We start from the raw sequence: 57671 nt of genomic DNA on the forward strand, positions 1-57671 counted from the left end.
GAGCCACCTCGGCGAGTGAACCGGCGCGCCGTCAGCGGCGTTCCACCAGGTTCCCGAGCGCGAGGTTGAGCCGGAGGACGTTGACGCGGGGTTCGCCGATGAAGCCCAGTGTGCGGCCCTCGGTGTGGTCGCGAACCAGCCGCTGGACGCGGGCGACGGGCAGGTCGTGGTGGGCGGCGACGCGGCGGGCCTGGAGCATGGCGTAGGCCGGGGAGATGTGCGGGTCGAGGCCGGAGCCGGAGGAGGTGACGGCGTCGGCGGGGACCTGGGCGGCGCTCACCGGGTGGCCGGGCACGGAGTTCTCCTCGGCGACCCGTGCCCTGGCCCGCCCCACCCATTCGGTCAGTTCCGGGTTGTCGGCGGCGAGGTGGGTGGCGCCGGACAGGATCAGGTCGTACTGGGTGTTCACGGTGTTCCTCCCCAGACCGCGGGCCGGACGCGGCTGGAAGTAGCCGGGCCCGTAGTCCTGCTGGCCGATGAGCGAGGAGCCGACGGTCCGGCCGTCCGCCTCGACGCGTGAGCCGTTGGCCTCGTCCTCGAAGAGGGCCTGCGCCGCGCCGGTGACGGCGAGGGGGTAGAGGACGCCGGTGAGCAGGGTGAGGGCGAGCAGGGCCCGCAGTCCGGCGGCCAGCAGCCGGGCGCTGCCGGCGAGAGAGGTGTGCATGGTCCTTGGTTCCCTTCGGTCCGTCACCCGATGCCGGGCAGCGCGGAGACGACCAGGTCGATGATCTTGATGCCGGCGAAGGGCGCGACCAGGCCGCCGAGGCCGTAGACGGTGAGGTTGCGCCGCAGCAGCCGGTCGGCGCTGACCGGCCGGTACGTCACGCCCTTCAGGGACAGCGGGACGAGGGCGACGATGACCAGCGCGTTGAAGACGACCGCCGACAGGATCGCGGAGTCCGGTGAGGACAACCGCATGATGTTCAGCTTGTCCAGGCCCGGATACACGGCGGCGAACAGCGCGGGGATGATCGCGAAGTACTTGGCGACGTCGTTGGCCAGGGAGAACGTCGTCAACGCGCCCCGGGTGATGAGGAGTTGCTTGCCGATCTCGATGATCTCGATCAGTTTCGTCGGGTCGGAGTCGAGGTCGACCATGGTGCCGGCCTCCTTGGCGGCCGACGTGCCGGTGTTCATGGCGACGCCGACGTCCGCCTGGGCGAGCGCGGGCGCGTCGTTGGTGCCGTCGCCGGTCATCGCGACCAGCCTGCCGCCGGCCTGTTCGCGTTTGATCAGCGCCAACTTGTCCTCCGGCGTCGCCTCCGCGAGGACGTCGTCGACGCCTGCCTCCTCGGCGATCGCCCGGGCCGTCAGCGGATTGTCACCGGTGACCATGACGGTTCTGATGCCCATGCGGCGCAGTTCGGCGAACCGTTCCGGCATGCCGTCCTTGACGACGTCCTTGAGGTGGACGACGCCGAGGACGCGCGGCCCGTCGGCGTCCTCGACGGCGACCAGCAGCGGCGTGCCGCCCGCCGCGGAGACACCTTCGGTGATGCGGTCCGCGTCCGCCGGGACCGTACCGCCGCGCTCCCGCACCCAGGCGACGACCGACCCGGCCGCGCCCTTGCGGATCCGCCGTCCGCCGACGTCCACCCCGGACATCCGGGTCTGCGCGGTGAAGGCGACCCACTCGGCGCCGGCCGGTTCACCACCGGGCCTCTCCCGCAGCCCGTACCGCTCCTCGGCGAGGACGACGACGGAACGGCCCTCCGGTGTCCCGTCGGCCAGTGACGACAACTGCGCGGCGTCCGCCAGTTCGGCCTCCGTGACGCCGGGCACCGGCACGAACTCCGCGGCCTGCCGGTTGCCGAGGGTAATCGTGCCGGTCTTGTCCAGCAGCAGCGTGGAGACGTCACCGGCGGCCTCGACCGCGCGCCCCGACACGGCGAGCACGTTGCGCTGCACCAGCCGGTCCATGCCCGCGATGCCGATCGCGGGGAGCAGCGCGCCGATCGTCGTCGGGATCAGGCACACCAGCAGGGCGACCAGCACCACCATGTCCAGTCGGGCGCCGGCGTGGTCGGCGAAGACCGGGAGCGTGGCGCACGCCAGCAGGAAGACGATCGTGAGCGACGCCAGCAGGATGTTCAACGCGATCTCGTTGGGCGTCTTCTGCCGGTCCGCGCCCTCCACCAGGCCGATCATCCGGTCGATGAAGGTCTCGCCGGGCTTCGTGGTGATCCGGACGACGATGCGGTCGGTGAGGACCCTGGTGCCGCCGGTGACCGCGGAGCGGTCGCCGCCGGACTCGCGGATCACCGGTGCCGACTCGCCGGTGATCGCCGACTCGTCGACGGAGGCGACGCCCTCCACGACGTCGCCGTCACCGGGGACGACGTCCCCGGCCTCGCAGACCACGAGGTCGCCGAGGCGCAGCCCGGTGCCGGGGACGTGTTCCTCCCGGCCGTCGTCGAGGAGGCGGCGGGCGACCGTGTCGGTCCTGGCCCGGCGCAGGGTGTCGGCCTGTGCCTTGCCGCGGCCCTCGGCGACCGCCTCGGCGAGGTTCGCGAAGAGCACGGTCAGCCAGAGCCAGGCGCTGATCGTCCACCCGAACCGGTCCCCGGGGTCGCCGAGGGTGAGGACGGTGCTCAGTACGGCCCCGGCCCACACCACGAACATCACGGGCGACCTGGCCATCGACCTCGGGTCGAGTTTGCGGAACGCCTCCGGCAGTGCCGCGGCCAGGTGCCGGGGCGTGAAGAGACCGGTGGCGGCGCGGCGCCGGGACGGTCCGCGTCCGGTGCGGGCGCCGCCGTGCGGCGCGCGGGCGGGAGTGGTGGTGGACATGGAGTCCTTCGACGTGTGGGTGCGGACGGTCGTCACGCCAGTCCTTCGGCGAGCGGCCCGAGTGCGAGAGCGGGGAAGTAGGTGAGGCCGGTGAGGATCAGGACGGCTCCCACCAGCAGCCCGGAGAACAAGGGCTTGCCGGTGTGCAGGGTGCCCGCGGTGACGGGGACCGACTGCCGGCGGGCGAGGGATCCGGCCAGCGCGAGGACGAAGACCATGGGCAGGAAGCGTCCGAGCAGCATCGCCAGTGCGGTGGTGGTGTTGTACCAGTCGGTGTCGGCGTTCAGGCCGGCGAAGGCCGAGCCGTTGTTGTTCGCCGCCGACGTGAACGCGTAGAGCACTTCGGAGAAGCCGTGCGGCCCCGGGTTCAGGGTCGAGTCCGGCGGGGTCGGCAGCGCCAGCGACAGGGCGGTGAGCACCAGCACCAGCGCCGGGGTGACCAGGAGGTGGCAGGCGGCCAGCTTCATCTCCCGGGGACCGATCTTCTTGCCCAGGTACTCGGGGGTGCGGCCGACCATCAGGCCGGCGACGAACACCGCGACGACCGCCATGACCAGCATGCCGTACAGGCCGGAGCCGACGCCGCCGGGCGCGATCTCGCCCAGCATCATGCCGAGCATCGCGATCCCGCCGCCCGGACCGGTGAGGGAGGAGTGGGCGGAGTCCACGGCGCCGGTCGAGGTGAGGGTGGTCGACACCGCGAACAGCGAGGAGCCGGCGATCCCGAAGCGGATCTCCTTGCCCTCCAGGGCCGCCCCCGCGGCCTGCGGGGCCGGTCCGTGGTGGGCGAACTCGGTCCACATCATCAGGGACACGAAGCCCAGCCAGATGGTGAACATCGCGGCGAGGACGGCGTGGCCCTGCCGGACCGAGCCGACCATCAGACCGAAGGTGCGGGTCAGGGAGAAGGGGATGACGAGGATCAGGAAGATCTCGAAGAGGTTCGTGAAGGGCGTCGGATTCTCGTACGGGTGGGCGCTGTTGGCGTTGAAGTAGCCACCGCCGTTGGTGCCCAGTTCCTTGATGGCCTCCTGGGAGGCGACCGCGCCGCCGGTCCACTGCCGGGCGCCGCCCGTGAACTGGCCCACCTCGTGGATGCCGGAGAAGTTCTGCACGACGCCGCGGGCGACGAGCACCAGGGCGGCGACCGTGGCGGCCGGCAGCAGGATGCGCACGGTGCCGCGCACCAGGTCGCACCAGAAGTTGCCGAGTTCACCGGTGCGGGAGCGGGCGAAGCCGCGCACCAGCGCGACGGCGACGGCCATGCCGACGGCGGCGGAGACGAAGTTCTGCACGGCGAGCCCGGCGGTCTGGACGACGTGGCCCATGGTCTGCTCGCCGTAGTACGACTGCCAGTTGGTGTTGGTCACGAAGGACACGGCCGTGTTGAACGCCTGCGCCGGGCCGACCGGGCCGAAGCCGTACGAGCCGGGCAGGACGCCCTGGAGGCGTTGCAGCAGGTACAGCAGGAGGACGCCGACGGCCGAGAAGGCGAGGACGCCGCGCAGGTAGGCGGACCAGGTCTGCCCGCTGTCCGGGTCGGCGCCGATGCCCCGGTGGATCCACCGCTCCACCCGCAGGTGTTTGGTGGAGGAGTAGACGCGGGCCATGTAGGTGCCGGCGGGACGGTGCACGAGTGCCAGCGCGCCGACGAGGGCGAGCAGTTGGAGTACACCGGCGAGTTCGGGTGTCATCTCGGGGCCTCAGAACCTCTCCGGGAAGAGCAGGGCGAGGACGAGACGGCCCAGCAGGGCGACGGCCACGACCAGGCCGACGACGTACTCGGCGGTCACAGCTTCGTCACCCCCCGGGCGACGAGGGCCACCAGCGCGAAGACCGCGATCGTGACGACGACGAAGGCCGAGTCGGCCATCGTGGGCTCCTGGAATCAGGTCGACGGAAACGGACCGTCCAAGAGAAACGCCTGCGTGTCCGGAATTGAGCGCCGTTGACGGGTCCCTTACGGCGATACTTCCGCCTTTGACGGGTCCCTTACGGCCACGCCCTCCGTCGTTGACGGGTCCCTTACGACGGCCTCGCGTCCTTGACGGCTCTCTTACGCCGTCGTCAGCGGCCCGGAGCTGTCCTGCCGTGCCCGGCCGCGGGTGCGGCAGCCCGTCCGGCCGGGCGCACGGAACAGGTCACGCCGAGGGCGGCGCGGGGTACGGCGGGGCGGCGCGGGGCGCGGCGATGCGGCGCGGCGGACGGGGCGATGCGACGCGGCGCGGCGACGTGGCGGGGCGGGGCGGGGCGGCGGGCGCCGCCCCGCGCCGGTCAGCGTCCGATGACGGCCGGCGTGCCGCCCTCCTCGGTGCCCCACACGTCGGCGTCCTCCTCCAGGTAGTCGGCGGAGGTGGTGGTGTTGCGGCGCGGCTCCGCCTCCTCCTCCTGCGCGTCGCCGCCGGTGGTGGACACGCGGGAGGCCGGCGACAGGAAGGTGTCGCTGTCCTCCTGCCGGTGCCAGGGGTTGCGCCGCCTGCGGTTGCGGCGCTCGCTCTCCTCGGCCGCGTCGACCAGGACGGCGCGCACCCGTTCCCCGTTGCCGCGCTCGTTGCCGCCCGCGCCCATGCCGCCCATGCCGCCCATCGGCATGCCGGGGGTGCCGGGCATGCCGGGTGCGCCGGGGGCACCGGCCGCGGGGGCGAGCGGGCTGCCCGTGCCGGTGCCGGTGGTGGCGCTGTCGGAGAGCGGGGCGACGCCGCCGACGCCCAGGCCGTCCGGGGAGTAGCCGGCGCCGGTGAGTCCGCCGCCGATGCCCGAGCCGCCCGCGCCGCTTCCGGCGCCGGAGCCGAGGCCCAGCTCGGACGCCGACACCTGCTGGGAGGTGATGCCGTCGCCACCTCCGCCGCCGCCCGGGCCGAGGCCGTCGAGCAGGCCGGAACTGTCGAGGTTGCCGAGCGAGCCGAGGTCGGAGGTGTCGAGGTCGGAGGTGTTGAGGTCGTTCAGGTCCACCCGTTCGGTGTTGCCCTGCGGGTCGGTGACGGTGGCGATGCCGGTGTCCGGGTCGATGACCTGGGTGCTGCCGTCCGGGAAGGTGGTGGTCAGCATGCCGTTGTCCAGGACGGTGGTGGAGCCGTCCGGGTTGGTGACCTTCGCTCCGTGGGTGAGGTCGGTGGTCGTGGTGTCGCCGTTGGCGTCGGTGGTGGTCAGCGTTCCGTTGTTCGGGTCGAACGTGGCCTTGCTGCCGTCGTCGAACAGCGTGGTGAAGTCGCCGTCGTCGAGCAGGGTGCGGGCGCCGGTCGGTGTCTCCAGGCCCGACTGGCCGGCGTCGAAACCGCCGAGGTCGCCCAGGTCGCCGAGGTCACCGAGGTCGCCGATGGTCTCGGTGGACAGGTCGGAGTTGATGCCGCCGAGCTCGCCCAGGTTCCCGAGGCCTCCGGAATTGCCGTTTAGGTTGCCCAGGTTGCCGAGGTTCTCGGTGGTGACCTTGCCGTCCGGGTCGGTGGTGGTGGCCTGGCCGGTCGCAGGGTCGACCGTCTGCGAGCTGCCGTCCGGGAACGTCGTCGTCAGCTTCCCGTCGTCACCCAGGGACGTCACCGAACCGTCCGGGTTGGTCACCTTCGCCCCGTCGCCCAGGTCGGCGGTGGTGACCGAACCGTCCGGGTGCGTCGTCGTCATCACTCCGCTGTCCGGGTCGAACGTCGTGCTGCCGCCGTCGGGGAAGTCCGTCGTCAGACCGCCGCCGCTGGTCAGCTCCGTGCTGCCGCCCGTCGGCGTGTCCAGCACCCCGTCCCCGCCGTTGAGGCCGCCCAGGTTGCCGAGACTCTCGGTGGTGACCTTGCCGTCCGGGTCGGTGGTGGTGGCCTGGCCGGTCGCAGGGTCGACCGTCTGCGAGCTGCCGTCCGGGAACGTCGTCGTCAGCTTCCCGTCGTCACCCAGGGACGTCACCGAACCGTCCGGGTTCGTCACCTCCGCGCCCGTGCCCAGGTCGGCAGTGGTGACCGAACCGTCCGGATGCGTCGTCGTCATCAGCCCGCTGTCCGGGTCGAACGTCGTGCTGCTGCCGTCCGGGAAGTCCGTCGTCAGACCGCCGCCGCTGGTCAGCTCCGTACTGCCGCCCGTCGGCGTGTCCAGCACACCGTCCCCGCCGAGGCTGCCGTTGAGGTTGCCCAGGTTGCCGAGGTCGGTCGTGGTGGTGGCGCCGTCGGGACCGGTGGTCGTGGCCTGGCCGGTCGTGGGGTCGACGGTCTGCGTGGTGCCGTCCGGGAAGGTGGTGGTCAGCTTGCCGTCGTCGCCGAGGGACGTCACCGAACCGTCCGGATTGGTCACCTTCAGGCCGTCGCCCAGGTTCTGCGTGGTGACGGAGCCGTCCGGGTGGGTGGTGGTGAGGACGCCGCTGTCCGGGTCGAAGGCGGTGCTGCTGCCGTCCGGGAAGTCGGTGGTGAGCTTGCCGCCGTCGAGCTGGGTGCTTCCGCCGGTCGGGGTCTTCAGGCCGCTGCCGCCGGTGCCGTTGTTGAGGCCGCCGAGGTTGCCGAGGCTCTGCGTGACCGCGTCGTTCGCGGAGTTGTTCGTGCCGCCCGGGCCGCCGTTGAGGCCGCCGAGTCCGCCGAGGGTCGGGGGCACCGGGGCGCCGTTGCCGGTGAACGCCTGCTGCTCGTCGCCGTTCTGGCCGTTGACGTCACCGAGGTCGCCGAGGCTCTCGGTGGTGACGGCGTTGTTCTGGTTCAGCAGGTCGTCGAGGTTGCCGAGCGTCTGCTCACTGACGGAGTTCGGGTCGTTGATGCCGCCGAGGCTCTCCTCCATGGCCCTGGTCTGCTCCTCGGCCTCCCGCTTGGCCTCCTCCTGCTCGCGGCGCTGCTCCTCGCGCAGTTCCTCCTGGTACTTCTTGTCCTCCTCGCGCTGCTGGTTCTGCTCCTCGCGCAGCTCGTCCTGGTACTTCTTGTCCTCCTCCCTCTGCTGGTTCGCCTCGTTGCGCAGCTCGTCCTGGAGCTTCTGGTCCTCCTCCCGCTGCCGCTCCTGCTCCTCGCGCAGCTCGTCCTGGTACTTCTTGTCCTCCTCCCGCTGCTGCCGCTGCTCCTCGCGGAGTTCGTCCTGGTACTTCTTGTCCTCCTCCCGCTGCCGCTCCTGCTCCTCGCGCAGCTCGTCCTGGTACTTGCGGTTCTCCTCGTTCTGCCGGGTGATCTCCTCCTTCTCCTCCTCCAGCTTCTTCTCCTCGTACTCCTGCGAGGCCGTGCCGGTGGACTTCGGCTTCGGCACGTTCTCGGAGAAGTCCTTGCTGAGGTCCAGGAAGTGGTTGTTCAGGTCGGACTGCACCTGCGCGGCCGGCTTGCCCAGGTACTCGTCGACGCCCTGGCTCCAGATCTTGACGGCCTTGTCGCCGACCTTCGCCCAGTTGGCGATGTCGGTGAGGTCGCCGTACTCCGGGTGCGTCTGCGAGAAATCCGCCTGCGGGCTGTGGCGGACGGTGGTGCCGTAGCGGGTGGTGGTCGAGGTGATCTCCGTCTTGGCGACGTTGTTCGCGTCCACCCACTGGGCGAGGTCGTCCAGGACGTAGCGCAGCACCCGGTGCGGGTCGTAGTACGGGGACTTGGCCCAGGTCATCCAGGCCTCCAGCAGCTTCCTGGCGGAGTCCTCCAGGTACTTGCGGCCCATCGACAGGGCGCGCGAGTACACCGTCTGGCCGGTGCCGCCGCCGGTGACCTCGGAGTTGAAGGTCTCCACATAGGCGTCGTAGTTCTCGCGGACCTTCTTCAGCAGGCTGCGGAAGACCTCCGCCGCCTCGCCCTTCCAGCTCGCGTCGTCCCGGCCGAAGCGGTCCTCCCAGTCCTTGAGCACCGTCGCGTGGTCCTTGAAGAACTTCGCCGCGAAGTCGAAGGACTCGCCGGTGGTGTTGAAGGAGTTCAGGTCCACCACGTCGGCGCCGCCCACGCCCAGGTTGCTGAACCGGGCGTTCTGCGTGCCGCCGCCCAGCAGTTCGAGGAGCGCCGTCCGCGGCCCGTTCATGTACCGGGCGAGCGGAATGGTGCTCATCTTGTCCTTGTTGTAGTCCGTGAACTCGTTGCCCTCACGGACCTGGGCGTCCTCGACGCGGTCGGCGTTGACGTCGGCGAAGAGGACCTCGTCGCCGGCCTTCACACGGCCCTCGAAGACGATCCGGGCCTGCATGATGGAGCGCTTCTTGCCGCTGTCGAAGAACCAGATGTCGTAGTCCTCGCCCTTGTTCGTCAGGAAGCCGGAGTCCTTGACGAGCAGGCCGAGGCTGCGCTCCTTGATGTCCATCCGGAAGAGCTTGCCGCCGTGGTCGGAGCGGAGCGTGTCGAAGATGGTGGCGCGGTCCGGCACCGGGTAGCCGGTGATGTGGGTGACCAGGGTGGCCCAGGTGTCGCTCGACGGGTCGCCGGCGTTGTCGAACTTGTCGAGGTTCGTGCCGGAGTTGGGATCGTACCGATCGGCCACCGGGCGCCCTTTCTGGTCGGTTGTCGTCCGTTCCGGCGCACCGCGCCCTCATGCGGGGTGCGGCCGGGTGTCTGCTGCGCGGGTGCGCCGGGCGGGCGTGTCCTCCGCCGGCGCCTGCGGCGTCGGGTCAGGAGCCTTCGCCCGGGTCGCCGGTGGTGCCGGAGGTGAGGGTGTCGACCTCGTCGAACGTCTGGAGCAGCGTCTGCGCGTCGATCGCGCTGAGGTTCTTGTCCTTGGTCTTGTTGGCCTCTTCGATGGTCTCGGTGAGCGCCTCCTGCAGCTCCTTGAAGAGCTCCATCTGGTCACCGAGCAGCTTGTCGACGGCCTCGGCCGCGGTGCGGATGCCCTCGATCAGCTTCGGTCCCGAGACCAGGGGCTCGGTGACCATCTTGCCGATGCGCAACAGCTGCTTGTCCTGGGCGAGGTTGTCCGGGGTGGTGTGCCCGTCGATGAGGTGGCCGAGCGGGCGGATGTGCGCGCCGTCGCCGTCCTCGCGGTGCTTCTTCGCCGCGGTGTACACCGGCTGCACCTCGTGGTCCCGGAAGTTCTCCATCTGCTTGAGGTCGAAGTGCTTGACGTCGGCCTTTTCCCCGGCCATGGGACGTTCTCCTGCCACTTGGTGCCGGACGGGGTGGGGGGGGCGGCCCGGAAGGGCGCCCCCCGGGGAGTTGCGGGGAGCGGGGGCGCCCTGGACCGGAGGGCCGGGCCGCACGCACGGGGCCGTCGTGCGTGCGGCCCTGCCCTTTCCGCTCGCCGCGCCGGACGTCAGGGCCGGCGTCCGGTGCGGCGACGGGGTGAGGCGGGCCCGGAGGCCCGCCGTGGCGATCATCCCGGGGCCACGGGACCACGGGGTCCGGCACGGGTCGGTCGTAAGGCACCGCACCCCACGGCCGGGCTGATCCGAACGGCAGACCCTAGCGGGCCCGCACGTTGCCCCAGTTGTCGGCGCTCCTGCGCTCGTCGCGGGAGTGGTTGTCGTGGATGGTGCTGATCAGCTCGCCGTTGTCACCGAGGAGCAGGGCCATGTTCTTGGTGGCCTGGTCCCACTCCGCCTGGACCTCGCGGTACGTCTGCTGGTCCGCACCCTCCCAGGACATGACGAGCGGCTTCAGCTCGTCCTCCAGGTTGTTGAGGGTCTTGATGATCTGCTGCGTCTGGTCCATCAGCTCTTCGACCGCCTGCCGGACCTTGGGGTACTGCACGTCGATGATGCCGTCGGCCATGACGTCTCCTCTCGGGGGGCCGGGCGCCGTGGCAGCCCGGGAAGCTCACGGATACGGCCTCACCGCAGGGGGGCCGGCGCCGCGTGGGGGTGGGTCAGCGCAGCGCTTCGAAGACGCCCTGGCTGGTCTTGCTGTTGAGGACCTCGGTCAGGTCCTGGTTCTCCTGCGCCAGACGGTTGGCGGAGGTCACGTTCTCCTGGAGAGCGTCGACCATCTTGCTGATCTGCACGACGACCTTCTGCGCCTCGGCGTTCCAGCTGCGGAACAGCTTCAGCAGGGCCTGGCCCTCGTCGCCGCCGACGCCCGAACGCGCGGCGATCTCGGCGACGTTGTTCTGGATTTTCTCGACCTGGTCCCGGGCCGACTCCAGGGAGGAGACGCCTCCCAAGCCCTTGGCATAGTCCGCTTTCCTCGCGGCACTGTCAGCCATGTCGTGTTCCCTTCGTTCAGGCGAGTCTCGTCGCACCGTTGCCCGCTGAGGCTAAAGAGAACCTGGTGTTCCGCGCAACGCGTGCAGGGAAGATTTGAGGTTCGGTCAGCCCGGCGGAATTGTCGTGTGTGGCAATGGAGTTGTGCGCAGGTTGCGGCCGGATGAACGCGCACGCCGGGCATGGGGAAGCGTGACGTGCGCTGTTGCGTGTCGGTGCGCGATGCGGGCAGAAAGCGGGCACGGAAGGGCGGCGAAACGGGCATCACCCGAGTCCGTTTCGGGTCTGCGCCCGTCCACGGCATTCCGCGGAGGTGGTCGGCACGAGATATTTGAGCTGTATTTGAGACTTCTTCTTCCTGTCCGCACCCATGACGACTCCACCGATCTCGCCGTGTGGTCGCCGAGTTCGGTCCGTGGTGAATTTCTCGCACCGGTTGTGTTTCTCTTTTTCTCCGGCCGTACGTGTTCCCTGCCCGAACCGGTGTGCGCCGGACCGGTGTGTGACAGATCGGTGTGTGACAGATCGGTGTGTGACAGATCGGTGTGCGCCGGGTCGGTCGCGGGCGGCGGTGCCCGCCGCTCCCGCGCCGCGCACCGTCTCCGCCCCCGGCAGTCCCGTCAGCCCTGTCGGCCCTGTCCACCCTGCCCTGTCGGCCCTGTCCACCCTGCCCTGTCGGCCCTGTCGGTCCCGTTCAGCCTTCTTCCTTCTTCGCGGCTTCGGCTTCGCGCCGCTCCGTCGCGGTGGCACCGGCGCACTCCGGTGCGGTGACGGCGGGTTCGGCGGCGCCCGATGCGGCGGCCTCGTCGAGGTCGGCGCCGGTGGGGAGGGACGCGAGCAGCGGCGCCGGGACGGAGCCGATGTCCGAGGCCTGGTAACCGAGCGCGTCCAGCGACTTCTCCGAGGAGACGCGGTACTTCACTCCGTTCTCGGCGACCAGGTACGTGGTGCCGGCGTGTGCGGCTCCGCTCGCGTGCAGGGCCCGCACCAGGGCGCCGTGGCCCGGCCGCACCACCGTGGCGTCGGTGGGGACGCAGGCCTTCTCCAGCGGCCCGGCGGTGCCCTCCGACACCGCGACCGGCGCGAGCGCGGTCAGCGGGACCAGTACCGACCTGATGCGGGCGCCGCCGTCGCCGCCGTCCACCTGGGCGCAGAGCGCGGAGCCGCGCGGCACGGACTGCGGGACCGGCGGGGCGTCCGGCAGTTCGGCGGAGCCCGCGCTGCCCGCGTCCTCGGCCCCGTGCTCGCGCAGCGCGTCCGCGCCGACCGTGCGCACCTCGGGCGACTGCCCCTGGTAGGCGTCCCGCTGGGTGGCCGGGTCGCCCAGCACCAGGGCGGCGCCGAGCCGGGTCAGCGGCACCAGGCCGTCCTCGCGCAGCAGGTGGTAGGTGCTGCCGCCGCCGGGCACGCTGACCTTGAACAGCTGCCCGATCCGGCTGGCCTCGCCGCCGAGTTCGGGGCCGTCCTGGCCGCGTCCGGGCACCTCCGGCGGCTTGAGCGCGGGTCCGGGCGCGAGCGCGTCGAGGAAGGCCGCCGAGACGGGGACCGCCTGCTCGGAGCCGTAGCCGAGGGCGTTGCGGGCGTCGGAGTCGCGGTCCAGGGGCAGCCTGCTGCCCCGCCACACCAGGTACTCGGTGTCGTCCGGGCCGCGCACCAGGACGCCGCGGTCACCGCCGATGCCGCGGGAGTCCACGGGCGCGCCGGCCACCACGGTGGTCGCGCCCGGCTTGTTGACCCCGGTGTTGCGCACGGCACCGGAGGTGTCGGCCAGTGCCCCCTCCGGCCCGCTGACGCACATGTGCCAGGCCCCGCCGTCGAGCCGGTCGGCGGCGGGTACGGACTCGGGTGCGCCGGGGATGCCGACCGGGGCGCCCACGGGCACGTCCCGCAGCGAGGCGGTGCGCACGTCCGCGGTCGGCAGGGCGGAGCCGCCGATCAGCCGGGCGGAGGCGTAGTTGCGCACCGGGTGCAGTACGCCGTCGGTGCCGGTCCACAGGTAGCGGGCGCCGGTGTCGCGGTTGACCACCAGGTGCTCGCCGTCGCGCCAGCCGTCGTTGCCGCCGGGCCGCAGCAGGCCGTAGACGGTGGCCCCGGCGCCGATCAGCACGGTGACCAGGACGCCGAAGACCACACCGCGGGTGGTGCGCCCGAGCGGGCTCTCCGGGGCGTCCGGGTCGGCCATCAGCAGGCCCGAGCTGAGCCTGCCCATCATGAAACTGTGGGCGTGTACCTGGTCGCGTTTGGACTGCACGGCCTCTCCTCAACTCCAACTCGTGTCTCGCGGCGTCCGGGGGCGGTCAGCCGAACAGGCCGCGCAGCCAGCCGAAGAGGCCCGCCACCCAGAGGCTGAGCGGCAGCAGCGCCACCGCGAGGCCGGTGTGCGCGAGTTCCGCGGCGCGGCCCCAGTACGGCAGCATCCGGCGGCCCGGCACCGTCCAGGCGGCGACCACCAGCGCGGCCGCGGCGGCGAGCAGCACCACGAACACCACCACGCGGCCGTCGCCGTCGCTGTCCACCGCCCAGGCGCGGGCGAGCAGCAGCAGCCCGAGGACACCGGCCGCGGTCAGGGTCAGCCGCTGCCCGATGTGCACCAGGCCGCGGGCGTGCAGGAGCAGCAGCAGGCTCAGCGCGAGGGCGGTGAGCACCTCGGGCAGGTCGGCGTGCTCGGCGAGGACGACCAGGGCGGCCGCGGCGATGACGCTCGTGGCGGCGAACAGCGCGGTCACCCAGCGGCCGGCCAGCTCGGTGCGTTCGGCGACCTCGTCGCCCGCGTAGGGCTCGATGCCCTCCTGGAGCTGGGCGGCGGACGACGGCAGCGCCGGCATCCGCATCCCGGCCAGCTTGAACGCGAACGGCGCGACCGCTCCGGCGGCGAGCGCGACCACCGTCGCCACCAGTGCCGCCGCGGCGGGCACGTCGAGGCCGGTGTAGCCGATCAGGGCGCCGGCGATCGCGGTGGCCACCGACACCACCGCGGTGGCCAGCAGCGCGGGGGCGCCGACGGCGGTGGCGGCGAGGGCGAGGATCGCGCCGCCGGCGCCCGCCGCGCCCGCCGCGAGCAGCCGCGCGCCCGCGACCCGGACGGCGTCCGGGCCGCTCAGGTCGCCGCCGGGCAGCAGCCAGCCGGCCAGCGCCAGGCAGGGCGCGACCAGCAGGCCGAGGGTGGTGGCGGAGAGGCGGTCGCCGACCGCGCGGCTGGCCGAGCCGGCCCCGGCGAGCAGCAGCAGCCCGGTCAGGGCCGCGCAGGCGGAGCGGGAGCCGCCGGAGGCGCTGGTCACGCCGGGCCACAGCACGAGGACGAGGGCGGCCGCGACGGTGGCCACCACGGTGCCCACCAGGAACCCGCGGGCCGCACCGGCGTGCCAGGTGTGCAGCCGCCGGCCCGCGGTGTCGGCTATGCCGTCCACCAGGTCGTCGAGCCGGGCCTCCGGCAGCGCCTCGGTGTGCGGGCGCAGATGAAGCACGGCGCCGTCGGCGAGCCCGGCACGGGCGAGGGTGGTCTCCTCGTCGAGGGGGGCGTCACCGAGCCGCTGCAGGACCCAGCCCGCGTGGTCGAGACCGGCCTCCTCGGCCTCCTCGCCGACGTATCGCAGCAGCGTGGGCAGGAGGTCGGCGACCGGCACGTCGGCCGGGACGGCCAGATCGACGGAGACACTCGGCGCACGTACGGTCAGGCGGCACAGTTCGGCCACCGCGCTGTCGGTCATCAGCAGAACTCTCGGCTTCCGTGGGAACTTTGACCGGAGGACTTCCACCGGCGAAGGGGATGTGCGAAGAGTACGGAAAGCCCGCGCGGCCGGGAACCGGGGGCCCGCGACGACGAATTGTGTCCGCGCGCCCGGCCGACGCCTCTCCCACGTGGACAGGTCGCGTTCCGTGAATGCAGACTACTGCCTACGCCCGCCGGATCGCGCTACGGATCGGACTCGATGTCCGGTATGGAGTTGGCTGTCACGGGAGTTACCCATCCCCTGCTGTCGGCCCGGAACATTCACCCGGTGTTCACCGCCTCACGAGGAAGCCGGAGAATCAGCGCGGTTCGGTGTTTCCGCTCCCGTGTGCGCCGCTATTCGGTGCGGGCCGGAAAGCCACTGAAACCGGAGGTTTTGTTCCTTGAGTGTGGTGTTGTTTCGCCGGCCGGCCCGCAGGCGCGGACCGGAGATGCCCGAGGGGCAATTGACCCTCCAGGAGCCGCCGGTCCTCGCGGAGACGGTGCCCGACACCTCGGCGATATGGACATATCTGCCGATGGCGCTGATGTCGGTGTCGATGATGCTGATGTTCCTGCGCCCCGGCGGCGGGAACGGCGTCTTCATGTATCTGGCGATGGGCGTCATGGCGCTCTCCGCCGGTGCCATGCTGCTGGGGCAGCTGATGCGCCGCTCCAGCGAGCGCAAGCAGCGGCTGAAGGGCGAACGCCGCGACTACCTCCGCTATCTGGCCCAGACCCGCAAGCGGGTCCGCGCCACCATCACGGAGCAGCAGCGCGCACTGGCCTGGCGCCACCCCGAGCCCGCCTCGCTGCGCTCGCTGGCCCGCACCTCGCGGCTGTGGGAACGGCGGCCCGCCGACGAGGACTTCGGCGAGGTCCGGCTCGCCGTCGGCGAGCAGCAGCTGGCGCTGACCCTGACCCCGGTCTCCACCCGGCCGGTGGAGGACCTCGAACCGCTCTGCGCGCACGCCCTGCGCCGCTTCGTCCGCGCCTACTCCACCATTCCCGAGCAGCCGCTCGGCCTGTACCTGCGGTCCTCGGCCCGGGTCATGCTGCGCCCGGAGGAGGCCGACGAGGAGCACACCGGGCCCGGCGCCCGGCCGGCCGGGGACGACGGCACGGCCGCGGGCGAGGACGCCACCGAGCCCGTACGCGCCCTGGTGCGTGCCGTGCTCGCCCAGCTCGCGGTGTTCCACGCCCCGGAGGAGCTGTGGATCGCCCTGTGCGTCAGCGACGAGCGGCGGCCCGACTGGGAGTGGGTCAAGTGGCTGCCGCACGCGCTGCACCCGCACGAGGAGGACGGCGCCGGCCAGGTCCGCCGGATCACCGCCGACCTCACCGAGCTGGACGACCTGCTCGGCGCCGAGTTCGCCGAGCGTCCCGGCTTCGACCCGGACGCCCGGCCCGGCCGTGACGAGCCGTACACGGTGGTCGTCCTGGACGGCGTCACCGTCCCCGAGGGGCACCGCTGGGAGGGGCACGGCTACCGCAACGCGCTGGCCCTGGACGTGTCCGGGGCGCTGCGCTGGCGGCCCGGCCGCAACACGCTGCGGCTGACCGTCGGCCCGGACCGGGTGAACCTGGTGCGCACCGACCGCAGCCGCAAGGAGCGCACCGTGCCGCTCGGCCGGCCGGACCGGCTCGGCCCGCTCGGCGCGGAGTCGCTGGCCCGGCTGCTCAGCCCGCGCCGGATCAGCCTGGGCACCGACATCTCGCAGCCGCTGGACACCGACGTCGAGCTGACCACCCTGCTCGGCATTCCCGACCTGCACCGGCACGACCCGCGCGCCCTGTTCGCGCGGAACACCGGCTCCGCCCGGCTGCGGGTGCCGATCGCGGTCGGTGTGGACGGCCGGCCGGTCGAGCTCGACATCAAGGAGTCCGCGCAGGGCGGCATGGGCCCGCACGGCATGCTGATCGGCGCCACCGGCTCCGGCAAGAGCGAGCTGCTGCGCACCCTGGTCCTCGGCCTGGCCCTGACCAACTCCTCGGAGACCCTCAACTTCGTCCTCGTCGACTTCAAGGGCGGCGCCACCTTCCTCGGCCTGGAGGAGCTTCCGCACACCTCCGCCGTCATCACCAACCTCGCCGACGAGGTCGCCCTGGTGGAGCGCATGCAGGACGCCCTGCACGGTGAGCTGATCCGCCGGCAGGAGCTGCTGCGGGCGGCCGGCAACTACACCTCCGCGCTGGAGTACGAGCGGGCCCGCGCCGCCGGGGCCGACCTGGCGCCGCTGCCGAGCCTGTTCGTGGTGGTCGACGAGTTCAGCGAACTGCTGTCCGCGCACCGCGAGTTCATGGACCTGTTCGTGATGATCGGCCGCCTCGGCCGGTCGCTCGGTGTGCATCTGCTGCTCGCCTCGCAGCGCCTGGACGAGGGGCGCATGCACCAGCTGGAGAGCCACCTGTCGTACCGCATCGGCCTGCGGACCTTCTCCGCGATGGAGAGCCGCGGTGTGCTGGGCGTGCCGGACGCCTACGAGCTGCCGGCGCAGCCGGGCAGCGGCTATCTGAAGTCCGGTGTGGAGTCGCTGACCCGGTTCCGCGCCGCCTACTCGTCCGGCACCTACCGGCGCCGCACCGGCGCGGTGGTGCAGGCGCGGGTGGCCAGCCAGGTGGTGCCGTGGACGAGCGGCTGGGTGGTGCCGCGCACGCTGGACGCCGCCCCGGAGCCGGAGCCGGAGACCGAGGAGAGCGGCGACGAGGAGACGCTGCTCGACGTGGCCCTGGAGCGGCTGCGGGACTCCGGTCCCGACGCCCACCAGGTGTGGCTGCCGCCGCTGGACGAGCCTTCGCCGCTGGACGCCCTGCTGCCCGGTATCGCGCCCGACCCGGAGCGCGGGCTGACCGCCGCCGGCTGGCCGGGCACGGGCCGGCTGCGGGTGCCGGTCGGTCTGGTGGACAAGCCGTTCGAGCAGCGCCGTGACCCGCTGGTCGTGGACCTCTCCGGCGCGGGCGGGCACGTCGCCATCGCGGGCGGTTCGCAGAGCGGCAAGTCCACGCTGGCCCGCACCCTGATCGCCGCGCTGGCGCTGACCCACACCCCCGCCGAGATCCAGTTCTACTGCCTGGACTTCGGCGGCGGCGGTCTGTCCCAGCTGGCCGCGCTGCCGCACGTCGGCGGGGTCGCGGCGCGGCTCAACCCGGAGCGGGTGCACCGGGCCGTCGCCGAGGTGATGACGCTGCTCGCCCGCCGTGAGCAGTTCTTCGTGGACCACACCATCGACTCCATGCAGTCCTACCGCCGCCGGCGGGCCGCCGGGGAGTTCCCCGACGAGCCGTTCGGCGACGTGTTCATGGTGGTCGACGGCTGGTCCACGGTCCGCCAGGACTACGACGACCTGATCACCAAGTTCAACGAGATCGCCGTGCGGGGCCTCAACTACGGCATCCACCTGCTCGTCACCACCACCCGCTGGGTGGAGTTGTCCGCGCAGGTCCGTGACCAGGCCGCCACCCGCCTGGAGTTGCGGATGGGTGACCCGATGGACTCCGAGATCGACACCCGCAAGGCCCGTTCGGTGCCGCGCAGCGGCGGCCGGGGCATCACCGCGGACAGCAAGATGCACTTCCTCGCGGGCCTGCCCCGCCTGGACGGCAGCGGTTCCCTCGACGACCTCGGCGACGGCGTCGCCCACCTGGTCTCCGAGGTCGCCCAGCACTGGTCGGGCCCGTCCGCGCCGCAGGTGCGGATGCTGCCGCACCGGCTTCCGCTGGCCGAACTGCCCGCGCCGGAGCCCACCGAGGGCGGCGGCATGCGTCTCGCGCTCGGCATCGACCAGGACGCGCTGGAACCGGTCTGGCACGACTTCAGCCGCACCCCGCACCTGATCGTGGTCGGTGACACCGAGAGCGGCAAGACCAACCTGCTGCGCCGCATCACCCGGGGCATCACCGACCGCTACGCACCGAACGAGGCGAAGATCATCGCGGTGGACTACCGCCGTACGCTGGTGGAGGCCATCCCGGAGGAGTACCGGATCGGGCACGTGATCTCCCTGGACAACCTCCAGGAGACCATCGACGGCGCGGCGCGCGCGCTGAAGACGCGGGTGCCCGGCGCGGACATCGCCCCGGCGCGGATGCGCCAGTGCGACTGGTGGACCGGTCCGCGCCTGTTCATCCTCGTCGACGACTACGACATGGTCTCCGGCAGCAACTTCCAGAGCCCCTTCGAGCCGCTCTTCGAGCACCTGACGCTCGGCTTCGAGACGGGCCTGCACCTGATCGTCGCCCGCAGCGCCATGGGTGCGGGGCGCGGCCTCGGCGACGCGCTGATCCGCCGCCTCGACGAGGCCAACAACCCGGCGGTCCTGCTGTCCTGCCCGCCCACCGAGGGCCGCCTGTTCGGCAACGCCAAGCCGCTCAACCTGCCTCCGGGCCGTGCCCTGCACATCGCCCGCCGCAAGTCCCGTCTGATGCAGACGGCCCTGGTCGAGGACGCCTGACCGGCACGCCGGGAACAGGTCGGTCACGACGCCGACGGGGGTCACCCGATACGGGTGGCCCCCGTCGGCGTCACCGGCACAAGCACCGGCACAGGCACAGGCGCAGGCACTGGCACTGGCACTGGCACTGGCACTGGCACTGGCACCGTGAACGCGGTGCGGTACGTGCCCGGTTCGGCGGCGGAACGGCCGGGGGCCGGCAGGGGCGGGGCGGTACGCCGTCCCTGCCGGGGTCAGTCCCGGCCCGTACCGTCCGCCGCCGCTGCCGGGCGCCAGCCGCGGGCGCGGGCGCGCGGGATGACGAACGCGGCCCACAGGACCGCGAGGACGGCGGCGGTGCCGAGGGCGACGAAGAGGCCGGCGCGGTCGGCGGCGCGGTCGGCGGCGGAGGTGTCGCGGACGGTCACCGGTTCCGCGGCGCGGTCGGCACCGCCGGACGCGCCCGGTTCGCCGAGCACCGTGGTGACGGCGGCGTACGGGTCGAGCTGGGGGATGTCGGCGGGGTAGGCGGTGGCGGTGAGCCGGTGGGCGACGGCGTCGGCGGAGTCGTCGGGCCGGGCCGCGCGGACCACGGCGGCGGCACCGGCGGCGTAGGCGGCGGCGACCGAGGCGCCGGCGCCGAGGTAGTGGCCGTCGCCGCGCGGGCCGCCGGAGACCACGCCGGCGCCGGGCGCGGCCAGGTCGATGCCGGTGGTGGGCAGGGCGCTGTCCGGGCGGGCGCCGTTGGGCAGCATGTCGGCGACGGAGAGGACGCCGGGTTCGCCGGCCGGCCAGTAGGTGCGGGAGGGGATCTCGTCGCTGCCGGTGCGGGGCGGGTCCGGGGTGGCCGCGGCGATCACGACGGCGCCCTCGCGGCGGGCGTCGGCGACCGCGTCGGTCAGCTCCTCGTCGCGGTCGGGCAGGGCCACCGCGACGGCGATCACCGAGGCGCCGGCGTCGGTGGCGGCGCGCAGTGCCGTCGTGACCCGGTCCGCGTCGGCCCGGCCGCGTTCGTCGGTGCCGCGCAGGGCGAGGATCTTCGCGCCCGGGGCGACTCCGGCGAGGCGCGGGCTGTCCCCGCCGGTCCCGGCGATCAGCCCGGCCAGGAACGTGCCCTGTCCGACGCAGTCGTCGGCGGCGGCGCCCTGCGCGGTGACCCGGCCGTCGAGCCCGGCGGCGCCGGGGGCGACGCCGGTGCCGACGAGGGCGACGGTCACGCCGGCGCCGCTGCCGTGCCCGTGCAGCCGGTCCAGGTCGAGGCGCTGACGCGACCAGTCCTGCTTCTTCGCCGTCTCCTTGGAGGCCGGGGTGCAGGCCACCTGGTCGGCCTCCGGGTCGAGCGCGGAGGGCATGCCGGGCAGTTCCTGGCCCTTCTTGCCGTCGGCCGCCGGGAGCCGGTCGGCGGGTGCCGCGTGGGCGGTGACCGCCGGCGGGAGCAGCAGGGCGGCGGCGAGAGAGGCGCCGGACAGCAGGCGGGCGGTCCCGCGGGCGGGCGCCCTCACCGGCCGGCCGCCTTCGGCGCCGCCGCGGCCGCCACGTCCTCCGGGGTGAGGATGCGCAGGTCGTCCAGGGTGGGCGCGGCGAGCGAACTGAGCCGTCCCGCCTGCCGGGTGACCATCGACTCGACGACCTGGCGGGCCAGGCGGGCGTTGCCGAAGGAGCGGTCCCTGGGCAGCGCGTCGAAGTACTCCTTGAGCAGCGGGCCGGTGCCGGGGCCGCACTCGTAGCCCATGCTCGCGGCCTGGGAGCGCACGATGGTGACCAGTTCCTCGGAGGAGTAGTCGGCGAAGGAGATCCGGCGCGGGAAGCGGGAGGACAGGCCCGGGTTGGAGGCGAGGAAGCGCTCCATCTCGTCGGTGTAGCCGGCGACGATGACGACGACCTCGTCGCGGTGGTCCTCCATCAGCTTCAGCAGCGTGTCGACCGCCTCCTGGCCGAAGTCGGCGCCGCTGCCGCGCGGGGTGAGGGTGTACGCCTCGTCGATGAACAGCACGCCGCCGCGGGCCCGTTCGAAGACCTCGCGGGTGAGCTGGGCGGTGTGGCCGATGTAGCGGCCGACGAGGTCGGCGCGGGCCGCCTCGATCAGCTGGCCCCGCTGGAGGATGCCGAGCTGGGTGAGGATCTCGCCGTACAGGCGGGCGACGGTGGTCTTGCCGGTGCCGGGCGGTCCGGTGAAGACCAGGTGGTGGCTGAGCGAGGGCACCGGCAGTCCGGCGGCGGCGCGGTGGCGGGCGGTGGTGATGAGGTTGACCAGGTCGGCGACGTCGCGCTTGACCTCGGCCAGGCCGATCATGTCGCCGAGGCGGGTCAGCGGGTCGTCGCCCGGGGCGGCGGCCTCGGCGGCCTTCGCGGCGGCGGTGGCGGAGACGTCCTCCGGCAGCAGCAGCCGCAGGTCCCGCTCGCCGACCTGGGCCTGTCCGGCGAGCCGTACCGCCTGCCGGTCCACCATCTCCTCGAACACGCCGCGCGCGGCACGGCCGTTGCCGAACCCGGCGTCGCGCGGCATCGCCTCGAAGTGCGCGGCGAGCGCCGCCGCGGTGCCCTCACCCAGTTCGTACTGGTGCTGGGCGCACATGTTCTCCATGATCGCGACGAGTTCGGGCACGGAGTAGTTCTCGAACTCGACGGTGCGGGAGAAGCGGGACGCCAGGCCGGGGTTGGAGCCGAGGAAGGACTCCATCTCGCGGGAGTAGCCGGCCGCGACGACCACCACGTCGTCGCGGTGGTCCTCCATCAGCTTCAGCAGGGTGTCCACGGCCTCGCGGCCGAAGTCGGCGCCGCCGTTGCCGCTGTCCGCGGTGAGCGTGTACGCCTCGTCGATGAACAGCACGCCGCCGAGGGCGCGTTGGAAGGTCTCGGTGGTCTTGATGGCGGTGCCGCCGACGACCTGTGCGACCAGGTCGGCGCGGGACACCTCGACCAGGTGTCCGCTGCGCAGCGAGCCGAGTTCGGCGAGGATCGCGCCGTAGAGGCGGGCGACGGTGGTCTTGCCGGTGCCGGGCGGCCCGGCGAAGATCAGGTGGCGGCTCATCGGCGGGGCGGGCATGCCGAGTTTCTCGCGGCGCTGGGCCAGCTGGGTCAGGTTGACGAGGGTGCCCACCTGCTGTTTGACGTTCTCCAGGCCGATCAGCGCGTTGAGTGCGCCGAGCGGGCCGTCCGCGCGGTCCGGCGGGGGCGCGTCGGCGGCGCCGGAGCCGGCCGGGTCGGTGTTCTCGGCGGTGCCGCTGCCCCAGGCGTCCCGTTTGCCGTTGCCGGTGCTGTTCAGGCCCTCCACGGCGAGCCGTTCGCCGGGCGCGGTCTGCACCAGGCCGCCGCCGGTGTTCTCCCGGGCGAGGCAGTTCACCAGGGAGACGGGCGCGGTGGACTCCACGCGGAAGCCGTCCTGGGCGCCGCCGGTGGCCTCGCAGCCGCTGAGCGAGGCGAGGGCGCCGTCGCGGAGCAGGAAGCCGTGGCCCTGCGGGGCGTGCACGGCGGTGCGGTTGGCGGTGAGTTCGCCGCCGGAGGCGACGACGACGCCGTCCTCGCCGGACACTTCGATGCGGAAGTCGCGCACGGTGACGTTGCCGCCGTCCTCCACGACGAGGCCGTGGGTGGCGGTGTCGGAGACGCCGCCGCCGGCCAGGTAGAGGGTGCTGCCGGCGCCCACGCGCACGCCGGCGCCGTTCGGCCGGACGATCTCGCAGTCCTCGGCCCGGCCACGGGCGTCCTTGGTGGCCGCGATGCCGTCGCCGGAGGGCTCCACCAGCCGGGCCCTGCGCAGCAGCGGGTTGGCGCCGCCGCGTACCAGGACCGCGGGAGAACCGCCGATCACCTCCAGGCGGTCCAGTTCCGGCGCCGAGTCCTCTTCGAGGAGCAGCCCGGTGTCGTCGCAGTCGCGGACGGTGAGGCCGGTGAGGGCCGGGGAGGCGGCGCCGGCGACGCGCAGCGCGGCGCCCTGCGCGCCGTCCACCCAGCAGTCCTCGAAGGTGCCGCGCGCCCGGTCGGTGACCAGCACGCCGTGGCCGCGGGTACGCGAGACGCGGCAGCGCCGCAGCACCGGGTCGGTGCCCTGCGCCAGCGTGATGCCGTTGCCGGAGGCGCCGGTGACGCGGACGTCCTCCAGGGTCGTACGGCCCGAACTGCTCAGGTGGACGCCGGTGCTGGTGTCGTGGACGACGGTGCGCACCACCGACAGCGTGCAGTTCTGCTCCAGGGCGATGGACGGCTTGTCGGTGGAGGAGACGTCGCAGTCCTCGATGGTGCCGCGGGACTCGCCGTTGGCGAGGAGCCCGTTGCCGCGGGCGTCGCGCACGGTGCAGCCGCGCATGCGGGCCTCGCCCTGTTCGGCGAGGACCAGGCCGCTGGTGCCCAGGTGTTCGAGGGTGCAGGACTCCACGGTGGTGGGCGTGGTCGAGGTGACGACGATGCCCGCGCCCTGCGGGTTGCTGACCCGGCAGTCCCGCAGCGCGAGGGAGCCGGTGCCGCCGGCCAGCATCGCGGTCCAGGCGGCGCCGACGACCTCGCAGCCGTCGAACGCGGCCTGTCCGCGCCGCACGTCCACGGCGGGCAGCTCGGCGTCGCCGCCGCGCAGGGTGAGTTCGGACAGCATCACGGCGTCGGCGCGCAGGGCGAGCACGCTGCCCGTGCGCGGCCGGATCTCCACGGTGCCCCGCCCTTCGGCGGCGGTGAGGGTCACCCTGGTGTTGATCACCAGGTTCTCGGCGTACGTCCCGGGCCGGACGCTGATGAGCGCGCCGGTACGGGCAGCCGCGAGTGCCTCACCGATCGTCCGGTAGCGGTCCCGGTCCCCGGGACCTACCGTCAGTACCTGGCGCGACACGCACCAACCTCCTTGCCACGGCGGCGTCTACAGCGGCCGCCCCCTGGGCCGGGGGCGGGTGTCGGCGAGCCGACGGTGTCATCATGCCTCGCCGACGGGGGCGGGCCGGTGCCGGGAGGGTGCTCCCGGCCGGGGGCGTCCGGTCAGACGCTCCACTTCTGGGCGTCGGTGCCGTTGCACGTCCACAGTTGCAGCCGTACTCCGTTGCCCGTGTTGCCGTCCGCGACGTCGACGCACTTGCCGACGACGGTGTTGACCAGGTCGTGGCGTTCGTTGAGGACGAACTGCTGGGCGATGTTGCCGTTGCACCAGGTGATCTGGATGGGGGTGCCGTCGTTGAAGTTCGCGTTGGCCACGTCCAGGCACATGTTCTTGATGCGGATGGTGCCGTCGGAGGCGAACCGCCACTGCTGCGCCTCACTGTTGTTGCAGTCCCACACCCACAGTGCCTGGCCGTCACCGAAGTTCGCGTCGGGGACGTCGATGCAGCGGCCGGACAGGTGGCTGCGCAGGGCGACGGGGCCGCTGAACGTCACTCCCGACGGTGCCTGTGCGGGCCGGTCGTTGCTGTCGCCGCTCCTGGACCCGCCGCTGTCCTTCTTCTTCGGCCGGTCCTGCTGGTCGGCGTCCTTCTTCGGCTCGCTCGGCGCCTTGTCCTCGGCCGGTGCGGAGGAGGGGGCCTTCCGTGCCGGCTTCTCGGGCTCCGCGGACTTCTGCTTCTTCTCCGCGTCGGGGGAGGCGGTGTCGGGCGCGGTCACGGCGAACTCGCCGGGCGTCTCCTGTCCGTCGCCGCCGAGCACGGTTCCCGCGGCCGCCGACGAGGTACGGGGGCCGTTGTCGTCGTTGTTGCCGCCGAGCACCAGGAAGGGCACGGAGACGAGCAGTGCGCCCGCGACCGCGGCGCCGGACAGCACCGCCTTGCCCGGGCGGCCGACGGGTGCGGTGCGCTGCTCGGGCCGGTCGATGGCGGTGGCGGTCATGGTCCGTACGAGCGCGGGCAGCCGGCTCTTGGCGGCCGCGGCGGCACCGGGGTCGGTCTCGGCCTCCGCGTCGGACCGCGTACCGCCGGCCGTGCCGTTGCCGGAGCCGGCGTCGGTGTCCGTGCCGGGCGCGGCGGCGGTTCCGGTCGCGGTGTTCGCCTGCGCCGGGCCGGTGTTCGTCTCCTCGGCGGCGGTGTCCGCCTGCGCGGGGCGGGGGTTCGCCTGCGCGGGGTCGGTCTTGGCCTCGGCGGCGTCGGTGTTCGCCTGCGCGGCGTCGGTATCGGGTCCGGGCCGGGTGCCGCCGGGCTCGGGCGTGCCGGCGGCCGCGGCGGTGGCGGTCGCGGCCGCCTCCGCGCCGTCGGAAGCGGACTCCGCCCCCGGGGAGGTGGGGGGTTGCTGGGCCGAACGCGTCACGGGGTCCTCCCTGCGATGTGGGGCCGGGGTTCGGGAGAGCTGTCGGTCCGGCCGACGGTGGCGACCGCGGCCGGGGCGCCGGCACGGTCCGCCGTGCCGGCCGGGGCGCCGGGGCCGGTGTCCGCCGCCGCGTCCGCCGTGGGTGTCTCCTCGGCGTCCGGCCCGTCCGCGGCGTCGAGAACGCTGTCCGCCGGGACCAGCAAGGGGGCCGCGGCCGCGGCGTTGACCATCAGCAGGGTGCCCGATCCGCTCAGGGAACGGGCCAGTTCCCGCGTCGGCAGTGTGTCATGCCGAAGTGCCGCGGACATGAACGCGTGTGCCGGTGAGGTGAACAACAGCACCACGGGCGCCCCGTCCCGTCCGGCGGCCGTGAGCGGCGCTCCGTCCGGCCCGCTCGGCACCGTGACGTCCGCCCGGGCGAGTGCGGTGAGCGCCTCGTCGACCGTGCCGTAGCCGGTGGCGGCGCGCTGGGCTGCCGCGTCGACCGGGTCGGTGGGCTCCGGCCAGCCGAGCATCCGGGCGGAGGGCCGGTAGGCCGGGTTGGCGCGGTACTCGCCCACGCCTCCGCTCTCGTCCGACTGCCACTCCCCCACGACCGCCCACTCCGGCGGCGTGCGCTCCTCGGTCCACTCCGGGTCCACCACACCGATCCAGTGCCCGGGCGCCCTGCGGGCGGCGTCGCGCACGGCGGCGGGAACGTCGGGGGTGTCCGCGGCGTCGGGCACGGGCTGCGCGGGGGCGGGGCTTCGGAGGACGGCGGCCGTGCCCGGGCCGTCGGGCATCACGGACAGGTCGTCATGCCTGCCCTCCTGCCGTTCTGCGGGCCGCATCTCCACCTGAACTCTTGGGTCCGTACGAGGTTGTGGGTGCCGAGCGACCATGCGCGCGCACGCCGACAGTGATCGGATCGGGGAGGCTTCAGGATGCCACACCGGCCCCGCCCGTTGGGGATGGCGGCGGGTCCGTATCGGGGCGCCGACGTGCCCGTTTGCTGCCCGGGTGGGGAACGTTACGGGAGCAGTGAGGCGTCGGCGGACAAAGCGACGGAAGGACCGGGACGGCCCGGGCGGCCACCGTGGTCGCGAAGGGCTAAGTTGGGTACGCCATCGGACCGTCGGCGTACGGTGCCTTCCGGCCGGCTGTCCGGGCCGGGGCCGGCCGTACGGGAAGACCTCGCAGCCCGGAAAGGCGTCGGACCGGGCCTGCGGTCGGCATCGCGGGGGTCGCGCGGAACGCGGGCCTCGGACCAACACCCGCCGGGCCTCCCGGCTTTCGTCCGGCGCGTCCGGTGCCGGGCCCCGCCCACCACCGACAGCTCCGCCACCGAGGAGGAGTACCGCATGTCCCCCCAGCAGCAGACCCCCGGCGCGAACGCGGAGACGGCAGCCGCCCGTGAAGGGGAGGCCGGCTCCCCGCCCGCGTCCCCCGCGCCCGACGCGAACGCCCCGGCGCCGGCCGGCGCCCCCGCCGCGCGGTCCGGCACGGCTTCGACGACGCAGCCGGCGGCCGGAGCGGAGACGGCTCCCGGGGCGGAGTCCGGTTCGGCCCCCGAGAAGGAGACCGGGGGCGAGTCCGGCGCCGCTCCCGCCGCCGGGTCGAGCACCGCCCCGGCCGGAGAGGCCACCGCCGCGCCCTCCCCCGCCCGGGAGGGCCTCGCCGTCGCGGCGGCGGTCGGCACGACGCCGCCGGGCACCCGGACCGGCACCGGTGTCGACCGGGGGCGTCCCCGCAAGCCCGTCCTGGCGGGCGCGGCGATCGCCGGTGCCGCGCTGATCGCGATACCGCTGATGCTGGCCGGAGCCGGCCGGGACGACAGCCCGCCGGACACCGCGAAGGGGCTGGCGGCGGAGGGCTCCGACACCGTTCTGGACCAGAACTCGGCGCCCGCCGCCCTGGACGACTACGTGGCGGAGAAGCCCAGTTCGTCCCCGAGCAGGGAGAAGCCGAAGAAGGCCGAGCCGCCGAAGCCGGTCGCCGCCGCGCCGGCTCCGCCCGCGCCCGCGCCGCAGCCGAGCAAAACGGCCGAGAAGCCGAAGCCGAAGCCCAAGCCGAAGCCGTCGCCGAAGCCGAACTGGAGCACCGAGACCGTCTTCGCGACCAGCGTCCTGGAGGTCAACCAGGCCTGGACCACCAACCGCATCCGCATGGTGATGCAGACGGACGGCAATCTGGTCGTCTACAACGAGCACGGCAAGGCGATCTGGGCGTCCATGACCTTCGGCCGGAACCACCGGGCGATCTTCCAGCACGACGGCAACCTCGTCATCCACAACGGCGAGGACCGCCCCATCTGGGGCGCGGGCAGCTACGGCCACGAAGGCGCCCGACTCGTCCTGCGGGCCGACGCGAAGGTCGTCGTCGTGCACAACGGCAACGTCGTCTGGTCGACCTGACGGACCGCGGCGGGCGGTGCCCCCACCTGCCGCCGTGTCACGGCCCCACGGGGGTGCGCGACGGGTTCCACAGCCCGTCGCGCACCCCCGTCGGCCGTTGTGTGCTCCGCCACCGGCCGCGGACAAGGACTTCGAGGCGCCGTGAACGTCGGACGGTCCGGACGGGCGGCCGAGGGTCAGGTCCGGCGCGGCTGCAGCACGCCGGCCAGCAGCAGGACGAGCAGCCCGGCGAGCGGCACCACGAGCAGGCCCGCGCGCAGGCCGGCCTCGTCGGCGACGAGGCCGACGACGGGCGGGGAGAGGAGGAAGCCGAGGCGCATCAGCCAGGAGACGATCGTCAGACCGGATCCGGGTTCGAGGCCGGGCAGTTCGTCGGCCTCGTGCATCGCCGCGGGTACGAGGGTCGCCACGCCGAAGCCCGCCGCGGCGAAGCCGAGGACGGTGCCCGGCACGGTCGGCACGGCCAGTGCCAGACCCATGCCGAACGCGGCGATCAGCCCGCCGGCGCGGGCCACCTGCCGCTGCCCGAAGCGGTCCACGAGCCGGTCGCCGATCAGCCGGCCGACGAACTGCGCTCCGACCAGCGCGATGAAGCCGGACGCCGCCAGGGTCGCCGAGGCGCGCAGGGAGTCGGAGAGGTACAGCGCGGCCCAGGAGTTGCCGGCGTCCTCGACGAGGGTGCCGGCAGTGGCGATGAGGACGAGCGCGGCCAGCACGTACGCGGTGCGGCGCGGCGCGGTCCCGTTGCGGTCGTGCGGCGCGTCGCGGCCCGGGGTGCCGTCCTCCTGCGCAGCCGGTTCGGTGTCGGGTCCGGGCAGGCAGTAGCGCAGGGCGACGCAGGCGGCGATCCCGAAGAGGACGCCGGAGACGAGCAGGTGCTGCCCTCGGGACAGGTCGAGTGCGATGGCGCCGGCGGCCATGGCTCCGCCGGTGACGGCGCCGACGGACCAGATGGCGTGCAGGGAGTTGATGATGCTGCGTCCGTAGCGGCGCTGCACCCGCAGGCCGTGGGCGTTCTGGGCGACATCGGTGATCGCGTCCATCGCTCCGGCCAGGAACAGCGCGGCCGCGAACGCGGCGACCAAGTCGGCCAGGCCCGCGGCGAGGGCTCCGGCGCCCGTCAGCAGGGTGCCGGCGACCGCGACGCGTGCCGATCCGAGCCGGCGGACGAGCACGCCCGCGGCCAGTCCGGCCGCGATGGCGCCCGTCGGGAACGCCGCGACGGCCAGGCCGTAGGCGGCGTTGCCGATGCCGAGGTCCGCCTTGATCTGCGGATACCGGGGCAGCAGGTTCGCGAACAGCGCGCCGTTGGTGAGGAACAGCACGGCGACGGCGGCCCGGGCCTGCCGGTCGGCCCGGGTGGGCCGCGCCAGTACGTCAACAGTCATGCGGCAGAGCCTACCGGTGGAGCGTACGGTCGTACACTCCCTTCTTTCCTGCATGCTTCCCCAAGGGAAGTAATTCCCCTTGCGGGTTACCACCCTCCTGGTCCTACGGTGCGATCAGCACGTCACGACCACCAGATGCGGAGTCCTTCCCGATGAGCGGAACGCAGAACCCGACGATGCCCGCGGTCGCCTACCGCAAGAGCCTGCCCGTCGAGGACGCCGAGAGCCTCCTCGACGTCGAACTGCCCGTGCCCACCCCGGGCCCCCGTGACCTGCTGGTCCGGGTCGAGGCCGTCGCCGTCAACCCGGTCGACTACAAGGTCCGGCGGAACAACGACCCCGGCGGCGAACCGCGCGTGCTGGGCTGGGACGCGGCCGGCACCGTCGTCGCCGTCGGCGACGAGGTCGAGCTGTTCCGGGTCGGCGACGAGGTCTACTACGCCGGCGCGCTCGACCGCCCCGGCAGCAACTCCCGCTTCCACGCGGTCGACGAGCGCATCGCCGCCCGCAAGCCCGCGTCGCTCTCCTTCACGCAGGCGGCGGCGCTGCCGCTGACCTCGCTGACCGCATGGGAGGGCCTCTTCGAGCGCCTGGGCCTGCACGAGGGAGCCATGGACCGGACCGGCACCCTCCTGGTCACCGCGGCGGCCGGCGGCGTCGGCGCCATGGTCGCGCAGCTCGCCCGCGCCCTGACCAGCCTCACGGTCGTCGGCACCGCCTCACGGCCGGAGACCGTCGAGTTCGCCCGCCGGATGGGCGTCGCCCACACCGTCGACCACCACCAGCCGCTCGCCGAGCAGGTGGCGCGCATCGCCCCGGACGGCGTCGACCACGTCTTCAGCACCATCGGCACCGACCGGAACCTGGCCGCCTACGCCGACATCCTCAAGCCCTTCGGCGGCGTCGTCGCCATCGACGACTTCGGGCCCGTCGAGATCGGGCTGCTCAAGGGCAAGAGCATCTCCTTCCACTGGGAGCTGATGTTCACCCGCTCCCTGCACGGCACGCCCGACCTGGCCAAGCAGCACCACATCCTCACCCAGGTCGCGCGCCTCGTCGACGCCGGGATCCTCACCAGCACGGCCACCACCGACCTCGGCACCGTCAACGCGGCCAACCTGCGCGAGGCCCACCGCATCCTCGAGTCCGGCACCGCCATCGGCAAGATCACCCTCACCGGCTTCGCGGACTGACCGGGCCGGCGCCGGGCGTCACACCGGGATCTCGTCCAGGTGGTCCTCGACCCAGGTGCGCAGCTGCGCCAGCGGCTGCGCGACGCCGCGGCCGAGCGGGGTGAGCTCGTACTCCACGTGGAGGGGGACGGCGGGATAGACCGTCCGGTTCACGAACCCCTTCTCCTCCAGCCGGCGCAGGGTGTTGGTCAGCACCTTCGGACTGACGCCCTCCAGGCGGCGCTGCAGCGCGCCGAACCGCCGCGGGCCCTCCTCCAGCGCGCCGATCGCCAGCGCCGACCACTTGTTGGCCAGCAGGTCCAGCACGTCCCGGCACGGGCACTGCGCCGCGTACACGTCGTGGTGGTCGTGCCGGTCCGTCGTACAGCTCATGACCATCGGTCGCCCGTCCCGCCTTCCGGCTCGCTCAGCCGGCGCTTCTCCATCAGTGCTTCTCTTCGTTGCTTCCCTCTGGGAAGCAACTTCCTTGAAGGCTACTACTACCCGGACGCAAGCAGCGGACCCGGGCGGGCTGTCGGCAGCCGGCCCGGGTCCGCGGCGGAAACGGTCGGTCAGGTGCCGGCTAGCACTCGAGGCAGGGGTTCGTCCCCCAGCCCAGGCCGCCGATCCTGCTGTCCTTCAGCGCGCCGGCGTACGCCTGCACCTCGTCGACGTCGCCGTGCAGGTACTCGCCCCAGCCGTCGCCGACCTGTCCCCGGCCGATCTGGAGGGCTCCTGAGCTGCGCCAGCCGTTCGGGACGGTCCCGGTGGCCCGGTCGTTGGTGTAGCCGTCCAAGAACAGTTTGACCGTGTCGGTGGCGTCGTCGTAGACCACGGCGAGGCGGTGGCCCGAGCCCTCGCCGCCGTCGGCCGGTTCGATGTGGGAGACGACGGTCTCGGGGGCGCCGGGCTCGTCCCGCTCCGGCATGACCAGCTGCCACTGGTGCTGCGACGGTTCGTAGCGCACCTTGAAGGCGTCGGTGTGCTCACCGGCCTGGGACAGCACGGTCATGGGGTGCGCCGGTTCGGCGTCCGCCAGCCGCACGACCACACCGAGGGTGAAGCTGTCACCGGTGTCCACCACCGGGCCCTCGGCGACCGCGTGCCCGCTCCCGCCGTCCAGCGTCAGGTGCCCGTCGCCGACCAGGGCGGGCGGCACGTAGGCGCAGTCGGGGTCCAGGTCCGGGATGCAGGTGCTGCTGGGACTGCGGTGGATGGCCGCACCGTCGCCGAGGCGAAGCGGCGCCCCGTCCGTCTGCTCCGGGCTGGCGCCGTCCGTCGCGGTCTCCAGCGACCAGTGCCCCAGCAACTCCGGTGTGCGGTACGCCATGTCGGCCACCTCCGCCGGCACCACGACCCGGTCGTGGACCCGTACGTCGCCGAGGTCGCCGTGCCAGCGCGCGTGGTACTGGTCGCCGCTGCGGGCGCGGCCGATCTGGAACGCGCCGCTCGTCCCGGTGGGCGTCGCCTCGGCGCCGGTGCCGACGGCGTGACCGTTGACGTACAGGCGGGCCGTGCCGGTCTCCGCGTCGTAGAGGCCGAGCAGGTGGGCCCACTCGCCGGTCTCCGGTGCGCCGCCCGACACGTGTGCGTCACCGAGGGCGAACGACCAGGCGGGGCCGGAGTCCCGGCTGGTCAGGCCGAGGCGGAAGGCCGCCGTCCCTCCTGCGTCCTGGCTGGCGACCGTCATGGTCCGGTCGGTCTGCGCGGGGCGCACCCAGGCGCTGACGGCGAAGGTGCCGGCGGTGTCGACGGCCGGGACGCCGGGTGTGAGGTAGGCGTGGCTGCTGCCGTTGAGCGCGGCGGTCGCGCCGGTGTCGGCGCCGCGGGGCGCCGGGCCGCCGAAGGTCACGCCGGAGCCGGCGCGCGCGGCGGTGCCCGCCTCGGCGGCGGCACCGGTGGAACCGGCGGGGTCGTCGAGCTTCCAGTGGGCGACGGGCGCGCGCCCGTCCTTCACACGGAACCAGTACGTGGTGGTCGGGCTGCTGCGGCCGGAGCGGTCGACGGCACGGACGCTCAGGTAGTCCGGGCGGCCCTCCAGCGGCAGGAACCGGATGGTGGCCGGTCCGCCGGGCTCGTCGGGCCGGGCGGTTCCGTAGGGGCCGCCGATGAAGTTGTAGCGGTACTCGACGACGTCCGGTGACGGCGAGTCCATGGTGAAGCTGCCGTACACGCCGACGCCGTCGGAGATCTCGTCCTCCGGGTAGTCGGGCGAGGTGACGACGGGCCGGTCCGGGCTGACGTCGTCGACCACGAACTCGCAGACGTGTCCGTCGCCTTCGGAGCTCCAGGCGGAGGTCGTCGTGCCGTCGTTCGCGCGGACGTGCCACGACACCACGGTGTTCGCCGGGACGTCCTCCGGCATCCGCCACTGCTGCGGCGAGCCCGACAGCGTCTCGTACGACGTGTACGTGCGGCGCTGCTCGCTGCCCGCCGCGTCGGTCCACCACGCCTCGAACTCGCCCTTGACCAGGTTGGCCTCGGCGGGCTGGTTGTCCTCCTCCGGGTCGTTGAGGACGGCGCGCAGGGTCGGCGGCGTCGACACGTACGGCCGGTCCTCACCCGAGGCGCAGGCCTTGGAGCCCGTCGTGAGGTCCTGCACCAGCGGCTGCACGGGCGGCAGGTTCTCCGCCGCGTACGCGGTTCCGGACAGTCCCGCGCCCGCCGCCGCGATCACCGCGGCGCAGCACACGGCCGTCACGCGTACCGCACCGGTTCTTCGTCTTCGTCTCAACTGGCCCCACCCTGTTCGTCGTTGATGCCACTGATGGCGTTGATGCCCACGGATCGCGTGAGCCGCATGACGCTAACAGAGGGGACGGACACGGTCGAAGCGCTTTCCGACCTGCTCCGCCCGGTGCGGGTCTTCCGTGGTTCTCAGACGTCCGTGCCGGGCGGGTCGTCCGTCCGCGCTTCCTTCAGGGCGTCGGCGAGACCGTCCGCGGGCAGGACCATGCTGACCGGGGCGGAGCTGTTGAGGCACAGGCTGTGGCCGGGAGGGATCCGGTCGAGCAGGTCGGCCACCGGCAGTTGCGTGAAGCCGAGCGGGCCGGCGGCGTGCAGGTAGCGCGGGGAGGTGTAGACGGGGACCACCGGCGTACCGTCGGGCGCCGACGCGCTCACCGGGTCGCCGTCCGCCGTGACCAGTACCGCGACCTCGGCCGTGGCCAGGGCGGCGGTGACGTCCTCCGCCGGGCCGTACCCGGTGGTGGCGAGCTGGACGGCGCGGTCCACGTCGTCGGCGGGCTCGGGCCATCCCATCGCCTCGGGCGAGGGCCGGTAGTCCTCGTTGTCCTCCCACTCGACGATCTCCCCGTCGGCGTCGGAACGCCACTGGCCGACGACGGCCCACTCCGGCGGCGGCCCCTCGCCCTGCCAGGCGGGGTCGGTCAGGTAGAGCCAGTGGTCGGGTGCCAGCCTGGCCGCCTCGACGAACTCCTCGGGAGGCGCGGGGTCCAGGGGGGCGGCGGCGGGGGTGTCGGCGCCGGGCTCACTCATCGTGTCCTCGCTTGCTGGGGTGGTCCGTGTCGGTGCTGGGGCGGACGGCGGTCCGTGCCGGGGCGGCCGGCGGGTGTGCCGTCGCCGTCTCCTCGTGCCGCGCCCGCAGTTCGTCCGCCGGGACGAGCAGGGCCGCCGGTGCGGAGGAGCTGAGGAACAGCACGTCCCGGCCGGGCGGCAGCCGGTCGAGGAGGTCGGGGAGCGTCATCATCACATGCGGCGGCAGACGGTCCGCGAGGGCCCGGGGGGACGCGGGGAAGACGGGTACCGCGTGCCCGCCGCCGGGTGCCCGGGTCCACGCCGGCTGCCCGTCCTCGGTCACGCACACGGCCACGGAGCCGGCCTCCGCGAGGGCCTCGGCGACGTCCGCGTCCGGGCCGTAGCCGGTGGCGGCCAGGTGCACGGCGGCGTCGGCGTCGCTGACCGGCGGGGCCCAGCCGAGCGCGGCGGGCGAGGGACGGTAGTCCGGGTTCGGCTCCCACGCGACGATCTCGCCGTGTGCGTCGCTGCGCCAGCGGCCGAGCACCGCCCACGGGGGCGGGACCTCGTCGTCCGTCGCGCCGAGCCAGTGCCGGTCGGTCACCGACAGCCAGTGGTCCGGCGCGGTACGGGCCGCGGCGGCGATGTCCTCGGGCGGCACCGGGAAGTCGGGCCGGTCGCGGGTGACGGTTGCGGGGGCCGCCGTGCGCGGTGCGGGCGTCGGAGGCGGTGCGGGCGTCGGGGGCCGTGCGGGCGTCTGGGGCCGTGCGGGCGTCTGGTCATCGGCGGCCATCGTCGTCGTTCCCTTCACTCGTACCTGCGCTCCCGCCGGCTCGTCCCGCTCCCCCGGCCCTCTCGGCCGCCGCTCCCCCGGCCCTCTCGGCCGCCGCTTCCGCGGCCCGGTCGGCCTCCAGCGCGGCCAGCAGGGCCCGCGCGTGCTCGTCCGGGAACAGGCCCTCGCGGGCGACGTGGGTGCGCAACTCCTCCTCGGTGAGCGGGTGGACGTCCCAGTAGCGGCCCCAGTTGTTCACGTACACGGAGGCCGCCGAGCGGTCGAACTCGTCCAGCGCGTGCTGGGCGCCGACCATCACCTCGTGGAAGCTGTGGTGCCCCACCCCCACCAGCACGCCCGCCAGTCCGGACCTGATCAGACCGAGGTCCACCGGCACACCGGCGAGCCGGGTCAGCCGGGCCACGTGCGTGATGATCCGGTAGGCGCTGCCGGAGGTGCCGGTCAGCACCAGGCCGCCGGAGTCCTCGGAACGGGCCTGGAAGTCGGCGACCATCGGCAGGGTGTGCGTCTGTCCGGCGGGCGACCAGAGCAGGACGCCGTCCCGGACCGCGAGGCGCCGTTCGGCCGGGCTGAGCGGGGGCCGGACCTCCCAGGGGCGCAGCGGAGTGCGTACCAGCGCCTCCAGCTCCTCCATCTCCTGGTCCTCGTCCTCGGGGTCCAGACCTGCCGCGAGGAGTTCGTCGCGCTCGCGCTCGTACCGCCTCATCTGCTCGGTGCGGTGCCGGTCGCGGCGCTCGATGCCGATCACCGGGTGCTGGGGTTCGACACCGCCCATGAGGTACGGGACGAGGTCCCTGGCCACACCGTTGAACAGGAAGTTCACCCGCTCGCGCAGGTTCCCGGACTCCACCACCCGGGCCAGATCCTCGAACGAGGTGCCGACGGCACCGCCGCCCAGACCGCTGTTGCTGCCGAACAGCCGGTAGTCCGTGCGGTTGTGCAGCGCGATCGTCCAGAACGCCCGTACGACCTTGCCGAACTCGGCGTTCACCTGCTCGTGCTCGCCGAGGTGGTCGGCCAGCCGCTGCTCGAAGATCAGGGCTTCCTGCGCGTAGCGGATGCGGGCCAGGACCCAGGGGGGTGCGGGGAGGTCACCGGTCCGTCCGGCGGGCCCGGTCCGGCTCCGGTGGCCCTCCGGCGCCGGGGTGGTGTCCTCCCGGTCCGTGGACGGCTCCCGGTGCCGCGCGGGTGACGGCACGGGCGTGGGGTCGTCGTCGGAATCGGAGTCGTCGCGGGAGAGGAGCGGGCGCGGGTCGCCGTCCGAGTCCGAGTCGTCGCGGGAGAGGAGCGGGCGCGGGTCGCCGTCCGAGTCCGAGTCGTCGCGGGAGAGGAGCGGGCGCGGGTCGTCGTCCGAGTCCGAGTCGTCGCGGGAGAGGGCCGGGAAGGATTCCAGGGTCGGGCGGGCCGTCTGCCCCGACGGGCCCGCGAAGTCCGCGTCCGTCACCGCCGTCGCGGAAGGTGCGAAGAACGGATTCGGGACGTACGGTCCGACCGGCACACCGCCCACCAGGGGCTGCACGCCGCGGATGAACCGTCGGTCGATGCCTCCGGGGAACAGCACCTCCTCCTGGTCCGGGAACGGCGAGGCCAGGCCCAGCGTGGCGTTCACGTCGATGCCGCCGGGTGCCTCGATGTCGTAGCGCCAGCGGTAGCGGTGGAACAGGGCGGGGGCGCCCAGCGGGTTCGCGCGGGCGCTGTCGCGGACGTAGTCGCGGTTCGCGGTCGTGCTCGCGAAGACGGTGTCCGGGACCAGTGAACTCCCGCCGTAGACATGGTCGATGAGGTGCACCATCTCGGGTCCGTACGGCTTGAGCCCTTCGCGGAAGACGCGTTCGGGACCGTCGGGGCTGAAGCGGTGGAGCGGGCCGTCGTGGTCGCGCCACAACGCGTCGGGGAGCGTGGCGCCGGCCAGCGCGGCCGGGTCCGCGGCGACGGTGGCCGGGTCGACGGGCGGGGTCGGGCTCACCGGTCCGGTGGCGGGCCAGGCGACCGGCACGGGCGGGGAGTCGGGGTCGCTCGGGTCCTGCGGCCTGGTCGAAAGGCGGGAGGAGGCGACGAGTCCGCGGCCGGGCAGGTACCAGTCCCAGGCCGGGCCGTCGGAGTACAGCCGCCCGTCCATGTCGGTGACTCCGCCGGCGGAGGGGCCGTCGGCGGTGTACTCGCCGCGCAGTCCGAGCGACGGCATCTCGGCCGTGAACACGTGGAGGGCCGGGTCGTCCTGGCCGAAGCCCCACACCGTGTGCCGGTCGTCGGCGGCGACGACCGGGAACTCACTCAGCGTGTCCTCGAACCGGCGGTCGAACTGCCCGTCCGCCGAATAGGGCAGGGTCGTTGCGGTTGCCTGCGTGCCGGTGGTGGCCTGCCATTCGGCGTTGCCGTGTGTGCCGGTGTGCTGTGTGCGCGTGCCCTGTGTGCCGGCGTCACGTGTGCCGGTGCCCTGTGCGTCCGGGCCCTGTGTGCCCGGGCCCTGTGCGTCCGGGCCCTGTGTGCCGGTGGGGCCTGCGTCCGTGGGCGGCGGGGTCGGGCGGGTCCGGTGCCAGGTGCCCGGTCGCGGCCCGGACGGAGCCTGCGCCGGCCCGGCCGTCACCAGGCCCGGCCGCGTCGCGTCGCCCTCGGACGCCGTGAGCGTGCCGTCGTACGTCCATACGGTGCGGTCGTTGCGGAGGGCGAAGTCCCGCTGGGCGGTCCACCGGGCGGTGCCGTCCCCGGACGTCAGCAGGACGAGCGGCCGGCGGCGGTCCGTCAGCGGCAGCTCGGGGTCGGACTCCAGCAGGGCGAAGAACTCGTCCTCGGTGACCCGCACGGTGCCGCCCGGCAGCCGCAGCACCGCCGTGCCGTCGGGGTCCGTCTCCGTGTGCGCGAAGTACGGTGCCGGGGCGCCCTGCCGGGTCCACGGCGCGAACTCCGTCGAGGTGGCGGTGGCGCCGTCGGGGCCGGCCGTGGTCGTCCGCAGGCGGGCGGGGTCCAGGCCGCCGGGCAGCGGAGTGGGGCCCCAGTTGCGGCCCTGGAGGGTGCCGTCGGGTGTGCGGATGCGCCTCTCGTCGGCGAAGGCGCCCAGGGTGTCCAGGTGGAAGACGGCCAGGTCGCCGGTGCGGGTCACATCCCGTCCGGCCGCGGCGGCCTGTTCGGTGAGTTCACGCAACCGGGCCTCCGCCGCCGCGTCCCACGGGGCGTCGGCGGGCAGGTGCAGCGCCGCGCGGCCCAACTGCTCCCGCTCGGCCGGCGACTTGGCGTCCAGCAGGCGGGACGCTCCGGTCATCGCCCACAGGGCGCGGGCGTGGGCGCGCGGCGGGACCGGTTCGGTGGGCGGTGTCCGCAGCACCGCCCGTACGGCCGCGTCGCCGCCCGCCGTGATCCGGTCCAGCGCGGACCGCAGTGCGGGCGCGTCCCATACGGCGGTGAGCGCGGCGTCGGGCGGCGCGGCGAGAGCGCGGTCGAGGACGGCCTCGAACTCGGCAGGACCCGGGACGGGTCGACCGGACGACGCGGCGGCGAGGGATTCCCACAGCTCCATGCGGAGCGGTGTGAGGGTGCTCAGGTCCGGATCGTTCGCCCGCAGGTTCTCCAGCGCTCCGATGCCGCGCAGCAGGCGTGCGTGCCGGCCGCCGGGCACACCGCGGTCGGCCTCCACCTCGTTGCCGAAGACCAGCTTCAGTGCCCGCACCAGGCGCAGGGCGCGCGGACCGGCGTCGTCCCAGGCGGCGACACCCGTCGGGTGCGGGAGGGGACGCAGGCCGGCCGCCTCCGTCAACTCCGCGATCCGGTCGACCGGTTCGGGCAGGAACGTCTCCATGCGGGAGAGGGTGCCGTCGGGGGTGGCCGCCAGCAGGCGCACGGTGTCGTTGTAGCCGGTCCTGCCGGTGGCGGCGGTGGTGGTGCGTCCGCTGTGGTTGGCGGCATGCTGGGCGAGCGGGACCTCCTCCAGGGGGTCCTCGACGGGCGGTGCGGGCCGGATGAGGGACTGCTCGCGCAGCGGGTCGCCCGCCACGCCGCCGTAGCAGGCCGCGACGTGCAGGTCGTCGCCGGCGGCCCGCTGGACCACCTCGGGCAGCCCGCCGATGTAGCGTCCGCCGGCCTCGGCGCCCAGCAGCAGCACCCGGCCGTCCTTGTGGGCGAGCTTCAGGCCGCCGGGCACGCCGTGCGCGTGGAAGGTGTAGACGGACGCCTCGGGGTCGGGGGTGGTCTCCTCGGTGCCGACGACGTGGAACTCGTCGCCGAGGCGGAGCACGTGCGCGCGTTCCCGCATGTCGCGGTAGTGCCGCAGCCGTCGTTCGCGCAGCCGCCTGCGGCCGTCGTCCGGCATCGACTCGCGGCCCTCGAAACGGTGGTCCGCGCCGACCAGCGGGCGGGTGTCCACGTCGCTGTCGCGGAACCGCACGCCGTCCACGGTGACCCACTCGCGGTCCACGGCCGGGGCGGGCGCGTCGGCCGGCGGGTCGAACGGCACCCAGTCGCCGTACGCGTCGTCCGGGTCGGCGTCGACGAGCGCCGGCACGGGGGCGCCGGCCTCGTCGATGCCGTCGGTGCCGTCGGTGCTGTCGTCGAGGAGGCGTCCGTCGCCGCTGGGCGCCCACACCCTGCGGCCCAGCCGCTCCGCCACGGCCCGCGCCAACTGGCCGTACTGGGCGCCCGCGTAGGGGCTCACCAGCACGACCGGGACGTCGGGCGGGAGCATCGCGAGGGCGGGGTCGGCGGCCAGCAGGCCGGCCAGCGCCCGCGGGTCCAGCTCCCGGCCGTCGGCGATCAGGGCCTCGTCCCAGCCGGCCTCGGCCGCCACCACGTACGCGGTGTCTCCCCAGGGCGCCGCCTCGTCGGAGACCCGGCGCAGCCGGCCGTCCCGCTGCTCGTACAGCCGGATCCGTGAGACGTCGGGGGTGGTGAGGCCGGTGCCGGTCCAGTCGCGGCCGCGCGGGGTGCCGTCGCGGCCGGTCAGCAGCGTGGCGGCGGACAGCAGGGGGTCCGGGGCGGTGGCGGCGGTGGTGGGAGCGGCTGTGTCGGGCGCGGCTGCGTGGCGCCCGGCCATGTCGGATGCGGCTGTGTGGCGCCCAGCCATGTCGGATGCGGCTGTGTGGCGCCCAGCCATGTCCGAACCGGGCATGTCGCGCCCAGCCATGTCGGACGCAGCCATGCCGGACCCGGCCGCCTCGGACACCACCGTGTCAGACGTCGCCGCGTCAGACGCCGTCGTGTCAGACGCCGTCGTGTCAGACGCCGTGCTGAAGGCCCAGTTCGCGTCGGTCGGCAGGGTGCGGCCCGGCCCGGTGGGGGCGGCCGGTGGTGCGGTGGCGCGGCCGGTGGAGCGGGGCACCGGTGCCGGGAGGGTGCGCGGCGCGTCCTCCGGGGAGGCGGACTGGGCCGGGCGCGCCCGGTGCCAGGCGTCGGTGCCCGGGACGCCGCCGAACGCGGACCAGGCGTGCAGCGTCAGCACCGGCTCACCGGAGTCGCCGGTCCCGGACAGGTCCGACGGGAAGTCGGTCCACCACACGGTCCGGCCCAGCCACTGCGCGGTCCGCTCCGCGAGGTCCCCGGCGTCGGCGGACGGGCCCGCGAACGCCAGGACGACGGGCGTGGTCAGCTCCCTGCGCATCAGCGGCAGGTCGTGCGCCATCAGTTCTAGGAACTCGTCGGCGGACACCAGGTACGACGCACCGTCGTAGGACAGGTGCAGCTGCTCAGGGTCCTGCCGGTCCGGGGTGACGCGCACCAGGTACGGGACCGGAGCGTCCGGGCCCTGCTTCCACGGCGCGTCCACCAGCCCGGCGGGCGTGCGGAACTGCGCCAGGTCGACGCTCGCCGGCCGCTGTCCGCCGGTGAAGTCGCGGCCGCCGCCGCGGGCCCCGTCCTGGACCGTGCGCAGCCCGGTGGCGGAGTACGCCCCGGTCTCCTCCAGTTCGTACGCCGCCGCCGTGTCCGGGTCGGAGGCGTCGCGGCCCACCGCGAAGGCGCGGGTGAGCAGGTCGAGCGCCTCGTCGCGCTCCGCGAGGCCGGGGCGGGCGCCGGGCGTCAGGTGGAGCACCTGGCCGATAAAGTCCTCCAGGTCCAGGCCGGGCGCGGTCAGCGTCTCCTCGGCCTTGACCCGCGCCCAGAAGATCCGCGACCGTTCGGCCTCGCCGACCTCGTCGGCCTCGATGTCCAGGGCGGTGGCGGCCTCGTCGTCGGGGTCGCCGTCGCGCATCCAGCGGGCGGCGGCCTCCACCGCCGGCAGGTCCACGAACCCGGCCAGCTGGTCGCCCGGCCACATCGCCCACTGCTCGGCCGCCGCGGCCAGTACGCGGCGGGTGGCGTCCTGGTCGACTCCGGACGCGGCCTCGGGGTGCGCGGTGACCACACGCCGCAGCAGGTCGAGGGTGAACGGGCCGGCGTCGTCGAAGTCCGAGTCGGCGCGCCACATGTGGTCGATCGCCGCGGCGCCGCGCAACAGGTCCGTGAAGTCGGGGGCGTCGTCCACGTCGTGTCCGAACGTCAGCCGCAGCGCCCGCACCAGACGCAGCGTCCCGGTGCGCATCTCGTCCGACACCTGTCCGTCGCCGGGCGAGATCCCGGACAGCTCCGCGAGGCGGTCCAGCTCCGCGTCCGCGGGCTCGGGCCGGAACAGGTCCCAGGCCCGGTGGCGGCCCTGCGCGTCGGCGTACAGGGTGCGCGTGTACCGGCCGTTGCTCCCCCGGGTGCCCTGCGCGCTGTAGGCCAGGCGCACGGTGCGGCCGGTGCTGTTCGCCAGGTGCTGGCCCATGGAGACGTCGCGCAGCGGGTCGGGGACGAACGGGCCGGGGAAGCCGTCGGTCACGGTGTTCGGGGCCGGCACGGCGTGGTCCCCGGGCGCGCCGCTCCAGCAGACCACCAGGTCGATCCAGTGGTCCTTCGGCAGGCTCGCCAGGCTCTTACGCCGCCTGAGCCACGGCCCTGCCTCCCGCTCGTCGACCAGCCGTACGGAGCCGTCCCGCATGGCCAGCTGGAGGCGACCGGGTTCTCCGTGCATGTCCAGGCGGTAGGCGGTGTCCTCCGGGCCCGGGCGCGGGAGGTCGTACTCCTTGGAGATGCGGCCGGTGGCCGGGTAGAGGTGGACGAACGTCGACATCCGGTCGAGGTGGCGGTCGTCGTCCTCGAAGTCCCGCGCGTACTCGGCTGCGTGGTGGGAGGCGCGGCCGATCTGCCTGCCGGTCGCCGAGCTGACGATGGGCCGGGTGACGACCTCGTGGTGCCAGTCCGGTACGTCGTCGTCGGTGTCGGGGCCGAGGCCGGGCGGGCTGGCGATCCAGTCGCCCCGGGGGACGCCGGGGCGCCGGACGGTGTCGACGGTGCTCGCCGAGCCGGGGGCCGAGCTGAGGGTCGCCTCGCCGCTGTGCGCCCACACGGTCAGGCCGGTGCGGTCGGCGAGCCTGCGCGGCAGGTCGAGGTAGCCGTCGGCGGCGAAGGGGACGGCCAGCACGACCGGGGTGCCCTGGGGCAGTCCCTCCCGGGCGATGTCCGCCGCGACCAGTTCCACGAACTCGTCGACGCCCAGCTCGCGCGTGGAGCCGTCGGGCAGCCGTGCCTCCACCCGGTCGTGCCCTCCGTCGGCGGCGACGACGTAGGGGGTCACGCCGGTGGGCCAGGGGGTCGGCGTGGTGTCGAGGATGTCGTAGCCGCCGGTGGCGTTGTCCTCCAGTTGGTCGCTGCGGGTGGTGTCCAGCTCGGCGATGTCGTCGTCGCCGTTCCAGTTGAGGCCCGGTACGCGGTGGCCCCCGACGGTGAAGTGGTGTGCGCGGTCCGGCGCGAGGACGCCCAGCTCCGCCAGGTGGAACGCGCCCAGCGTGGCCAGGCTCGTCGCCGCGCCGGCCGCCGTCGCCCGGTCCACCAGACCGAACAGGGCCTCGCGTGTGTCCTGGCCGACGGCCGCGCCGGGGCCGAGGTGCAGCACGCGGCGGGCGAGCCCGTCCACGTCCAACGGGGTGGACCACAGGGCCCGTTCGCGGCCGCGCAGGGTGTCCAGCGTCTGCACGGCGGCGGCGTCCGGGGTCAGGGAGACGCTGAACAGTGCCTGCCGGCCCAGGGCGGACGGGGTCACGCCGTCGAGGGCGCCCGTGCCCGTCCAGTCGGCGGGGACGCGGGCCTGGGCGCGCAGTCCGACGGTGAAGTCGGCGGCGGTCAGGCGCGGTGCACCGGCGGGGAGGCCCTGCTGGAGGTCGTTCAGTGCGCGGTCCAGCCTCCGCAGGAACTGGGTGCGCGCGGTCTGCCCGCGCCGCCTGGCCGTCGCGGACTGCTCGGCGGTCTGCGCGCCGTCCCCGCGGCGGGCGTCGGCGCCGTACCCGGTGATCGACAGGCGCGGCAGTGCGGCGCCCGCCCGCCGGTTGCGCAGTCCGGCGGCCGCCACCTGCGACGCCAGCCGTTCGAGCGTCTCCTCGCCGCTCCTGGACGGCGCGGTCTTCCCCGGGTCGTAGGCCACCAGGCCGCGGGGCGGCAGGGCGGGCAGCGGGCGGACCGACGGCGGGGCGGCCGGGCTGGTGAACACCGGGGTGGTGGACGCGGGGCCGGTGGGCACCGGCACCGATGTCATCTCCACGCCCTCCATGGGGTCCCCGGCCGAGGACCGCGGCTTCGCGGGGGCACCGCTCGCCGTGCCGTCACCGGCCGTGCTCACCCCGCCGGCACCGGTGTCGGGACGCGGTGCCGCCGGCAGCGGCGGATCGACCGGGCGGTGGCCCTCCTGGGTCCCGCCCTGGTCGACGGGCCGGGCCTCCTGCCAGTCGGCGGCCGTCGGACCGGTCAGGGTGGTCAGCGAGCTGACCAGTGTGGGCACCGGGGTGCCCTCGTCGTCCGTGCCGGACAGCTCCACCGGGGACCGGCTCCACCACACGCCGCGGCCCAGCCGCTGGGCGATCACGTCCGCGACGCCCGGCGCGGGCCCGTCGAACCCGCCGAGCTCCAGCAGGACCGGAGTCGTCAGGTCCTTGCGCCGCAACGACGTGTCGTGGGCGAGCAGTTCGGCGAACTCGGCGGCCGACACCTGGTACGACGCGCCACCGAAGGCGACATGGAGGAGGTTGCCGTCCTGGAGGTCGACGGACGCCCGCACCAGGTACGGGACGGGCTTGTCCTTGCCCGACGCGTCCTGTCCGGCCCACGGCGCGTCGACGACCGCGTCCGCCACCCGGAACCGGTCCAGCCCCGGCAGGAAGGCCGTGCCGTCCTTCCAGTCCCGGCCGCCGCCCAGCTCGGACCCCATGGTCGTGGACGCCGCGGATCCGTCGAAGGCGCCGCGCGCCTCCAGGTCGTACGCCGCCGCCACGTTGCCGTCGGCCATGTCACGGCCCGCCGCGAAACCACGGGTGAGCAGCGTCAGCGCCTCGCCGCGCAGCGCGTCGTCCACCTCGACGGCGGGGTCCAGGTGCAGCACCTTCGCGGTGAACGCGTCCGCGTCCGGGCCGGCCGCCCGCAGCGTCTCCTCCGCCTTGACGCGCGCCCAGAACATCCGCGCCCGCACGGCCGCGCCCACCTCGTCGGGGCCGGCGAGCTTCAGCGCGGCGACGGCCGCCGCTTCCACCGCGGCCGTGTCCCGCAGCCACCCGGCGGCCGAGAGCGGCACCGGCAGCTGCACGAACCGGCTCACGGCCGGCCGGGCGCCGGACCACCACGTCTGCGCCGCCGCGGCCAGCACCCGGCGGGTGGCCTGCCGGTCCACCCCGGACGCGGCCTGCGGGTGCGCCGCGACGACCCGGCGCAGCAGGTCCGGCGAGAACGGGCCGGTCGGGCCGAGGTCCGGATCGACGTGCCACATGTTGTCGATGGCGGCGGCGCCGAGGACGAGGGTCGGGTAGTCGACGGCGTCCTCGACGTCGGGCCCGAGGACCAGCCGCAGGGTCCGCACCACGCGCAGCAGTTCGGCCCGGGTCCGCGGCGTCGGCTCGCCTTCGATCCCGGCGAGCGTCGCCAGCCGGTCCAGTTCCGCCTCACCGGGCTCCGGGCGGCTGGTCTCCCACCACCAGCGGCGTCCGCGCTCGTCGGTGAACAGCACCCGCACCGGGTCGTCCTGGTAGCGGAAGGCGCCCTGCAGGGCGTAGGAGACGCGCACCGTGCGGCCGGTGGTGTTCGCCAGGTACTGGCCCAGGGAGACCGCGTCGTCGTCGACCGGATCCGCGGCGAACGGCACCGGGAAGGAGTGGCCGACCTGCGAGAGGTCCTGCACCGCGCCGTCCTGCGGGGCCGAGGAGTAGCAGACCACCATGTCGACCCAGTGGTCCGCGGGCCGGCCGGTCAGGCTCTTGCGCCGGCGCAGCCACTCCCCTGCCTCGCGCCGGTCGGCCGTCCTCGACCCGCCGCCGGACAGCGGCATCGTCAGACCGCCGGGCAGGCCGTGGCCCGCGAGGTGGTACGCCTTGTCCTTCGGGCCGGGGTCGGTGAGCGGCAGCTTCGCGGAGTACGTGCCCGTGGCCGGGTTGAAGTGCACGAACTGCGTCATCCGGTCGAGAGCGGCGAAGTGTTCCTCACGCGCCGGGAGTTCGGACGGATCGTGCAGGCTGCGGCCGATCTGCTGCCCGGTCAGTGTGCTGACGACGGGCTGGGACAGCACGTCGCGGTGCCAGGCGGGGGCGTCGTCGTCGGCGTCGGGCGCGAGGCCGGGCCGGACCGGCAGCCAGGAGCCGTGCGGCAGCCCGTCCTTGTGGATCACGGCGATGGTGCTCTGCGCGCTGGCCGGGTCGGGGTGGCGGCGGGCCAGGCCGCTGTGCACCCACACGGTGCGGCCGGTGCGCTCCGCGAGCTTCCTCGGCAGGTCCAGGTAGCGGTCGCCGGCGAACGGCACGGCCAGCACGATCGGCGCGCCGGCGATCATGCCGCGCAACGCCGGGTCGGCCGCGACCAGTTCGGCGAACTCGTCCGCGTCCAGGTCCTGCGTCGTACCGTCGGGCAGCCGTGCCGTCACCGTGTCGTGGCGCCCGTCGGCCAGCACGACGTAGGGCGTCACGTCCCACGCCCACGGGGCGAAGTCCGACGTGCCGGAGGGGACGAAGCCGCCCGACGGGTCGGGCGTGAGGCTCTCGACGAAGATGGAGTCCAGTTCGACGGTGTCGGATCCGTCCCAGTTCAGGCCCGGTACGCGGGTCCCGCCGACGGTGACGTACCGGGCGCGGTCCGCCGCGAGCACACCCGCCTCGTCGAGGTGGAACGCCGTGAGCGCCGCCAGGCTGTCCGCCCGCCCGGCCGCGGTCGCCCGTTCCACCATCGCGTACAGGTCCTTGCGCATCTCCGGGTCGACGAGCACGAACGGCTCCAGGTGCAGGACCCGGCGGGCGACGGCCTCCACGTCGAGCGGCCCGGTGCGCAGTGTCCGGTCGGCGCGGCGCAGCGCGTCCAGGGTCTCCACCGCGGCCGCGTGTCCCGTCGAGGTGACGGCGATCGTGGCCTGCCGGCCCAGGTCCGCGCGGCTCACCTGCTGGGAGGAGCCCACGGTGACGCCCTGGCCCGGCACCCGGGCCCGGCCGCGCGAGGTGATCCTGAAGTCCCTCGCGGTCAGCCGCGGGCGGTCCTGCGGCACGTTCTGCTGGAGGGTGCGCAGCGCGTGGTCCAGTTTCCGCACGAACAGGTCGTGCGCGGTCCGCGCGCGCTGGTCGCCGCGCTGCCGGGCGGCCTGCTCCCGCACCTGCGCGGTGCCTTCCTGACGGCCGTCGGCGCCGAACCCGGCGATGTCCACCTTAGGCAGCGGCACCCGGACGCGCCGGTTGCGCAGACCGGCCCTGGCCACCCGGAACGCCAGCCGCTCGACGGCCTGTTGCGCGTCGGACGAGGGCGTCGTCCGCCCCTGGTCGAACTGTACGAGGCTCAGCCTGGGCAGCGGAGCGAGCGGCCGGCCCGACGAGGCGGCCGCGGTCGGCGCGGCGAACACCTGCTGTCCGCCGCCGGTGTCCACGGCGGTCGGTTCCGGAGCGGTGAGGTCGTGAGTGGTGGGGTCGTGAGTGGTGGGGTCGTGGTCGGTGAGGCCGGGAGCGGTCGGGTCCGCGTCGGCCATGTCCGTGTCGGCCGCGTCCGCGTCGGTCACGTCCTGGTCCGGGGCGTCCGGGGCGCCCGGTCCGGAGGTGCCGAGGCCGAGGTCGACATCGAAGCCGTCGCCGTCGAAGCCGAAGTCGAAGTCGAATCCGGCGAGGTCGATGCCGTCGAAGACCGACAGGTCGAGGTTGTCGAGCATCGACATGTCGATGGTGTCGACGGTGTCGATGTCCGTCATGTCGAGGTCGGGCAGGTCCGCGCCGGTCCCCGACTGCGGCACGGGAGCCGCTGCCGCCTCCGGCTCCGGGCCGGTCCGGGCGGGTGCCGCGGTGTCCGCGTCGTCGGCCGTGACGTCCGTGGCGGGCGTGGTCCAGCGCGGGTGCAGGCCGAGGCCGGTGCGGAGGGTGTCGGCGAGTTCCGCGGCGGACGACGGTACGGCCCCGGTGCCGGTCCACTCGCCCAGCAGGTGTCCGGCGACCCGGCGCACCGCGTCGCGGAAGCCGTCGCCTGCGTACCGCGAGTCGGCCGCCACCGGGTGCGGCTCCGCCGGCAGCACCAGGGTGACGGCGACGGACCAGGCGCGGGCGGCGTCGGCCGCGTCCGTGCTCTCGGGCGCCGCGTCCGCGAAGTCGGCGTACGCCCGCGCCCACAGCCGCCGCGACGCGTTCGCGGCCGCCGTGTCCAGCGCGTCCGTCCAGGCGCCGGGCCGTGCCATCCGTACCCGGACCAGGTCCAGGGTCTGCAGCGTGGTCGCGGGCAGGCGGTCGTCGCCGCGCAGCATCAGCTCGATCTGCCGGCCCGAGGAGAGCGCGATGCCCGCGGCGGCGAGTTCGTCCGTGCCGACGGTCTCGTCCGGGGAGGGGCCGGGCAGGCCGGACGGCAGGTCGGCCTCGGTGACCTGCTCCGCGATCCAGCGGCGTCCGTCGGCGTCCCTCGGCACGACCGGGACCGCGTCACCGGTGTCCGGTCCGTCACCGGTGGCCGGTCCGACGCCGGTTCCGGGCCCGCCCGTCTCACCGGTCCCGGTCGGCGCGCCGGTGCGCCGGGCCGCGCCCCACTCGTCCGGCGTGGCGCCCAGGGTCCACAGGCGTGCCTCGGCGTCCTCCACGGCGCGGCGCGCGTCGCCGACCGCGGCCCAGGCGTCCGCCACCGCCGTTGCGTCGCCGCTGATGCGCTCCGTCGTCGCGGCTTCGGCGGCGGCCTCGCGGAGGCCGGTGAGCGCCGAGGCGTGCGCGTCCCGTGCGGCTGCCAGGTCGGCCGCACCACCGGCCTCGCCGGAAGGCTCGGCCCCGGGAATCGTCCCGTCGGTGCCGTCGGCTCGGGTTCCGGTGGAGGACAGCGCGGGCGCGGCGGTGTTGGGCTCGGCCACGGCCGTGCCCGGCGCCGTCCCGTTGGTCACCGTGCCCGTGCCCGCGGGGTCGCCCTCGGCGGGGGTGGTCCGGCCCCAGGTGCCGGGTGCGGCGGGCCGGCCGTCGGGGCCGGGCAGCAGCGCGACGGTGTACGTCCCGGTCGCCGGGTCGTGGTGGAGCGTGGTGGCGCTGTCGGTGCTCCACCAGTTGCGGGCCGAGTTGCGGGCGCCCTCGCCCGGGATGCTGCCCTCGACCGGCCGGGTGCCGGACGGCCTGGCGTGCGGCACCACCGCGACGACCTCGGCGTACCCGTCCATGTCCAGCAACTGCGGGTCGCGCAGGACGAGTTCGCCGAACTCGCGGGCCGGTACGGGACCCGGCACCCGGAGCCCGTCGGCGTCGCCGTCGGCGACGTACACGAACGGTGCCGGCCGGTACGGGTCGGCCGCCCACGGCGCGGGCTCGGTGCCGACCGGTACGAGCGTGCCGTCGGGCGCGTGTCCCAGCAGGGTGACCACGGACGGGTCGAACGTGCCGGACGGCCGGCCGGCGCCGTCCAGCCCCCGGCCCCAGGCGGTGCCCTGGTCGTCCGTCAGGAGCCGGTCGGACTCCAACGCGCCCTGCTGCTCCAGGTGGTGGGCGGCCACCTCGTGGAACTGCCACGGGTCGCGGCCCGCGGCCGCCGCCCGCCGCGCCACGAGGACCGCCTCGCCGTAGCGTGCCGGGTCGGGGGCGGGCAGGTGCAGCACCGCGGCGGCGAACGCGCCCCGGTCCGGGTGGGCGCCGGTCGCCGCGGCGACCTTGTACGACGCCCACAGCAGCCTCGACCACTCGGCCTCGCCGACCGGATCGTGCGCGTCGAGTTCCAGGACCTGCCGGGCGAGGGACTCGCGGCGCGGGGACGCGGCGAGGCCGTCCAGCATGTGGACCAGTCCCGGCAGCCCGATCCAGTCGGTCAGGGGGCCGCGCGCGCCGGCGTCCCAGCGGCGTGCCGCCTCCGCCAGCAGGCTCCGGTGGTGGTCGGGAGTGAACTGCGGGACGTGTCCGGCCGGGACCGCGCCCGCGTGGTACGCGGTGAGGATCTGCTCGTACAGGTCGAGGGTGAAACGGCGGGCGCCGTCGCGGTCCAGCCGCGGGTCGGCCTCGCGCATCAGGTCGAGCGCGCCCATGCCGCGCAGCAGGTCCGGATATTCGGCGGTGTCGTCGACCGTGGGGCCGAAGACCTGCCGCAGCGCGCGCACCAGCCGGAGGGTCCGCTCGCGGGTCGCCTCCGGGACGGGCCCGGGGTCCTGGTGCAGTCCGGCGTCGCGGGCCCGCCGGTCCAGCGCGTCCCCGGCCGGCTCCGGCCGGAACATCACCCACGGCTGGGTGCGGCCGCGCGCGTCGGTGAAGACGCCGATGTACGTGGTGGGGTCACCGGGCCGGGTCTGGCCGGTGGAGTTCATGGAGTGCGTGGCGAACACCGTGCGGCCCGTCTCGTTGGCCGTGTCCTGGCCGACGGCGACGGTCCCGAGCGGGTCGGGCACGAACGGCAGTGGGCCCTCGACGTGGTGTCCGGGCACCTCGCCGATGCCGGCGGGCGTCGCCGCGTAGCAGATGAGCAGCGCCACGGGGTGCTCCGGGGCGAGCGAGGCCAGGCTGCGGCGGCGGGCCAGCGTGCGGGCGAACCGCGGCCCGTCGTCGTCCCGCCGGCCCTGCGGGGTGTGCCAGACGACGGTGCCCGGAGTGCCGTGGTTGTTGGCGAAGTACGGCTCCGGCAGGTTGAGTTCGGTCCACGGCAGGGGGATGGGGTCGCTGCCGGGGCCGTAGGCGTTGCGCAGGTGGGTGTAGGACGTGACCGTGCCGAGCCGGCTGTGCGCGAGCGTCCGCGACCAGCCGCCGCCCGGCGTCTCGGAGAGGTCCATCGAGATGTAGCCCATGGACCGGTGGTCCCGGGTGGCGACGGAGAGGGCGGTCACCCGGTCGTCCGGCTCGGCGGCGGGCAGCGTGCCGGCGGGGGCCGGGGTGTTGCGGAACCACTGGCCGCGGGGCGCCTGTTTCACCTCGTCCAGCAGCAGGACCATGGAGCGGCCGGGGACGTTCGGCAGGCGGCCGATGCCGGCCCGGCCGGTGGTGGCCCACACGTCGCGGCCGAGCCGGTCGGCGAGTCCGCGCGGCAGGTCCAGGGGCTCGGCGGCGGCCCGTTCGACGTGGAGCAGCACCGGCGGCCGGCCGGGGTGGCCGGCCAGGTCGCGGTCGAGGGCCATCAGCTCGTGGAGGACCTCGGGCGGCACGGCACGCGCGAAGCCGCCGAGTCCGCGCACCACGACCCCGTCCGGCCGGGCGGAGAGCAGCACGAGGTACGGGTCGGGGTCGCCGGACGTGGGCCGCCACGGCGCGGGCTCGGGCCCGCTGTGGCCGGTGGTGCCGTCGGCGGCGCGGGAGATCCGGCCGGTGCTGCCCGTGTCGAAGTCGGCCGGCAGCGGACGGCCGAGCCAGTTCCAGCCGCTCGGGCGGCCCTGGCCGTCGGTGAGCCGGAAGTCGGGGTGGAAGGCGCCGCGTTGGGCGAGGTAGTGGGCGGACAGCGCGGCCAGGGTTGCGGCGCCGGCCGTGACGGGTGCGGTCGCCAGCCGGACCAGGGCGCCGCGCGCCGCGGCGTTCACCGTGTCGGACGGGCCGAGCAGCAGCACCCGGCGGACCAGGGCGTCCAGGTCCAGGAAGCCGCCGCGCAGGTCGGGGTCGGTGTCCCGGAGCCGGTCCAGCCGTTCCAGCGCGCGGTCGGCCCGCTCGCGGTCGACGCCGTTCAGGGCGCCCAGGCCGTGGAGCGCGTCGAGGACCGCCTCGCGGTGCCGCTCGGCCTCGTCGGGCAGCACGGTCACGGGCGCGGTGCCGCCCGGGTTCTGCCCGGCGGTGGGGGCGGCGGACGGGTTCGGCGCCTGCGGCACCGGAGGGCTCGGCAGCTGCGGCAGCGGATGGTTCGGCTCGGCGGCGACGGGCCGGGTGTGGACGGTCCGGCCGGACGGTCCGGGGCGGTGCGGGAGCACGGCGCGGGTGCCGTCGCGGTCACCGGGTGCGGCGCCGCCGTCGCGGGCGCCGGTGACCGTCGTCGGCCGGCCCTCGAGTTCGTCGAGCAGGCGCTGGGCGTGCTCGTCGGGGAAGAGGCCGTCGCGGGCGACGTTCTCGCGCAACTCCCGCTCAGTGAACGGGTGGATGTTCCAGTACCGGCCCCAGTTGTCCGTGTAGTCCAGCCGCGGGTCGTGGCCGGGCACGTCGTTCAGTGCGAGCTGGGCGCCGCGCATCACCTCGTGGAAGGTGTGGTGGTCCACCGTCAGCGACACGGCCAGCATCCCGGCCCGGATCAGGCCGAGGTCCAGGTCGACGCCCCACTGGTCCCGCATCCGGGCGGCGTGCACCAGGAAGCGGTACGTGGATCCGGCGGTGCCGGTCGCCACCAGACCGCCCGTGTCCTCCGAACGGCCCTGGAAGTCGGCGCTCATCGCGATGTCGTGCACCGACCTCGCCGGCATCCAGGTCAGCCCGGAGTCGTTGACCGCGATCCGGCGCTCCGCCTCGCTCAGCGGCGGGCGCGCGTCCTCGGGACGCGTCCGGATCGTCACCGACCGCTCCAGTTCCTCGACCGCCGCCGCCTTCTCCGCGGCGGACATGTCCGAGGCCTGGATCTCGCCGAAGCGCCGGGTGAACTCGGTGTAGGTGTCGCGCTGCCGCCGGCTCGGCCGCTCCGCCGCGATCTGCGGATGCGGTTCCTCGGGGCCGCCGAGCATGGACGGCACGAAGTCCTTGGAGATGCCCTCGTACAGGAGCGCCACCAGTTCCCGCAGGTTGCCGCTGCGCAGCACCTGCTGCAGCGCCGGGCGGGACGTGCCGACGACGCCCGCCTTGTACCTGCTGGTGTCGCCGAACACCGCGAGGTTGCGCGGATGGTCCCGGCGGGCCGTCGCCCACGCGGCGCTCGCCATCTTCCGGTACTCGGCGACCACCGCCTCGTGCTCGGCCAGGTACGCGCCGAGCCGCTCGTCGAAGGCGGCGGCCTCCTCGGCGTAGCGGATGCGCGCGTGGACCCACGGCGGGGCGTCGCTGTTCCGGCGCTCCGGGCTGGGCTGCGCGGAACGGCCCGGCGGCCGGGACCGGGCACGCCCGCCACCGGCCGGGGACTCGGAGGTCGTGGGCGCGGCGGTCGCGGTCCGTGCGGCCGCCGGATCGGTGGTCGTCGCGGCGGTAGTGGTGGTGGTCGCGGGCGCGGTCGTCGTCGGTTCGGTGGTCGTCGCGGGGGTGGTGCCCACCGGGCGCGCGGGCTCGTCCGGCCGGGCGGGTGCACCGGCGGGCGTCGTACGACCCGGCACTCCCGCACCCGACCCTCCCGGACCCGGCTGACCCGCTCCGGCCGGCGACACCGCCGGGACCAGCCGGTGGTCGTCGATGTCGACCGTCACGACCCGCCCCTGCGCCGGATCGGTGGCGGCGCGCGCCCGCTTGGCGTCCACGGTCAGGGCGAAGTCCCGCACGGTGACGGGCCGCGTGCCGCTCGCTCCGCTCTGGAAGGTCCGCAGCACCTGACCCAGCCTGGCGCCGAGCGCCTTGGCGACGGCGTCGGCCCGCCGCTGCCCGCTGCTCCGCGAACGGTTGCCGTACCCGGTGACGGTGACCGTCGGCATCGGCAGGCCGTGCGCGCGGTTCCACAGGCCGACGCGGGCGAGCGTCGTGGCCAGGCCGTCGATCGTGCCGGCGTCCGCGTCGGAGAGCGCGTGCTCATGCTCCTCGAACCGGATGGTCCGCTGGTGGCCGCGCGGCGCGTGGCCGTGCAGCACGACCGTCGTCAGCGGGTTGGCGACCGCCGGTGAACTCTCCGACAGCAGGGCGGCGTTGACCTCGTGCGCCGACTCGCCCGGCCGCTTGCTGTAGGCGCGGAAGTACCACTCGTCCTTGTGCTCGATGACCGGCGCGGCGGCCCGGATCGCCTCCCGGGCGCGGGCGCGCGCCCCGGCCGCCTCGCGCACCGCCAGCGCGTGCTCGGGACGGTCCTCGTCGAAGTACCACGGCAGTTGCTCGGCCTCGTGCAGCTCCGCCAGCGCCCTGGCGGCCCGCGCGAAGCCGTCCAGGCGGGCGGTCGTCGTCCCGTCGGCGCCGTCGCGCCGCGCCTCGGCGGCGCGCTGCTCGGCCGAGCGTGCCAGCCGGCCGAGTTCGTCCTCGCCGTAGCGGTCGAGGTTCTCGTCGATGACGTCGTCGAGGAGCCCGTCCGGGATGCCGCCGGGCGCGTGGGTGTCGTTCTCCAGCGTGATCTGGTGGGTGCCGTCCTCACTGGCCAGCACCACCTGCGCGAAGTGGTACGGGGCGTGCGGGCCCACCCGGTCGCCGGGCTTGGCGTGGTTGTGCGTGAACAGCTGCGCGCCACTGTCGTTCGTGGTGCTGACCGACTGGATCAGGTAGCCCTCGCCGACTGCCGCCCATGCGTACTCGTTGACGCCGATGCGCCGCGCGGCGGCGGCCAGCGGGGTGCGCAGCGGGTTGTCCGGCGGCTCGTGGCTCAGGGCGCGGCCGTAGCGCTCGCCGGGTGTGGGCGCGCCGATCACGCCGCCGGTGAAGCGGTGGTCCCGGCCCGTCTCGCGGGCGGCCCAGCGAGGCGTGACGCCGTCGGCGGGGCGGGTGCCCTCGGCGACCTCGGTCAGTGCCTGCGCCAGGTGGTGGGTGCCGGTGACCTCCCGGCCGTGCAGGCCGTTCACCGGCGCGGTGGTGACCGCGCCGGACGGGTCGCGGAAGGCGATGTGCGACAGGGGCGCGCCGGACGCGTCGGCCACCATCCGGGCGAAGTCCCGGGTGAAGGCGTGCTCCGACGTGCCGGACTCCGTCAGGAACTCCGGCTCCACCCGGAACAGCGGTTCGCCGTAGGAACCGTCGTCCTTCGGCAGCAGCACGCCCACCGACTCGTCGGCCTTCAACCGCACACCGGCCCCGGCCGCAAGTGCCGCCGAGGAGCGTTCGATCGCCGCGCGGGTGGCGTACACCTGCCGGCTGCGGCCGGTGGCGCCGTCCTCGGGTGCGAGCGTCGCCACGGTGCGGTCCTCGGAGATGTGCAGCGGCGGCCGGTCGGCCGTGCGGACGGTGCCGTGGTCCTGACGCGGCATCACCAGCGCGGGCGTGTCCGGGCCGGTGCCGTCGTCGGCCCGGACCTCCCCGGCGGACACCGGGAGCGGCTCCGTGAACAGGACACCGGTGCCGCGCCGGTCGATGACGCCGTAGTCGCGGGTCGTCAGCGGCCGGGCCCGGCGGGCCTCGATCTGCCGTTGCGCGACGGCCCGGTCGGCCATGCGGTCGAACTCGGCGTCCCCGTCGCTGGTGGACGCGTCACTGACGGCCCCGTCGTCGTCCGCGCCGGGCTCGTCGTCGGTGCCGAGGTCGCGGGCGCCGGGCAGGCCGCCGTCCGCGGGCGGCTCGGTCGAGGCCCAGCGCGCGCCGGTGTCGCCGGCGCTCAGCTCCAGCACGAGGTGGCGGGTCCCGGCCGTGGGGTGCGTGGCCACGCCGACCGGCGCCTCGGGGTACCAGACGCGGCGGCCGGTCGTCCCGGCGACGAGGGACGCGACGGTCGCGGCGTACGCCGGCGGGAGCGCCAGCACGATGTCCGCGCCACGGGGCCGCCGGGCGTCGTACGAGATGAGCATGGCCAGCTCTTCGGGGCTGTCCACGAGGAAGGTGCGCCCGGGGACGGCGATCTCCACGGCGCGGCCGACCGGGCGGGCGGCGACCAGGTACGGGTTCCGCCACGGCGCGGGCTGCGGCACGACCCGGCCCCGGCCCCGCACGGCGTACGACTCCAGCTCCGGCACGGGCTGCCCGGGCCCGGTGTAGTCGCGTCCGACGGGGTTGCCGTCGTCGTCGCGCAGCAGGGTGCCCTCGTCGAGGGCGCCGCGCCCGGTCTCGATCTGCCGCTCGACGAAGTACCGGGCGAGGTCGTCGGCGGTCGCGAGGTCGTCGGAGGAGGCGTCGAGCGCCAGCGAGCCGAGCAGGTGGAAGTCCGCGGGCCCCGGCCCGGTCGCCCTGTCCATGTGCAGGACCTGACGGGCGAGGCGGACCAGTCCGCTGCGCAGCGCCTGCTGCGTCTCCCGGCCGCCGGCCTGCTCCACGACGAGGTCGTACACCGCCTCGGAGGTTTCCCGGAGCCGGTCGCGCGGCACGGTCGCCCGGTGCGGGCCGAACAGCAGGTCCAGCCAGCCCGGGTCGGTCCAGACGGGTGCCTCGTCCTCGTCGTCGGAGTCCGGTTCGGACTCCGACTCGTCGGTCGCCTCCGCGAGCGGGGACAGGCCGCGGCCGGGCGGCAGCGGCGGCGGCACCGCGCCGTCCGGGCCGGTGTCCGGGCCGGCCGTGGGCAGCGACACCGGGTCGACCCAGGCGGGCTCGCGGAGTTCCGCCGGGGCGTTGGCGCGGGCGTCGGCCCAGCTCGTGCCCTCCGGCGGGGTGTACAGGTCGACGTTCCCGGCGACCGCGGCCCACAGCTGGAGGTGCCGCGGGCGCAGACCGCTCTGCGCGAGGCCGTCGGGGGCCGGCTCGCGGAACGGGCCGAGGAGGCTGCCCGGGGCGTGGAGCCGGTCGGGGTTGCTCGCGTCGCGTGTCTCGTCCCGCAGGGACAGCTGGTGCGCCAGCTCGTGCGCGAACTCCACCGGCTCGGCGTCGGCCCACCAGGCCCGCTGGTTCATGGGCCGGTCCCGGTCGACGAGGTCCACCGTCAGGTGGGGGTCCTCGTCCGGCGCGACCCGCTCGACGGTGACGTGCAGCCGGTCACCGCCGGGCAGCCGGTGCCCCGGCCGGTTGTAGAACTCCTCCACGCCCTGGAGCACCCGCTCCATCACCGCGTCGGTGTCGGTCCGTTCGTCGTCGCCGCGCAGGGCGAGGCGCACGGTCAGGTCGGTGACGTTCTCGCCGCCGTACGTGAAGCGCCGGACGTCGAAGGCCGACCGCACGACGAACCGCGGCCGGTCGTCGAGGCGGGCGCGGGGCGGTGGCGCGGTGGGGGACGTGTCACCGGGCGCGGCGGGGTCGGCGGCCTCCCGCAGCGGGATGCGCAGGGCCGTGTCGCCGTCGTCCTCCGGCACGACGTACAGGTCAGAGGAGTCCGCCACGATCCGGTGCGGCGTCACGTCGTGGCCGAGGTCGGCCATGACGACCGCGAGGGTGTCCATGTTGGCGACGCGGCCGATCCAGCCGCTGTCGCCGCGCAGGAGCGTGCCGGTCGCCTCGTGCACGAAGTCGTGGCCGAAGCGCGTCCATCCGGTCGGCGGGATCTCCTCCCCGCCGGGGAGCCGGATGTGCCCGGTGTCGGCGACCTCGTAGGTGAAGGGTGCGGAGCGGGACTCGGCGACCCGCGTGTAGGTGAACCACCGGTTGGGCCGCGGCTCCGCGGTGCCCGGCGTGCCGTCCACGATGCCGGTGTCCGTCGCCTCGGCCGCGCCGCGGGCGTCCGCCGCCCTGCCCTTGCCCTTGTCCGCGCCTGTTCCGGTGGTGGCCGGGGTGTCCGCCGTGGCGGTGTGCTCGGCCGGGGCGGTCGCCGGTACGTCGGTGACGGGGACGACGGCGGCCGGGTCGACGCCGCCGTAGCGGGGTCGCATGACGGTGACCGGGCGGCCGATCGGCCACTGCTCCGCCACCGGGTCGAGACCGTCGTCGGGCGAGCCGCCGGGCAGGCCTCGCCGGGCGCCGCGCGGGCCGCGGGTGGCGACCTGCCGGGGGCCGCCCCGGTGGTCGTCGACCGTGATGTCCACGGTGCCGGTGCCCTGGTCGCCGGGGGCCGACCCGCGGCCGCGCGCCGATTCCCGGTCGACGGTGATGGCGTCGGCGGTGAGGTGCGGTAGCGGTGTGCCGTCCTGGAGCGCTCCGAGCGCCTCGGCCAGCTCCTGCCGGAACGAGACCGCGACCGCCTCGGCGCGCGCCTTCGCGATGTCCCGGCCGGTCAGGAGCCCGCCGCGCAGGCCGGTGACCTTGACGTCCGGGAGCGGCAGCCCGTTGGCGGCGTTCCACAGCGCCGTCCTCGCCACGATCCCGGCCAGGTACCTCAGGGGGTGCTTGGCACTGTCGGGCGTCTGCTGGGCGCCCTTGTCGAAGGAGATGGTCACCGGCAGTGCCTGCTGGCCGCGGAGCACGACGGCGGTGAGCGGGTTCGCCTCGGCGGAGGGCTTGTCCTCCAGCAGTTCCGCGTTGGTGTCGTGGGCCGACTCGCCCGGCCGCTGGGAGTACATCCGCATGTACCACTGGTGCTTGCCCGGGATGACGTCTTCGAGCCGGCCGATGCGCTGCGCGGCGGTGCGGGTGGCGCCCTCCAGTGCCCGCTCGGCGGCGGCGCGCTCCGGGGAGCCGGCGGTCGTGGCACGCATCTCCGCTTGGGCCTGCTTCGCCCGTACCAGGGCCAGCGTCAGTTCGAGGTGGTCGCGCAGCTCGGTGAGGAGTTGGTCGTCGCCGGCCTCCTGCCGTCGCTCGATCTCCTCGCGCAGGCGTGCCGCGGCCTCCCGCAGCTGGGTCAGGTTGCGCGTCCTCAGGTTCGCCTTCGCCTCCGCGCGGTGCCGGGCGTTGCGCTGTGAGGCCCGCGCGTGGTTCTCCAGGGAGATCTGGTGACTGCCGTCCTCGCTGGCCAGGACCACGGTGGCGAAGTGGTAGCCGAAGTGCGAGCGGCTGGGCGCGGATCGCGGCTTGGCGTAGTTGCGTTCCAGGCTCGGCTGGTTCTGCGCGCCGGCCGCCGCGACGGACTGGACGACGTAGCCCTCGCCGACGCCGGCCCAGGCGTACTCGTTGACCCCGATCCGCCTCGCGGCGTCCGACAGGGCGTCACGGCGCGGGTCGACCGGCAGGTCGAGACTGAGCGCGCTGCCGTAGGCGCGGCCGGGCAGCGGGCCGTCCTCGCCGCCGGTGGGGCGGTCGTCCCGGCGGACGTGCGAGGACGCCCACGCGGGATCGGCCTTGTCCGGCGCGACGT

23 protein-coding genes (1 of these 23 running past the window's edge) are annotated in these 57671 nt (G+C 74.4%); 3 read left to right on the top strand and 20 right to left on the bottom strand.

From position 1 onward, the window contains the following. Positions 1-31 precede the first annotated feature (31 nt). The 10 genes from kdpC to eccD form a co-directional block, all read right to left on the bottom strand. Positions 32-664, bottom strand: coding sequence for a potassium-transporting ATPase subunit KdpC (kdpC, locus tag FGW31_RS07570; RefSeq protein ID WP_142192599.1), 633 nt, complete (start codon positions 662-664; stop codon positions 32-34). Positions 665-687: 23 nt separating this feature from the next. Beyond that, positions 688-2790: a potassium-transporting ATPase subunit KdpB gene (gene kdpB, locus FGW31_RS07575; RefSeq protein ID WP_142192646.1), complete on the bottom strand. Its 2103-nt coding sequence runs from the start codon at positions 2788-2790 to the stop codon at positions 688-690. A gap of 32 nt (positions 2791-2822) precedes the next feature. Then, positions 2823-4484, bottom strand: a complete 1662-nt coding sequence (gene kdpA, locus FGW31_RS07580; protein ID WP_142192600.1) for a potassium-transporting ATPase subunit KdpA — start codon at positions 4482-4484, stop codon at positions 2823-2825. Between the two features lie 9 nt (positions 4485-4493). After that, positions 4494-4583 (bottom strand): K(+)-transporting ATPase subunit F, encoded by a 90-nt coding sequence (gene kdpF / locus FGW31_RS07585; RefSeq protein ID WP_142192601.1) that lies wholly within the window; start codon positions 4581-4583, stop codon positions 4494-4496. A gap of 481 nt (positions 4584-5064) precedes the next feature. Continuing rightward, positions 5065-9186, bottom strand: coding sequence for an AAWKG family protein (locus FGW31_RS07590; RefSeq protein ID WP_142192602.1), 4122 nt, complete (start codon positions 9184-9186; stop codon positions 5065-5067). 127 nt (positions 9187-9313) lie between these two features. After that, the gene (locus FGW31_RS07595; protein WP_142192603.1) at positions 9314-9784 is read right to left on the bottom strand and encodes a type VII secretion system-associated protein; all 471 of its coding nucleotides are present in this window, start codon (positions 9782-9784) and stop codon (positions 9314-9316) included. A gap of 316 nt (positions 9785-10100) precedes the next feature. Continuing rightward, positions 10101-10409: a WXG100 family type VII secretion target gene (locus FGW31_RS07600; protein ID WP_142192604.1), complete on the bottom strand. Its 309-nt coding sequence runs from the start codon at positions 10407-10409 to the stop codon at positions 10101-10103. A 94-nt stretch (positions 10410-10503) separates the two neighbouring features. After that, positions 10504-10839 carry a hypothetical protein gene (locus tag FGW31_RS07605; RefSeq protein ID WP_142192605.1) on the bottom strand — a complete coding sequence of 112 codons (336 nt, stop codon included), beginning with the start codon at positions 10837-10839 and terminating at the stop codon, positions 10504-10506. A gap of 692 nt (positions 10840-11531) precedes the next feature. After that, positions 11532-13088 carry a type VII secretion protein EccB gene (eccB, locus tag FGW31_RS07610; RefSeq protein WP_142192606.1) on the bottom strand — a complete coding sequence of 519 codons (1557 nt, stop codon included), beginning with the start codon at positions 13086-13088 and terminating at the stop codon, positions 11532-11534. Positions 13089-13134: 46 nt separating this feature from the next. Then, positions 13135-14544: a type VII secretion integral membrane protein EccD gene (gene eccD / locus FGW31_RS07615; RefSeq protein ID WP_142192607.1), complete on the bottom strand. Its 1410-nt coding sequence runs from the start codon at positions 14542-14544 to the stop codon at positions 13135-13137. 454 nt (positions 14545-14998) lie between these two features. Here eccD and eccCa point away from each other — a divergent pair, with 454 nt between their 5' ends. Beyond that, the gene (eccCa, locus tag FGW31_RS07620; protein WP_142192608.1) at positions 14999-18997 is read left to right on the top strand and encodes a type VII secretion protein EccCa; all 3999 of its coding nucleotides are present in this window, start codon (positions 14999-15001) and stop codon (positions 18995-18997) included. A gap of 233 nt (positions 18998-19230) precedes the next feature. Here eccCa and FGW31_RS07625 read toward each other — a convergent pair whose 3' ends face one another. The 4 genes from FGW31_RS07625 to FGW31_RS07640 all read right to left on the bottom strand — a co-directional run bounded on the left by FGW31_RS07625 (position 19231) and on the right by FGW31_RS07640 (position 26019). Then, the gene (locus FGW31_RS07625; protein ID WP_142192609.1) at positions 19231-20478 is read right to left on the bottom strand and encodes a S8 family serine peptidase; all 1248 of its coding nucleotides are present in this window, start codon (positions 20476-20478) and stop codon (positions 19231-19233) included. Then, the gene (locus tag FGW31_RS07630; protein ID WP_142192610.1) at positions 20475-23795 is read right to left on the bottom strand and encodes a right-handed parallel beta-helix repeat-containing protein; all 3321 of its coding nucleotides are present in this window, start codon (positions 23793-23795) and stop codon (positions 20475-20477) included. The genes FGW31_RS07625 and FGW31_RS07630 overlap by 4 nt, the downstream gene beginning before the upstream one ends. Positions 23796-23938: 143 nt before the next feature. Continuing rightward, complete coding sequence (locus tag FGW31_RS07635; RefSeq protein WP_182675079.1) at positions 23939-25189, bottom strand: ricin-type beta-trefoil lectin domain protein; 1251 nt, start codon at positions 25187-25189, stop codon at positions 23939-23941. Next, on the bottom strand, positions 25186-26019 hold the full coding sequence (locus FGW31_RS07640; RefSeq protein WP_182675077.1) for a type VII secretion system-associated protein: 834 nt from the start codon (positions 26017-26019) through the stop codon (positions 25186-25188). The genes FGW31_RS07635 and FGW31_RS07640 overlap by 4 nt, the downstream gene beginning before the upstream one ends. A gap of 510 nt (positions 26020-26529) precedes the next feature. Between FGW31_RS07640 and FGW31_RS07645 the strand changes: the two genes are divergently transcribed. Beyond that, positions 26530-27582: a mannose-binding protein gene (locus tag FGW31_RS07645; RefSeq protein ID WP_142192611.1), complete on the top strand. Its 1053-nt coding sequence runs from the start codon at positions 26530-26532 to the stop codon at positions 27580-27582. Between the two features lie 176 nt (positions 27583-27758). On the opposite strand, the gene FGW31_RS07650 is transcribed toward FGW31_RS07645, so the two are convergent. Further along, the gene (locus FGW31_RS07650) at positions 27759-28970 is read right to left on the bottom strand and encodes an MFS transporter (RefSeq protein ID WP_142192612.1); all 1212 of its coding nucleotides are present in this window, start codon (positions 28968-28970) and stop codon (positions 27759-27761) included. A 152-nt stretch (positions 28971-29122) separates the two neighbouring features. On the opposite strand from FGW31_RS07650, the gene FGW31_RS07655 reads away from it, so the two are divergent. Further along, a complete protein-coding gene (locus tag FGW31_RS07655) occupies positions 29123-30163 on the top strand; it encodes a zinc-binding alcohol dehydrogenase family protein (RefSeq protein WP_142192613.1) in 1041 nt (346 codons plus the stop codon). Between the two features lie 18 nt (positions 30164-30181). Here the strand turns inward: FGW31_RS07655 and FGW31_RS07660 are convergent, their stop codons facing one another. From FGW31_RS07660 to FGW31_RS07685, 5 genes are all read right to left on the bottom strand, one after another. Continuing rightward, the gene (locus FGW31_RS07660) at positions 30182-30535 is read right to left on the bottom strand and encodes a winged helix-turn-helix transcriptional regulator (RefSeq protein WP_233452436.1); all 354 of its coding nucleotides are present in this window, start codon (positions 30533-30535) and stop codon (positions 30182-30184) included. A 190-nt stretch (positions 30536-30725) separates the two neighbouring features. Beyond that, the gene (locus FGW31_RS07665) at positions 30726-32297 is read right to left on the bottom strand and encodes a LamG domain-containing protein (protein ID WP_259396571.1); all 1572 of its coding nucleotides are present in this window, start codon (positions 32295-32297) and stop codon (positions 30726-30728) included. 722 nt (positions 32298-33019) lie between these two features. Further along, positions 33020-33640 (bottom strand): type VII secretion system-associated protein, encoded by a 621-nt coding sequence (locus FGW31_RS07670; protein ID WP_142192615.1) that lies wholly within the window; start codon positions 33638-33640, stop codon positions 33020-33022. Next, positions 33633-34412, bottom strand: a complete 780-nt coding sequence (locus tag FGW31_RS07675) for a type VII secretion system-associated protein (RefSeq protein WP_142192616.1) — start codon at positions 34410-34412, stop codon at positions 33633-33635. The genes FGW31_RS07670 and FGW31_RS07675 overlap by 8 nt, the downstream gene beginning before the upstream one ends. Next, positions 34399-57671: the 3' portion of a lonely Cys domain-containing protein gene (locus FGW31_RS07685; RefSeq protein ID WP_233452440.1), read on the bottom strand. Its footprint extends 16891 nt past the window's final position; only the last 23273 of its 40164 coding nucleotides appear in the window; its start codon lies beyond the right edge, outside the window; it ends in the stop codon at positions 34399-34401. The genes FGW31_RS07675 and FGW31_RS07685 overlap by 14 nt, the downstream gene beginning before the upstream one ends.

The sequence above is a fragment of the Streptomyces calvus genome, assembly GCF_006782915.1.
Taxonomy (GTDB): domain Bacteria; phylum Actinomycetota; class Actinomycetes; order Streptomycetales; family Streptomycetaceae; genus Streptomyces; species Streptomyces calvus.

Coding starts and splice junctions, on each gene's coding strand:
- kdpC (WP_142192599.1), bottom strand. CDS start 664: ATGCACACCTCTCTCGCCGGCAGCGCCCGGCTGCTGGCCGCCGGACTG.
- kdpB (WP_142192646.1), bottom strand. CDS start 2,790: ATGTCCACCACCACTCCCGCCCGCGCGCCGCACGGCGGCGCCCGCACC.
- kdpA (WP_142192600.1), bottom strand. CDS start 4,484: ATGACACCCGAACTCGCCGGTGTACTCCAACTGCTCGCCCTCGTCGGC.
- FGW31_RS07595 (WP_142192603.1), bottom strand. CDS start 9,784: ATGGCCGGGGAAAAGGCCGACGTCAAGCACTTCGACCTCAAGCAGATG.
- FGW31_RS07600 (WP_142192604.1), bottom strand. CDS start 10,409: ATGGCCGACGGCATCATCGACGTGCAGTACCCCAAGGTCCGGCAGGCG.
- FGW31_RS07605 (WP_142192605.1), bottom strand. CDS start 10,839: ATGGCTGACAGTGCCGCGAGGAAAGCGGACTATGCCAAGGGCTTGGGA.
- eccD (WP_142192607.1), bottom strand. CDS start 14,544: ATGACCGACAGCGCGGTGGCCGAACTGTGCCGCCTGACCGTACGTGCG.
- eccCa (WP_142192608.1), top strand. CDS start 14,999: ATGCCCGAGGGGCAATTGACCCTCCAGGAGCCGCCGGTCCTCGCGGAG.
- FGW31_RS07640 (WP_182675077.1), bottom strand. CDS start 26,019: ATGCGGCCCGCAGAACGGCAGGAGGGCAGGCATGACGACCTGTCCGTG.
- FGW31_RS07645 (WP_142192611.1), top strand. CDS start 26,530: ATGTCCCCCCAGCAGCAGACCCCCGGCGCGAACGCGGAGACGGCAGCC.
- FGW31_RS07650 (WP_142192612.1), bottom strand. CDS start 28,970: ATGACTGTTGACGTACTGGCGCGGCCCACCCGGGCCGACCGGCAGGCC.
- FGW31_RS07655 (WP_142192613.1), top strand. CDS start 29,123: ATGAGCGGAACGCAGAACCCGACGATGCCCGCGGTCGCCTACCGCAAG.
- FGW31_RS07660 (WP_233452436.1), bottom strand. CDS start 30,535: ATGAGCTGTACGACGGACCGGCACGACCACCACGACGTGTACGCGGCG.
- FGW31_RS07665 (WP_259396571.1), bottom strand. CDS start 32,297: ATGGACTCGCCGTCACCGGACGTCGTCGAGTACCGCTACAACTTCATC.
- FGW31_RS07670 (WP_142192615.1), bottom strand. CDS start 33,640: ATGAGTGAGCCCGGCGCCGACACCCCCGCCGCCGCCCCCCTGGACCCC.
- FGW31_RS07675 (WP_142192616.1), bottom strand. CDS start 34,412: ATGGCCGCCGATGACCAGACGCCCGCACGGCCCCAGACGCCCGCACGG.